56 protein-coding genes and 3 riboswitches (2 of these 59 only partly in view) are annotated in these 54,949 nt (G+C 67.5%); of the genes, 36 read left to right on the forward strand and 20 right to left on the reverse strand.

The features are described from left to right. Both HNP46_RS24145 and HNP46_RS24150 read left to right on the forward strand, forming a co-directional pair. Positions 1-128, forward strand: partial view of a cobalt-precorrin-6A reductase gene (locus HNP46_RS24145; RefSeq protein WP_184594014.1) — the end only. Its footprint begins 601 nt before the window's first position; 128 of the gene's 729 nt are visible here — the last part of the coding sequence; its start codon lies off the left edge, out of view; the stop codon is at positions 126-128. A 225-nt stretch (positions 129-353) separates the two neighbouring features. After that, positions 354-977 (forward strand): glutathione S-transferase family protein, encoded by a 624-nt coding sequence (locus tag HNP46_RS24150; RefSeq protein ID WP_184594016.1) that lies wholly within the window; start codon positions 354-356, stop codon positions 975-977. Between the two features lie 171 nt (positions 978-1,148). Here the strand turns inward: HNP46_RS24150 and HNP46_RS24155 are convergent, their stop codons facing one another. Together HNP46_RS24155 and HNP46_RS24160 are read right to left on the reverse strand one after the other, a co-directional pair. Then, complete coding sequence (locus HNP46_RS24155) at positions 1,149-1,838, reverse strand: vWA domain-containing protein (protein ID WP_221455095.1); 690 nt, start codon at positions 1,836-1,838, stop codon at positions 1,149-1,151. Next, positions 1,820-2,827 carry an ATP-binding protein gene (locus tag HNP46_RS24160; protein WP_184594020.1) on the reverse strand — a complete coding sequence of 336 codons (1,008 nt, stop codon included), beginning with the start codon at positions 2,825-2,827 and terminating at the stop codon, positions 1,820-1,822. The genes HNP46_RS24155 and HNP46_RS24160 overlap by 19 nt, the downstream gene beginning before the upstream one ends. Before the next feature lie 600 nt (positions 2,828-3,427). Between HNP46_RS24160 and HNP46_RS24165 the strand changes: the two genes are divergently transcribed. Then, positions 3,428-4,525, forward strand: coding sequence for a 3-deoxy-7-phosphoheptulonate synthase (locus HNP46_RS24165; protein ID WP_184594022.1), 1,098 nt, complete (start codon positions 3,428-3,430; stop codon positions 4,523-4,525). Positions 4,526-4,967: 442 nt separating this feature from the next. On the opposite strand, the gene cobN is transcribed toward HNP46_RS24165, so the two are convergent. Continuing rightward, complete coding sequence (cobN, locus tag HNP46_RS24170; RefSeq protein WP_184594024.1) at positions 4,968-8,699, reverse strand: cobaltochelatase subunit CobN; 3,732 nt, start codon at positions 8,697-8,699, stop codon at positions 4,968-4,970. 165 nt (positions 8,700-8,864) lie between these two features. After that, positions 8,865-9,917: a cobalamin biosynthesis protein CobW gene (gene cobW / locus HNP46_RS24175; protein WP_184594026.1), complete on the reverse strand. Its 1,053-nt coding sequence runs from the start codon at positions 9,915-9,917 to the stop codon at positions 8,865-8,867. Between the two features lie 235 nt (positions 9,918-10,152). Beyond that, positions 10,153-10,347: riboswitch (cobalamin riboswitch) on the reverse strand. A 60-nt stretch (positions 10,348-10,407) separates the two neighbouring features. Beyond that, a riboswitch (cobalamin riboswitch) is annotated at positions 10,408-10,625 on the forward strand. A gap of 104 nt (positions 10,626-10,729) precedes the next feature. Between cobW and HNP46_RS24180 the strand changes: the two genes are divergently transcribed. The 4 genes from HNP46_RS24180 to cobM all read left to right on the forward strand — a co-directional run bounded on the left by HNP46_RS24180 (position 10,730) and on the right by cobM (position 12,948). Next, the gene (locus HNP46_RS24180) at positions 10,730-10,915 is read left to right on the forward strand and encodes a CbtB domain-containing protein (protein WP_024764032.1); all 186 of its coding nucleotides are present in this window, start codon (positions 10,730-10,732) and stop codon (positions 10,913-10,915) included. Positions 10,916-11,000: 85 nt separating this feature from the next. Then, positions 11,001-11,711 carry a CbtA family protein gene (locus tag HNP46_RS24185; RefSeq protein WP_184594028.1) on the forward strand — a complete coding sequence of 237 codons (711 nt, stop codon included), beginning with the start codon at positions 11,001-11,003 and terminating at the stop codon, positions 11,709-11,711. Between the two features lie 77 nt (positions 11,712-11,788). Continuing rightward, positions 11,789-12,205, forward strand: coding sequence for a cobalamin biosynthesis protein (locus HNP46_RS24190; protein WP_184594029.1), 417 nt, complete (start codon positions 11,789-11,791; stop codon positions 12,203-12,205). Continuing rightward, complete coding sequence (gene cobM, locus HNP46_RS24195) at positions 12,202-12,948, forward strand: precorrin-4 C(11)-methyltransferase (protein ID WP_184594031.1); 747 nt, start codon at positions 12,202-12,204, stop codon at positions 12,946-12,948. The genes HNP46_RS24190 and cobM overlap by 4 nt, the downstream gene beginning before the upstream one ends. A gap of 763 nt (positions 12,949-13,711) precedes the next feature. Here the strand turns inward: cobM and mapR are convergent. Together mapR and ccoG are read right to left on the reverse strand one after the other, a co-directional pair. After that, on the reverse strand, positions 13,712-15,127 hold the full coding sequence (mapR, locus tag HNP46_RS24200; RefSeq protein WP_184594155.1) for a GntR family transcriptional regulator MpaR: 1,416 nt from the start codon (positions 15,125-15,127) through the stop codon (positions 13,712-13,714). An 86-nt stretch (positions 15,128-15,213) separates the two neighbouring features. Beyond that, positions 15,214-16,605, reverse strand: a complete 1,392-nt coding sequence (gene ccoG, locus HNP46_RS24205) for a cytochrome c oxidase accessory protein CcoG (RefSeq protein WP_184594033.1) — start codon at positions 16,603-16,605, stop codon at positions 15,214-15,216. 345 nt (positions 16,606-16,950) lie between these two features. Here ccoG and HNP46_RS24210 point away from each other — a divergent pair, with 345 nt between their 5' ends. From HNP46_RS24210 to HNP46_RS24225, 4 genes are all read left to right on the forward strand, one after another. Then, positions 16,951-18,615, forward strand: a complete 1,665-nt coding sequence (locus HNP46_RS24210; RefSeq protein WP_184594035.1) for a nitrite/sulfite reductase — start codon at positions 16,951-16,953, stop codon at positions 18,613-18,615. Then, positions 18,612-19,190 (forward strand): DUF934 domain-containing protein, encoded by a 579-nt coding sequence (locus HNP46_RS24215; RefSeq protein ID WP_184594037.1) that lies wholly within the window; start codon positions 18,612-18,614, stop codon positions 19,188-19,190. The genes HNP46_RS24210 and HNP46_RS24215 overlap by 4 nt, the downstream gene beginning before the upstream one ends. Positions 19,191-19,329: 139 nt before the next feature. After that, on the forward strand, positions 19,330-20,214 hold the full coding sequence (locus HNP46_RS24220) for a sugar nucleotide-binding protein (protein ID WP_184594039.1): 885 nt from the start codon (positions 19,330-19,332) through the stop codon (positions 20,212-20,214). After that, on the forward strand, positions 20,207-21,154 hold the full coding sequence (locus HNP46_RS24225; RefSeq protein WP_184594041.1) for an NAD-dependent epimerase/dehydratase family protein: 948 nt from the start codon (positions 20,207-20,209) through the stop codon (positions 21,152-21,154). The genes HNP46_RS24220 and HNP46_RS24225 overlap by 8 nt, the downstream gene beginning before the upstream one ends. Here HNP46_RS24225 and HNP46_RS24230 read toward each other — a convergent pair. From HNP46_RS24230 to HNP46_RS24255, 6 genes are all read right to left on the reverse strand, one after another. After that, on the reverse strand, positions 21,135-21,491 hold the full coding sequence (locus HNP46_RS24230; protein ID WP_184594042.1) for a SirB2 family protein: 357 nt from the start codon (positions 21,489-21,491) through the stop codon (positions 21,135-21,137). The genes HNP46_RS24225 and HNP46_RS24230 overlap by 20 nt on opposite strands. Before the next feature lie 57 nt (positions 21,492-21,548). Then, positions 21,549-22,268 (reverse strand): OmpW/AlkL family protein, encoded by a 720-nt coding sequence (locus tag HNP46_RS24235; protein ID WP_184594044.1) that lies wholly within the window; start codon positions 22,266-22,268, stop codon positions 21,549-21,551. A 137-nt stretch (positions 22,269-22,405) separates the two neighbouring features. After that, a complete protein-coding gene (locus HNP46_RS24240; RefSeq protein WP_184594046.1) occupies positions 22,406-22,924 on the reverse strand; it encodes a DUF3299 domain-containing protein in 519 nt (172 codons plus the stop codon). Between the two features lie 39 nt (positions 22,925-22,963). Further along, complete coding sequence (locus HNP46_RS24245) at positions 22,964-24,229, reverse strand: ABC transporter permease (RefSeq protein ID WP_184594049.1); 1,266 nt, start codon at positions 24,227-24,229, stop codon at positions 22,964-22,966. A 2-nt stretch (positions 24,230-24,231) separates the two neighbouring features. Then, the gene (locus HNP46_RS24250; protein WP_184594052.1) at positions 24,232-24,939 is read right to left on the reverse strand and encodes an ABC transporter ATP-binding protein; all 708 of its coding nucleotides are present in this window, start codon (positions 24,937-24,939) and stop codon (positions 24,232-24,234) included. A 16-nt stretch (positions 24,940-24,955) separates the two neighbouring features. Beyond that, entirely contained in the window at positions 24,956-25,537 is a 582-nt protein-coding gene (locus HNP46_RS24255; RefSeq protein WP_184594054.1) for a DUF2796 domain-containing protein, read from the reverse strand. Between the two features lie 130 nt (positions 25,538-25,667). Here HNP46_RS24255 and HNP46_RS24260 point away from each other — a divergent pair, with 130 nt between their 5' ends. Next, positions 25,668-26,024, forward strand: a complete 357-nt coding sequence (locus tag HNP46_RS24260) for a hypothetical protein (RefSeq protein WP_184594056.1) — start codon at positions 25,668-25,670, stop codon at positions 26,022-26,024. 430 nt (positions 26,025-26,454) lie between these two features. Here HNP46_RS24260 and trxA read toward each other — a convergent pair whose 3' ends face one another. From trxA to HNP46_RS24275, 3 genes are all read right to left on the reverse strand, one after another. Beyond that, on the reverse strand, positions 26,455-27,324 hold the full coding sequence (trxA, locus tag HNP46_RS24265; protein WP_184594059.1) for a thioredoxin: 870 nt from the start codon (positions 27,322-27,324) through the stop codon (positions 26,455-26,457). A gap of 212 nt (positions 27,325-27,536) precedes the next feature. After that, positions 27,537-28,193 carry a class I SAM-dependent methyltransferase gene (locus HNP46_RS24270; protein WP_184594061.1) on the reverse strand — a complete coding sequence of 219 codons (657 nt, stop codon included), beginning with the start codon at positions 28,191-28,193 and terminating at the stop codon, positions 27,537-27,539. Beyond that, the gene (locus HNP46_RS24275; RefSeq protein WP_409372455.1) at positions 28,190-28,645 is read right to left on the reverse strand and encodes a YbaY family lipoprotein; all 456 of its coding nucleotides are present in this window, start codon (positions 28,643-28,645) and stop codon (positions 28,190-28,192) included. Before HNP46_RS24275 ends, HNP46_RS24270 begins: the two co-directional genes overlap by 4 nt. A 149-nt stretch (positions 28,646-28,794) precedes the next feature. Here HNP46_RS24275 and nrdR point away from each other — a divergent pair, with 149 nt between their 5' ends. From nrdR to HNP46_RS24340, 13 genes are all read left to right on the forward strand, one after another. Then, the gene (nrdR, locus tag HNP46_RS24280; protein WP_184594065.1) at positions 28,795-29,259 is read left to right on the forward strand and encodes a transcriptional regulator NrdR; all 465 of its coding nucleotides are present in this window, start codon (positions 28,795-28,797) and stop codon (positions 29,257-29,259) included. Next, positions 29,256-30,356: a bifunctional diaminohydroxyphosphoribosylaminopyrimidine deaminase/5-amino-6-(5-phosphoribosylamino)uracil reductase RibD gene (gene ribD, locus HNP46_RS24285; protein WP_184594067.1), complete on the forward strand. Its 1,101-nt coding sequence runs from the start codon at positions 29,256-29,258 to the stop codon at positions 30,354-30,356. The genes nrdR and ribD overlap by 4 nt, the downstream gene beginning before the upstream one ends. Positions 30,357-30,478: 122 nt before the next feature. Further along, a riboswitch (FMN riboswitch) is annotated at positions 30,479-30,641 on the forward strand. A gap of 156 nt (positions 30,642-30,797) precedes the next feature. Then, positions 30,798-31,466 (forward strand): riboflavin synthase, encoded by a 669-nt coding sequence (locus tag HNP46_RS24290; RefSeq protein WP_184594069.1) that lies wholly within the window; start codon positions 30,798-30,800, stop codon positions 31,464-31,466. A gap of 16 nt (positions 31,467-31,482) precedes the next feature. Continuing rightward, the gene (gene ribBA / locus HNP46_RS24295; protein WP_184594071.1) at positions 31,483-32,580 is read left to right on the forward strand and encodes a bifunctional 3,4-dihydroxy-2-butanone-4-phosphate synthase/GTP cyclohydrolase II; all 1,098 of its coding nucleotides are present in this window, start codon (positions 31,483-31,485) and stop codon (positions 32,578-32,580) included. A gap of 97 nt (positions 32,581-32,677) precedes the next feature. Continuing rightward, positions 32,678-33,154 (forward strand): 6,7-dimethyl-8-ribityllumazine synthase, encoded by a 477-nt coding sequence (gene ribH / locus HNP46_RS24300; protein ID WP_015475395.1) that lies wholly within the window; start codon positions 32,678-32,680, stop codon positions 33,152-33,154. Continuing rightward, positions 33,151-33,633, forward strand: a complete 483-nt coding sequence (gene nusB, locus HNP46_RS24305; protein WP_184594073.1) for a transcription antitermination factor NusB — start codon at positions 33,151-33,153, stop codon at positions 33,631-33,633. The genes ribH and nusB overlap by 4 nt, the downstream gene beginning before the upstream one ends. A 3-nt stretch (positions 33,634-33,636) precedes the next feature. Further along, positions 33,637-34,596 (forward strand): thiamine-phosphate kinase, encoded by a 960-nt coding sequence (gene thiL, locus HNP46_RS24310; RefSeq protein WP_184594075.1) that lies wholly within the window; start codon positions 33,637-33,639, stop codon positions 34,594-34,596. A gap of 2 nt (positions 34,597-34,598) precedes the next feature. Next, positions 34,599-35,114 (forward strand): phosphatidylglycerophosphatase A family protein, encoded by a 516-nt coding sequence (locus HNP46_RS24315; protein WP_054906743.1) that lies wholly within the window; start codon positions 34,599-34,601, stop codon positions 35,112-35,114. A gap of 9 nt (positions 35,115-35,123) precedes the next feature. Continuing rightward, the gene (locus HNP46_RS24320) at positions 35,124-35,891 is read left to right on the forward strand and encodes a substrate-binding periplasmic protein (RefSeq protein ID WP_184594077.1); all 768 of its coding nucleotides are present in this window, start codon (positions 35,124-35,126) and stop codon (positions 35,889-35,891) included. 5 nt (positions 35,892-35,896) lie between these two features. Then, on the forward strand, positions 35,897-36,553 hold the full coding sequence (locus HNP46_RS24325) for a retropepsin-like aspartic protease family protein (RefSeq protein WP_184594079.1): 657 nt from the start codon (positions 35,897-35,899) through the stop codon (positions 36,551-36,553). A gap of 120 nt (positions 36,554-36,673) precedes the next feature. After that, positions 36,674-37,303, forward strand: coding sequence for a GTP cyclohydrolase II (ribA, locus tag HNP46_RS24330; RefSeq protein WP_184594081.1), 630 nt, complete (start codon positions 36,674-36,676; stop codon positions 37,301-37,303). Then, positions 37,300-37,716, forward strand: coding sequence for an MFS transporter (locus HNP46_RS24335; RefSeq protein ID WP_184594083.1), 417 nt, complete (start codon positions 37,300-37,302; stop codon positions 37,714-37,716). Before ribA ends, HNP46_RS24335 begins: the two co-directional genes overlap by 4 nt. After that, positions 37,716-38,522: a cobalamin-binding protein gene (locus HNP46_RS24340; protein WP_184594085.1), complete on the forward strand. Its 807-nt coding sequence runs from the start codon at positions 37,716-37,718 to the stop codon at positions 38,520-38,522. Before HNP46_RS24335 ends, HNP46_RS24340 begins: the two co-directional genes overlap by 1 nt. Positions 38,523-38,774: 252 nt before the next feature. Here the strand turns inward: HNP46_RS24340 and HNP46_RS24345 are convergent, their stop codons facing one another. Both HNP46_RS24345 and HNP46_RS24350 read right to left on the reverse strand, forming a co-directional pair. Next, complete coding sequence (locus HNP46_RS24345; protein ID WP_184594087.1) at positions 38,775-39,788, reverse strand: zinc-binding alcohol dehydrogenase family protein; 1,014 nt, start codon at positions 39,786-39,788, stop codon at positions 38,775-38,777. Positions 39,789-39,812: 24 nt separating this feature from the next. Continuing rightward, positions 39,813-40,100: a putative quinol monooxygenase gene (locus HNP46_RS24350; RefSeq protein ID WP_184594089.1), complete on the reverse strand. Its 288-nt coding sequence runs from the start codon at positions 40,098-40,100 to the stop codon at positions 39,813-39,815. 103 nt (positions 40,101-40,203) lie between these two features. Between HNP46_RS24350 and HNP46_RS24355 the strand changes: the two genes are divergently transcribed. Next, complete coding sequence (locus tag HNP46_RS24355) at positions 40,204-41,118, forward strand: LysR family transcriptional regulator (protein WP_184594090.1); 915 nt, start codon at positions 40,204-40,206, stop codon at positions 41,116-41,118. A gap of 7 nt (positions 41,119-41,125) precedes the next feature. Here HNP46_RS24355 and HNP46_RS24360 read toward each other — a convergent pair whose 3' ends face one another. Both HNP46_RS24360 and HNP46_RS24365 read right to left on the reverse strand, forming a co-directional pair. Next, the gene (locus HNP46_RS24360; protein WP_311771838.1) at positions 41,126-42,439 is read right to left on the reverse strand and encodes a bifunctional DedA family/phosphatase PAP2 family protein; all 1,314 of its coding nucleotides are present in this window, start codon (positions 42,437-42,439) and stop codon (positions 41,126-41,128) included. Beyond that, positions 42,439-43,158: a DNA-3-methyladenine glycosylase gene (locus HNP46_RS24365; RefSeq protein WP_184594094.1), complete on the reverse strand. Its 720-nt coding sequence runs from the start codon at positions 43,156-43,158 to the stop codon at positions 42,439-42,441. Before HNP46_RS24365 ends, HNP46_RS24360 begins: the two co-directional genes overlap by 1 nt. A 63-nt stretch (positions 43,159-43,221) precedes the next feature. Here HNP46_RS24365 and HNP46_RS24370 point away from each other — a divergent pair, with 63 nt between their 5' ends. Then, entirely contained in the window at positions 43,222-44,076 is an 855-nt protein-coding gene (locus HNP46_RS24370; protein ID WP_184594096.1) for a class I SAM-dependent methyltransferase, read from the forward strand. 296 nt (positions 44,077-44,372) lie between these two features. Here the strand turns inward: HNP46_RS24370 and HNP46_RS24375 are convergent, their stop codons facing one another. Continuing rightward, on the reverse strand, positions 44,373-45,599 hold the full coding sequence (locus tag HNP46_RS24375; RefSeq protein ID WP_184594097.1) for an alpha/beta fold hydrolase: 1,227 nt from the start codon (positions 45,597-45,599) through the stop codon (positions 44,373-44,375). Positions 45,600-45,908: 309 nt separating this feature from the next. Here HNP46_RS24375 and HNP46_RS24380 point away from each other — a divergent pair, with 309 nt between their 5' ends. The 9 genes from HNP46_RS24380 to HNP46_RS24420 all read left to right on the forward strand — a co-directional run. Further along, positions 45,909-47,174, forward strand: a complete 1,266-nt coding sequence (locus HNP46_RS24380; protein WP_184594099.1) for a glutamate-5-semialdehyde dehydrogenase — start codon at positions 45,909-45,911, stop codon at positions 47,172-47,174. After that, positions 47,174-47,830, forward strand: coding sequence for a nicotinate-nucleotide adenylyltransferase (nadD, locus tag HNP46_RS24385; RefSeq protein ID WP_184594101.1), 657 nt, complete (start codon positions 47,174-47,176; stop codon positions 47,828-47,830). The genes HNP46_RS24380 and nadD overlap by 1 nt, the downstream gene beginning before the upstream one ends. Before the next feature lie 22 nt (positions 47,831-47,852). Beyond that, positions 47,853-48,206, forward strand: a complete 354-nt coding sequence (rsfS, locus tag HNP46_RS24390) for a ribosome silencing factor (protein ID WP_184594109.1) — start codon at positions 47,853-47,855, stop codon at positions 48,204-48,206. 7 nt (positions 48,207-48,213) lie between these two features. After that, the gene (gene rlmH, locus HNP46_RS24395; RefSeq protein ID WP_015475414.1) at positions 48,214-48,681 is read left to right on the forward strand and encodes a 23S rRNA (pseudouridine(1915)-N(3))-methyltransferase RlmH; all 468 of its coding nucleotides are present in this window, start codon (positions 48,214-48,216) and stop codon (positions 48,679-48,681) included. A gap of 15 nt (positions 48,682-48,696) precedes the next feature. Beyond that, positions 48,697-50,586, forward strand: coding sequence for a penicillin-binding protein 2 (gene mrdA / locus HNP46_RS24400; protein WP_184594111.1), 1,890 nt, complete (start codon positions 48,697-48,699; stop codon positions 50,584-50,586). Between the two features lie 44 nt (positions 50,587-50,630). After that, a complete protein-coding gene (gene rodA / locus HNP46_RS24405; protein WP_184594157.1) occupies positions 50,631-51,734 on the forward strand; it encodes a rod shape-determining protein RodA in 1,104 nt (367 codons plus the stop codon). A gap of 8 nt (positions 51,735-51,742) precedes the next feature. Continuing rightward, positions 51,743-52,765 carry a lytic murein transglycosylase B gene (mltB, locus tag HNP46_RS24410; RefSeq protein WP_184594114.1) on the forward strand — a complete coding sequence of 341 codons (1,023 nt, stop codon included), beginning with the start codon at positions 51,743-51,745 and terminating at the stop codon, positions 52,763-52,765. Then, positions 52,762-53,802 (forward strand): septal ring lytic transglycosylase RlpA family protein, encoded by a 1,041-nt coding sequence (locus tag HNP46_RS24415; RefSeq protein WP_184594116.1) that lies wholly within the window; start codon positions 52,762-52,764, stop codon positions 53,800-53,802. Before mltB ends, HNP46_RS24415 begins: the two co-directional genes overlap by 4 nt. Positions 53,803-53,898: 96 nt before the next feature. Further along, positions 53,899-54,949: the 5' portion of a D-alanyl-D-alanine carboxypeptidase family protein gene (locus tag HNP46_RS24420; protein ID WP_184594118.1), read on the forward strand. It continues 107 nt past the right edge of the window; 1,051 of the gene's 1,158 nt are visible here — the first part of the coding sequence; it begins with the start codon at positions 53,899-53,901; its stop codon lies off the right edge, out of view.

Genomic DNA, 54,949 nt, shown 5'->3' on the forward strand with positions numbered 1-54,949 from the left:
TGCAGGTCGCCCGCGAGCGCGGCGTGCCGGTACTGATCCTGGCACGGCCGGTGCTGCCGACGGTGGATCGGGAGTTCGACAGTGTCGTGTCACTCTGGGGCGCGCTCGAACCGCTGCTGGCGAGCTGACGGCGGATAACGCCTCGGGCGTTATGCGCCCTACGACGGGGCAGGCGTAGGGCGAATAAAGCGGAACGCTTTATCCGCCGGCGCCTGACCCTTCGAGGGAACGACGTGCGGCGGGTGGGTTCACAACGTCGTAGCGGGTCGCGAGCAAGCTCGCTCCTACCTTCCGCTTCTCCGCCGGCCGGCGCGCCTCTATGCTGTCCGGCGGTCTTCACAGGGAGTGACACCATGCTGCGAATCCTCGGCCGCGCCTCATCGATCAACGTGCGCAAGGTGCTCTGGACCTGCGCCGAACTGAACCTGCCCTACGAACGGGAAGACTGGGGCACGGGTTTCCGCTCCACCGCGTCGGCGGAATTCATCGCGCTCAACCCCAATGCCATGGTGCCGGTCCTGGTCGACGGCGATTTCGTGCTCTGGGAGTCCAACGCCATCTGCAGCTACCTCGCCAGCCAGTATCCATTGGATGAACTGCTGCCCACCTCGCCCCGCGAGCGTGCTTTGGTCGAGCAGTGGATGGGCTGGCAAGCCACCGAACTGAACAACGCCTGGCGCTATGTGTTCATGGCCCGGGTACGCAACAGCCCCAGCCACACCGACGAATCCGCCATCGCCCTGAGCGAGGCGCAGTGGAACCATTGCATGGCCCTGCTGGATCGACAGCTGGCGCACACAGGCGCCTTCGTTACCGGCGCCTGCTTCAGCCTCGCCGATGTCGTGCTCGGCCTGTCGGTCAATCGCTGGTACCTGACACCCATGCAACGCCCGGAGTTGCCGGCGGTGTCGGCTTACTACGAGCGGTTGAGCGAGCGGCCGGGGTTCCTGTTGCATGGGCGTAATGGGGAGCCGTGACGGAGTGGGGTTTCGGCGTTGCGGATCGCCCTCACCCTAACCCTCTCCCGGGGGGAGAGGGGGCCGTTCGGTAGGTGCTTTGTATTACGCAGTCAGCCGGTGTGAGATGGATTTCCCGGCCACTCGGGACAGTCCCCTCTCCCTCTGGGAGAGGGTTAGGGTGAGGGGCTCTCAGTGAGTCTGTACTGACATGTCGCTGATCTGTCGATAGTCCGCCTCAAGCTCTTGCGCCAGCTTTCTCGCCCTGCCCAATCTCACCGCGCCACCCTCGATATCCACCAGCACCGTCGGGCAGTTCAGCGGCTGCACTGCGGGCCAGTCGCGCAGGCGGCCGTCGGTCAGCACCAGCAGGCGCTGGCGCTCTCCGGGCTTCTGTCGCTGGCGCTGCTCCAGCCATCCGCGGGCCTGCTGCAGCGCTTCGATCAGCGGAGTGCCGCCGCCGGCACCGAGTTGCGCCAGCCATTCCTGCAATTGCGCCGAGGCCTTCTGGCCCTGCCACAACCAGCGCGGTTGCGCGCCGGTGGCGTGCAGCACGGCGAGGCGTGCGCGTTGGCGGTAGGCCTGTTCGAACGTGTCGGCGAGCAGCCCCTTGGCCTGGACGAGGGCGCCGTGGCGGCGGGTGCTGGCGGAGGCATCGACGATGACCAGCCAGAGTTCGCCCGGCTTGCGGCTGCGGGCGCGCAGCACCAGGTCATCGCGGCGTTGCGGGCGGCCGTTGCGCAGGGTGGCGGGCCAGTCGATACGGCCGTGCGCACCCACTTGGCGGGCGCCGCTGCGGCCGCCGGCGAGCTGGCCGGGTCGGGGGTTGGCATCCGCGTCTGGGGCCGGGCGCGGGCGGATGCTCAGGGCTTTTTTGGCCAGCCCGTCAGTTGTCGGCGTTCGCCCATGGCGACGCTTTGCGCGGGCAGTTCGCCCCACTGACCTTCGCCGTTGGACGCGTTGGACGGTGCCTGGGGTTGGCTGGAAGACGACTGCGGCGGCGTGGTCGATTGCGGCGGCGCATGGCGACGGCGATGGGCCAGGGCGAAGTGCTCCACTGCATCGATGTCCTGCGCCTCGATGGCGCTCGCACCGCGCCAGGCGGCATGGGCGCGGGCGGCGCGCAGCCAGACGAGGTCGGCCCGCAGGCCGTCGACGCCGGCGGCATGGCAGCGTTCGGCGATGGTTTCCAGCGCGGCATCGTCCAGGGGAATCACAGCCAGTTGCTGACGTGCATCGGCGCAACGCTGCTGCAGGGCCTGCTGCGCGCTTTGCCAATGCGCAAGGAACGACGGCGGATCGGCATCGAAGGCCAGCCGACGGCGGACGATCTCGGCGCGCTCGGCTGGCGCCGGAGCACCTTGCAGCTGCACCTTGAGGCCGAAGCGATCCAGCAGCTGCGGGCGCAGTTCGCCTTCCTCGGGATTCATGGTGCCGATCAGCACGAAGCGCGCCGGGTGGTTGTGGGACAGGCCGTCGCGCTCGATCAGGTTGACCCCGCTGGCGGCCACGTCGAGCAGCAGGTCGACGAGGTGGTCGGGCAGCAGGTTCACTTCATCCACATAGAGCACGCCGCCGTGGGCGTGGGCCAGCACGCCGGGCGAGAACTGCGCGCGGCCTTCGCCCAGCGCCGCGTCCAGGTCGAGGGTGCCGACGATGCGTTCCTCGCTGGCGCCCAGCGGCAGGGTGACGAAGCGCCCGCCATCCAGCAGGTCGGCCACGCCGCGCGCCAGGGTGGTCTTGGCCATGCCGCGCGGCCCTTCGATCAGCACGCCGCCGATGGCCGGGTCGATGGCTGCCAGGCACAGGGCCAGCTTCAGCTCATCGGCGCCGACGACAGCAGCCAGTGGGAAATGGGGAAGGGCGCTCATGGGGATTTCCTGCGGATTTCGTCCGTGCATGGTAGCGAACCGGGCGTAGGAGGTGCGACCCATGTCCATCCGTCTCTTATCGAGGGCATAGACTCAAATCATTGATCGGCGCCTTGCGATGCAGTACCTTGGCTGCACTTCCACGGAGAACATCATGCCGTCCAGCCTGTCCATCCGGTCCCTCGCCCGCCTCGGTGCCATTGGCTCCGTAGCTGCTCGCGCGCAGGTTCTGGCCGCTGCTGCCGGCTATTTCTTCTATGGGTATTGGTTTAGCCAAAGGCGCGCCTGATACCCCACAGGCGCCCTAGCAAGCAGGGTCGCCAACCAGACAGTTTCCCAAAACCCCGGTCGGCAACCCGACCGGGGTTTTTGTTTTTCCGGCCCACAAGGCCAACACATTGCCAACGAATTGAATCGGGCCAAAACGCCCGGACAGAGGATCGAGACATGACCGCCTACACCACTGATTACCGCTATTACCGCACCTCCGACTGGCGATTTAGCAGCGCGCTGCGCGCCACCCAACGAGCCTTGCCACGAACACCTAGATAGAGCGCCGAGCGCGGAAAGACCACCGCGCCGGCCAAGGATGCCAGTCAGATGAACGCTTCCAACTCCGCCCTGATCCGCCCCGAACACGCAGCATGCGCCGAAGTCCTCGACCTGCCGCTGCCCTCCGCTCGCCGCCGCGAACAACCGCTGCCGAGCCCCGCCGAACTGCGCCAGCGCCTGCCCCTGTCGGCCGCCATGGCCCACCGCGTCCGTGAAGGCCGCGAGGCCGTCCGCGCCGTCCTCGATGGTCGCGACCCGCGCCTGCTGGTGGTCATCGGTCCCTGCTCGCTGCACGACCCCGTTTCCGCCCTCGAATACGCCGACCGCCTCGCCGAACTGGCGCCGCAGGTGAGCGACCAACTGCTGCTGGTGATGCGTGCCTACGTCGAGAAACCGCGCACCACCATCGGCTGGAAAGGCCTGGTCTACGACCCGCAGCTGGACGGCACGGGCGACATGGCCGAGGGCCTTGCGCTGTCACGCCGGCTGATGCTGGGCATGCTCGAACGCGGCCTGCCAATCGCCACCGAGTTGCTGCAACCGCTGGTGGCCGGCTACTTCGACGACCTGCTGGGCTGGGCCGCCATCGGTGCGCGCACCAGTGAATCCCAGGTACACCGCGAGATGGTCAGCGGCCTCGACCTGCCGGTGGGCTTCAAGAACGGCACCGACGGCAGCATCGGCATCGCCACCGACGCCATGCGCTCGGCGGCGCACCCGCACCAGCACTTCGGCATCGATGCGCTGGGCCGCCCGTCGCTGGTGCAGACCCAGGGCAACCCGGACACCCATCTGGTGCTGCGCGGCGGTCACGCCGGGCCGAACTTCGATGCGCAGAGCGTGCAGCAGATTCGCCAGGGGCTGGAGAAACTCGGTCTCGATCCCAGCATCATGGTCGATTGCAGCCACGCCAACAGCGGCAAGGACCCGCTGCGCCAGCCGGCCGTACTGGGCAGCGTGCTCGACCAGCGCCTGGCCGGCGACGCCTCGCTGCGCGGCGTGATGCTGGAGAGTCACCTGTTCGATGGCTGCCAGGCGTTGTCTGGTGAGCTGCGCTACGGCGTCTCGATCACCGACGGTTGCCTGGGCTGGAGCGGCACCGAGGCGTTGCTGCTGAACGCGGCGGAGCGCCTGCGTCGCGGTTGATGCTTTTGTAGGAGCGAGCTTGCTCGCGAACAAGCCCCGCTGCGGTGGTTGGTTCGCGAGCAAGCTCGCTCCTACAGGTAAACCCACCCGCGTGCTGGAAGATGGCTTCGCGCAGGAGCGGACTTCGTCCGCGGTAGGTCCGTATCGCGCAGGATGCCATCGCGGACGGAGTCCGCTCCTACGAGATCAAAGGCCATCAGCCTAACCCTGGCTACGCGCCCAGCTCCTCAAGCGGGAAAGGGGGCCGTTCGGTGCAACCCTTGTGTCAGCCGGTACGGACGGCTCCCTCTCCCTCCGGGAGAGGGCTGGGGTGAGGGGAATTCAGTGGCATGGACTCTCAGCCCGAAGAGGACAGTTGCTCCTACAAGATCGAAGGCGCTCAGCCTGGTCCTCTCCTGCAAAGGAGGCGGGATGATCTGCTTCGATGTGAGCACATATTCCCTCACTGCTCCTCGCTGTCCACCAGCAGATTCTCCAGCGTCTCCCGGTACTCTCCCGGCTCCTCCCACAACCCGCGCTGCTGCGCCTCCACCAGGCGTTCGGCGATGTCGCGCAGGGCTTCGGGGTTGTGCTGGCGGATGAACTCGCGGGTGTCGTCGTCCAGCAGGTAGGCGTCGGCCAGCAGGCGGTACTGGTGGTCGTCCACCAGTTGGCTGGTGGCGTCGAAGGCGAACAGGTAGTCCACCGTCGCGGCCAGTTCGAAGGCGCCCTTGTAGCCGTGGCGTTTCATGCCGGCGATCCATTTCGGGTTCACCGCACGGGCGCGCACCACGCGGCCGAGCTCTTCCTTCAGAGTGCGGATGCGCGGGTTGTCCGGCTGGCTGTGGTCGCCGTGGTAGCTGGCCAGCGACTGGCCCTGGATGACCTCGGCGGCGGCCAGCATGCCGCCCTGGAACTGGTAGTAGTCGTTGGAATCGAGGATGTCGTGCTCGCGATTGTCCTGGTTGTGCAGCACCGCCTGCAGGCCGGAGAGGCGCTGGGCGAAGCGCTCGCGCGCCGGCGTGCCGTCGTCGCTGGCGCCGTAGGCGTAGCCGCCCCAGTTGAGGTAGGCCTCGGCGAGGTCGGCGCGGCTGTCCCACTGGCGCGATTCGATTACGCCCTGCACGCCGGCGCCGTAGGCACCGGGCTGGGCGCCGAAGATGCGCCAGCCGGCCTGGCGGCGCGCTTCATCAAGCTCCAATCCCTCGGCCTGCAGACGTGCCTGATCGGTCCGCACGCGGGCGGCCAGCGGGTTCAGGTCGTCCGACTCGTCCAGCGCGGCGACTGCCTGCACGGCGGCGTCGAAGAGGCGGATGAGGTTGGCGAAGGCGTCGCGGAAGAAACCCGACACACGCAGCGTCACGTCGACCCGCGGGCGGTCGAGCAGGGTGATCGGCAGGATTTCGAAGTCTTCCACGCGCTGGCTGCCAGCCTGCCACACCGGACGCACGCCGAGCAGCGCCAGGGCCTGGGCGATGTCGTCGCCGCCGGTGCGCATGGTCGCGGTGCCCCACACCGACAGGCCGAGTTGGCGCAGGTGGTCGCCATGGTCCTGCAGGTGGCGTTCGAGCAGCCGGCTGGCGGACTGGAAGCCCAGACGGAAGGCGGTGGGCGTGGGCAGGTTGCGCACATCCACGGTGAAGAAGTTGCGCCCGGTGGGCAGCACGTCGACCCGCCCACGGCTGGGTGCGCCGCTGGGACCGGGTGGGACGAAGCGACCGTCGAGGCCGGCGAGCAGATGGCCGATTTCGCTGGCGCCACAGGCGTCCAGGGTCGGCGCGATCTGCTGGTGAAGCTGCGCCAGCACCGCCGCGCTGGCCTGGCCGGGCGCGCTGGCCAAGCCGTCGATCAGGCGCAGGGCGAACAGCTCCAGGCGCTCGCGGGTGTCGCCGTTGCTGCGCCAGGACTCGTCGCTCACGGCGAGCAGTACATCCGGGCGCGGGCCTTGCCAGGCGTCGGCGAAGGCTTCGTCCAGCGGATCGCGACCCAGTTGCAGGTCCTCGCTCAGCGCGCGCAGCAGGCTGGCGCTGGCGCCGCGTCCGTCGCCGCGTGGAATGCGCACCAGCGACAGCAGCGTGTCGCGGCGCAGATCGCCCACGGGTGACTCACCGAAGACATGTAGACCATCGCGAATCTGCGATTCCTTGAGGTCGCACAGGTAGGCGTCCAGCTGCGGCAGCCAGCTGTCTTCGTCGTCGCTCAGTTGCAGGCCCAGTTCGCGGTCCAGCGCGGTTTTGCGCACCAGCGCGAGGATGTCGCCGCGCAGTTCGCTGGCGCGGCGCGGGTCGAGCAGGGAGGCGTCGTAGTACTCGTCGGCCAGGCGTTCGAGGTCGCGCAGCGGGCCGTAGTTTTCCGCGCGGGTCAGCGGCGGCATCAGGTGGTCGATGATCACCGCCTGGGCGCGGCGCTTGGCCTGCGCACCTTCGCCCGGGTCGTTGACGATGAACGGGTAGAGGTTCGGCAGCGCGCCGAGGATCGCGTCCGGCCAGCATTCCTCGGAGAGCCCGACTCCCTTGCCCGGCAGCCACTCCAGGTTGCCGTGCTTGCCGACGTGGACCACCGCGTCGGAGCCGAGCACCTCGCGCAGCCAGAAGTAGAAGGCGAGGTAGCCGTGGGGCGGCACCAGCGAGGGATCGTGGTAGATCGCTGCGGCGTCGAGCTGGTAGCCGCGTGCAGGCTGGATACCGACGAAGGCCAGGCCGAAACGCAGGCCGGCGACCATCATCCGTCCGCTGCGGAACATCGGGTCCTGCTGCGGCTCGCCCCAGCGTTCGCGCACGGCTTGCTGGTTGGCCTCAGGCAAGCACGCAAAGCAGGCGAGGTAGTCGTCCAGCGCCAGGCTCTGCGCGCAGGGGCGCAGGTCGAGGCTGTCCAGGTCGTTGCTGACGCCGCCGAGCAGTTGCTGGATCAGCGCGGTGCCGGAATCCGGCAGGCCGGCGACCGGGTAGCCCTGCGCCTCCAGCGCGCGCAGGATGTTCAGCGCGGTGGCTGGGGTGTCGAGACCGACACCGTTGCCGATGCGCCCGTCGCGGGTCGGGTAATTGGCCAGGATCAGCGCCACGCGCTTGTCGGCGTTGTGCTTGCGCGCCAGCAGCATCCAGCGCCGCGCCAGCTCGGCGACGAAGTCCATGCCCGGCAGGTGCGCCAGGTAGCAGACCACGTCGCTCTGGCTGCGCTCGCTGCGCCAGGCCAGGCCCTTGAAGCTGATCGGCCGGGTGATGAGGCGGCCGTCCAGCTCCGGCAGCGCGATGTGCATGGCCAGGTCGCGCGGGCCGAGGCCCTGCGGGTTGGCGCGCCAGAGATCGAGGTTGTCCAGCGAGCAGATGGCTTGCAGCACCGGCACGTCGCGGCGGAAGGGGCGCTCCTGCGGCGCCTCCGGGTTCGACTGGGCGAAGCCGGTGGTGTTGATGATCAGCTCGGCGTCGGCGCTATGCAGCAGGCTTTCCACCGCCTCCAGGCAGGCCGCTTCCTTGAGGCTGGCCACGGCGATGGGCAGCGGGTTGATGCCCTGGGCCTGCAGACGTTCGCAGAAGGTGTCGATGAAGCCGGTGTTCGCCGCCTGCAGGTGGGTGCGATAGAACAGCAGCGCGGCAACCGGGGACTCGGGGTTCCAGTCGGCCTGCCAGCGGGCGAGATCGCAACTGCCGACTTGCGGGTGATAGACCGCCACGCGCGGCAAGGTCTGCGGCTCGCCCCAGGGGTAGTCGCGTTGCAGATGACGGTTGGCCAGGCAGGCGAAGAACTGTCGGGCGTTGTCCAGGCCGCCCTGGCGCAGGTACTGCCAGAGGCGCTCGGCATCCTGCGGCGCGACATTGCAGAGCGCGGCGAGTTCGGGGTCGGGCTTGTCGTCGCCGGGCACCGCTATCAGCGTGACGCCGCGCTCGGCCAGCGCCGCCAACTGCTCCACGCCGTAGCGCCAGTAGCCGACGCCGCCGTGCACCGAGATCAGGATGACCTTCGCGTGCTGCAGTACCTCGTCGACGTAGAGGTCCACCGAGGCGTGGTTCTGCAGCTGCATGGGATTGGCCAGGCGCAGGCTCGGGTAGTCCTCCGGCAGCTCGCGGGCGGCCTCGGCGAGCAGCGCCAGGTGCGAGTCGCCGCTGCAGAGGATCACCAGCTCGGCGGGCGTCTGGGCCAGGTGGGCGATGCCGTCGTCGGGGACGAAGCCGCCGGGTTGGGTGCGCAGCAGGTGCATGGGTCAGGCCTTGTCGCTCGATGGAAACACCCTCTCCCCAGCCCTCTCCCTGAAGGGAGAGGGAGCGGTTCGGCGTCTGCGAATAGCTCTGCGTAGGATGGGTGGAGTGCAGCGATACCCATCATCGGCGGTGGGTATCGCTGCGCTCCACGCCACCCTACGGAATTACGTCAATGCAGTACGCAGCTCGTTGGCGATGGTGGCCTGGTCCAGTTCCTGGCCGATCACCACCAGGCGCGTGCTGCGGGTTTCGTCGCTGCGCCAGGCGCGATCGAAGTGCTTGTCGAAGCGCTTGCCGACGCCCTGCACCAGCAGGCGCATGGGCTTGCCGGGGATGGCGACGAAGCCCTTGATGCGCAGCACGGCGTGGCGCTCGACCAGGGCATTCAACGCGTCGAGCAGGGCGCGTTCTTCCACTTCCGGCAGGTCGACGTGGAAGGAGTCGAACTCGTCGTGGTCGTGGTCTTCATGACCTTCGTGGTCGTGGTGGGTGGGGCGGCTGTCGATGTGCAGCTCGGCCTCGGCGTTCAGCCCCAGCAGTACCGAAAGCGGCAGCTGGCCGGCGCTGGCCTCGACGATCTTCACCGCTGGCGGCAGTTCCTCGGCGACGTGGGCGCGGACCTCGGCGAGGGTTTGGGCGTCGAGCAGGTCGGCCTTGTTCAGCACCACCAGGTCGGCGCTGGCCAGCTGATCTTCGAAGAGTTCGTGCAGCGGCGATTCGTGGTCCAGGTTCGGGTCCTGCTGGCGCTGCTCGTCCACCTGCTCGGGATGGGCGGCGAAGGTGCCGGCGGCCACGGCCGGGCTGTCGACCACGGTGATTACTGCATCGACGGTGCAGGCGTTGCGGATTTCCGGCCACTGGAAGGCCTGCACCAGCGGCTTGGGCAGGGCCAGGCCGGAGGTCTCGATGAGGATCTGGTCGAGGTCGCCACGGCGCGCCACCAGCTCGCGCATCACCGGGAAGAATTCTTCCTGCACGGTGCAGCACAGGCAGCCGTTGGCCAGCTCGAAGACGCGGCCGACCGCCTCTTCTTCGCTGCAACCGATGGAGCACTGCTTGAGGATTTCGCCGTCGATGCCCAGCTCGCCGAACTCGTTGACGATCACCGCGATGCGGCGGCCTTCGGCGTTGTCGAGCATGTGGCGCAGGAGCGTGGTTTTGCCGGCGCCGAGGAAGCCGGTGACGATGGTGACGGGGAGTTTGGCCAGGGTTTTCATGCGCGCCTCGCAAGCGGAAGTTGGAAGGCGGATGAAGGGCGCGCGCGCGGGTTCGCCGCGCAACGAAGGTCGCCACCGGATCACCCCGCCCGGTTGTGTGTTGATAACGAACCGGTTCTGGATCTCGCGAGCCAGAGCCAGGCAAGGCGGAGGATCGGCGGGGACGCGGAGTTGACTGTAGTCAATGAGCAGTCCACGGCGATCCTCCAACGCAGCATGGCCGACGCGCAGCAGATCGAAAACCCGTCACGAGGCAGGTCTCCTGGCTCACAGCCCTCGGGTGTCCCTTCGCCTTCCCGCCCGAATCGGCAGTGGCGCATGAAGAGACAGGCTGTTCACAGTTGCGGGGGCAGCCGTGGCGCATCCGAAGATTTCCACGTTCCCTCTTAGCTCCGGCCAGCGCCGGAGAACCTCGAAGGGAGGAAGGCTACGCAGGGCGGCCGGGGCGGTCAATCGCCGGGGATCGGTTGACGCTTGCAGGCCATCGTGATCAGCTAGCGCGGTTTCAGGTGTCTCGCGCCGCGCGCGCGAGGTGAAACGGGAAGCCGGTGCGTCCGCAAGGACCAGTCCGGCGCTGCCCCCGCAACGGTAAGCGCATCGAGGGTCGTCAGTAGCCACTGTGCCAAGGCATGGGAAGGCTGACCCATCCAGCGAGAGTCTTTCGCTGGCGTCGCAAGCCCGGAGACCGGCCTGGAATCCTGACATTTTGGCAACCCGCGGTGGGCGGGCGCAGGCCGTGGCGCGACCGTTCCGGCGCGTTCGAATGCGTTCAACCTCTGCGTTCTCTACTTTGATCTTCAGAGGGAACGTTCATGTCCAGCAGCACCCTGACGCACGCGTCGAGCACTTCCATCCCCCTTTCCAAGCGCATCAGCCTGGCCGTCGGTGCCAGCCTGCTCGGTGCGCTGCTGGTGTATTTCGCCGGCTTCTCGCACATCGACGCGGTGCACAACGCCGCCCACGATACGCGGCATAGCGCAGGCTTTCCCTGCCACTAAAGAACATCTGAGCGTCTGACGAAGGTAACGGCGTCTCGCCGGGTACTGCCCTGCGCGCTCGAAACGAGATTGTGGAGAAGGAAAAATGATCAAACGAATCGCCCAGACCGCCGGTTTCGCCGGTCTGATCGCCGCGCTGGTGCTCACCGTGGTCCAGCTGCTGTGGGTCTCCCCGCTGATCCTGAAAGCGGAAACCTACGAGAAGGCCGAGCCGGCCGCCGCGCTGGTCGAGGAACACGCCCATGAGCACGCCGATGGCGCTGCTGCCGGTCACCACCACGACGCGGAAGCCTGGGAGCCGGAAGACGGCTGGCAGCGCATCCTCTCCACCACCGGCGGCAACCTGGTGGTCGCGGTGGGCTTCGCGCTGATGCTGGCCGGCCTGTTCACCCTGCGTGAGCCGGGCAAGACCTCCGAAGGGCTGTTCTGGGGCCTGGCCGGTTTCGCCGTGTTCACCCTGGCGCCGTCCCTCGGCCTGCCGCCGGAAGTCCCCGGTACCGCCGCCGCCGACCTGAGCCTGCGCCAGACCTGGTGGATCGGCACCGCTGCCGCCACCGCCGCTGGCCTCGCGCTGCTGGTGTTCGGCCGCCACTGGGCGCTGCGTATCGTCGGCCTCGCGCTGCTGGTGGTGCCCCACGTGATCGGCGCGCCGCAACCGGAGGTGCATTCGAGCCTGGCGCCGGAAAGCATCGCCCACGAGTTCATCGTTGCCTCGCTGGTCACCAATGCGGTGTTCTGGGCCGCGCTGGGCCTGGTCGCTGCGTGGCTGTTCCGCCGCTTCGCGCCGTCGACCTGATACAGGCGTTATCCTCGACCCCGCAGCCGGCCCGGCCGGCTGCGGGGTTTTTATTTTGTTGTTGAAGGAGAGCGACCATGACGCTGGTTGCCGGCCTCGGTTGCCGCCGCGGCTGCCCGCTCGATGAACTGCGTTCCCTGCTGGGCGATACGCTGGCCGAGGCCGGGCTGGACGAGTCGAACCTCACCGCGCTGGCCAGTGCCACTCTCAAGGCCGACGAAGAAGGGCTGACGGCCCTGGCCGCCGCCCTCGACCTGCCGCTGGCGCTGTTCACCCCGCAACAGCTGGCCGCCTGCGAAAAACGCCTGGGCGAGCCCTCGGAAATGGTGCGCACGGCCACCGGCAGCGCCAGCGTGGCAGAGGCCGCCGCGCTGCTGCAGGCCGATGCCCAGGGCGGCGCGCCGGCACGTCTGCTGGTGGGCAAACGGCGCAGCGAACAGGCGACCTGCGCGCTGGCTTTCATTCCCGGCGAATCCGTACAGGAGCTGTCATGACCGTCTACTTCATCGGCGCCGGCCCCGGCGATCCCGAACTCATCACGGTCAAGGGCCAGCGGCTGATCCGCAGCTGCCCGGTGATCCTCTACGCAGGCTCCCTGGTGCCATCGGCCGTGTTGGAAGGGCACAACGCCGAGCGCGTGGTGAATACCGCCGAGCTGAACCTGGAGGAAATCGTCGCACTGCTGGCCCAGGCGAATGCCGAGGGCAAGGACGTGGCGCGGGTGCACTCCGGCGACCCGTCGCTGTACGGCGCCATCGGCGAACAGATTCGCCACCTGCGCGAGCTGGGCATCGCCTACGAGATCGTCCCCGGCGTCACCGCTACCTCGGCCTGCGCGGCGATCCTTGGCTGCGAACTGACCCTGCCGGATATCTCGCAGACGCTGATCCTCACCCGCTACGCCAGCAAGACGCGCATGCCCGAAGGCGAGTCCCTCGCCGAGCTGGCGCAGCACCGCGCGACCCTGGCGATTCACCTGGGCGTTGGCCAGTTGGCGAACATCGTCGCCGAACTGCTGCCGCACTACGGCGCCGACTGCCCCATCGCGGTGATCCACCGCGCCAGCTGGCCGGACCAGGACCAGGCCACCGGCACCCTCGGCGACATCCTGCCCAAGGCCGAGGCCAAGGGCTTCCGCCGCACGGCGCTGATCCTGGTGGGCAAGGTGCTGGGGGCGGAAGGGTTCGCCGATTCGTCGCTGTACAGCGCGGGGCATGCGCATCTGTATCGCCCCTAGGGTTGCTGCCTGGGGCGTTCGTCTTTGGTAGGAGCGGACTTCGTCCGCGATCGACTGGACGCCGCTCCGACATGCCATGGAGCTGGACCCACCCAATCGCGGACGGAGTCCGCTCCTACGCGGGTGCTTGGAGTTGGCGCAGGGCGAATAACCGTTTGCGGTTAGCCGCCATCCTGTTCGGGCAGGGATTCGACGGATAACGCCTGGGGGCGTTATCCGCCCTACGGGGTGCGCGGTGTCCGGTTGCGTCCGTCCGCGATCGACTTGACGCCACTCGGGCATGTCATGGAGTTCGGTCCGCTCCTACGCGGGGGGCTTGAAGTCGGCGTAGGGCGAATAACCGCTTGCGGTTATCCGCCATCTCGTTGGTGCGGGGCTTCGGCGGATAACGCCTGGGGCGTTATGCGCCCTACGGGTCGTGGTGCGGCGGCATCCCGTAGGAGCGAGCTTGCTCGCGAACAGGGATTCCCGGAGGCACCAGGGCTGGGCGGTTCGCGAGCAAGCTCGCTCCTACAGAAGAGCAGAGAGTCGCGAGGTTCAGGCCAGCCATTGCTCGGCGCGCGGCGCCAGGCCGCGGCGCAGGTACCAGCGCACCCACAGGTGCACGCCGAGCGCGGCGCACACCGTGAGCAGGATCATCAGGTTTTCCGTGTCCATGGCAGTCCCCTCGTCCGGGTTTCCTGCCTGACAGACTAAGCCTGCGACAAAGCGCCGCACAGATACAGATCGTTTCCGAATGTGCGGATCAGTCCTGCAGGGCTTTTCAGCCCTGCAGCGAATGGATGATCCGCCCGAGGGTTTCCATGGCCTGTTCGCTGGCCGTCGTCCACGGGTGGCCATAGTTCAGCCGCAGGCAGTGACCGAAGCGCCGCGTGGCGGAGAAGATCGGCCCGGGCGCCAGGCTGATGCCCTGGGCGTGGGCGAGCTGGAACAGCTTGAGCGCGTCGATCTGCTCGGGCAGCTCCAGCCACAGGAAGTAGCCGCCGCTGGGGCGGGTGACGCGGGTGGCGGCGGGGAAGTGCCGGGCCACGGCGGCGAGCATCGCGTGCTGCTGGCTTTCCAGGGCGTGGCGCAGTTTGCGCAGGTGGCGGTCGTAGCCGCCGTGCTGCAGGTAGTCGGCGATGGCTGCCTGGGCCGGCACCGAGGCCGACAGGCTGGTCATCAGCTTGAGCCTTTCGATCTGCTCGGCGTAGCGCCCGCCGGCCACCCAGCCCACGCGGTAGCCCGGCGCCAGGCTCTTGGAGAAGGAGCTGCAGTGCATCACCAGCCCTTCGCTGTCGAAGGCCTTCACCGGCTTGGGCGCCTGGGCGGCGAAGTACAGCTCGGCGTAGACGTCGTCTTCGATCAGCGGCACCTGGTGCTGCGCCAGCAGGCCGGCGAGGGCGCGCTTCTTGTCCTCGGCCATGCTCGCGCCCAGCGGGTTCTGGAAGTTGCTCATGAACCAGCAGGCCTTGATCGGCAGGCGCGCGAGACTGTCGGCCAGCACGTCCAGGTCGATGCCCTCGCGCGGGTGCACGGGGATTTCCACCGCTTTCAGCTTCAGGCGTTCGAGCACCTGCAGGCTGGCGTAGAAGGCGGGCGCCTCGATGGCCACCAGATCGCCCGGCTGGGTGACCACCTGCAGGCACAGGTTCAGCGCTTCCAGCGCGCCATTGGTGACCACCAGTTCTTCTACCGGCAGCGGCATGCCGCCGACCATGTAGCGCAGGGCGATCTGCCGGCGCAGTGCATGGCTGCCGGGGGCGAGGTCGGCGACCACCGAGCGCGGGTCCATGTCGCGCACCGCGTGGGCCATGGAGCGCGCCAGGCGCGGCAGGGGGAACAGCTCCGGTGCCGGGAAGGCCGAGCCGAAGGGTACGGTGTCGGGGTCCTTGATCGAGCTGAGCACCGAGAACACCAGTTCACTGACGTCCACCTCGGTGGTCTGCGCGTCGTGGCGGGCGATTTCCGGCTCGGCCAGGGCGCGCTGCACGTGCTCGCGGACGAAGTAGCCGGAGCGCGCGCGGGCGACGATCAGCCCACGATCTTCCAGCAGGTAGTAGGCCTGGAACACCGTGGAAGCGCTGACCCCGTAGGTGCGGCTGGCGTGCCGCACCGAGGGGACTTTCTGGCCGGGGGCGAGCACGCCGCTGCGGATCAGGCCGGCAATCTCGTCGGCGAATTTCTCGTAGCGCTTCATCTTGTCCTGCACGGCGGCCTGTGGGGCGGAAGAATCCGCCCACTCTAGGCGCTGCGCCGAGGTCACGCCAAGCTCCCGCGCCATGCTCAGCGCCTCGGCGAGACGAAGGTGCTGGCGGCGTCGATGGCCTCGTTGCCGTCCGCGACCCTGAAGTGCAGCGGTACCGAGCCACCGGCGCTGCTCGGCGCCAGGCTTGCCACCGAGACGGCGAAGTCGCGGATTTCGCCCGGCTGCAGCGTCAGCTCCGGCACGCCTTGCAGGCGGTAGCCGGCACCATCGGCGAGGCTCAGCTGGTAATGCTGCGGCTGCTGGGTCTTGTTGATCAGCTTGAGGTTGTAGATGTTCTCGATCTCGCCGGCGGCGTTCTCGCGGAACAGGCCGCGGTCGCGGGCCACGTCGAGGTTGATCAGCGGCCGCGCTTCCAGCGCCCAGACGAAGGCGCCGAGCATCACCAGCAGCACCGCCGCATAGCCGATCAGGCGCGGGCGCAGCAGATGGGTCTTGCCGCCTTCCAGCGCACTTTCCGAGGTGTAGCGCACCAGCCCGCGGTCGTAGCCCATCTTGTCCATCACCGAGTCGCAGGCGTCGATGCAGGCGGCGCAGCCGATGCAGGCGATCTGCAGGCCGTCGCGGATGTCGATGCCGGTGGGGCAGACCTGCACGCACTGCTGGCAGTCGATGCAATCGCCCAGGCCGAGGGCTTTGGGATCGGCGTCCTTCTTGCGCGCGCCACGGGACTCACCGCGCGCCGCGTCGTAGGAAATGATCAGGGTGTCCTTGTCGAACATCACGCTCTGGAAGCGCGAGTACGGGCACATGTGGATGCACACCTGCTCGCGCAGCCAGCCGGCGTTGGCGTAGGTGGCGGCGGCGAAGAAGGCGACCCAGAAGGCGCTTTCCAGGTCGAGGCTGAAGGTGAACAGGTCCGCCACCAGCGGCCGCACCGGGGTGAAGTAGCCGATGAAGGTGATCGCCGTGACCAGGCTGATCAGCAGCCAGAGGCCGTGCTTGGCGCCCTTGCGCAGGACTTTCTCCGCACTCACCGGACTCTGGTCGCGCTTGATGCGCTGGTTGCGGTCGCCTTCGGTGACCTGCTCGGCCCACATGAAGATCCAGGTCCACACGCTCTGCGGGCAGGTGTAGCCGCACCAGACGCGGCCGGCGAACACCGTGATGAAGAACAGGCCGAAGGCGGCGATGATCAGGATCGCCGAGAGCAGGATAAAGTCCTGCGGCCAGAAGGTCGCGCCGAAGATGTAGAACTTGCGCTCGGGCAGGTCCCAGAGCACCGCCTGGCGGCCGTTCCACTGCAGCCACAGGGTGCCGAAGAACAGCAGGAACAGCAGGCCGCCGCCCAGGCGCCGGAGGTCGCGGAAGCGCCCGGCGAAGCGCTTGGTATAGACCAGCGGTTTGGACGGCGGGGTGAAACGTTGCGGTGCGTCGATCTCGATGATCTTCGCTTGGATTCTTTCGCTCATTGTCAAAGCCCATCAGGCAGAAGAGGCGCCGCGACTGTACGAACCGCTCTGCACCCGAAACAGATTCAGGTTCGCCGGAAAAAACCATATCAGATGCGCCGATGCGCTCCGCGCCGCGTCGCTGCAGGGCTGGCGCCATACGTGAGGAAGCGGCTGATCGGGCCTGTTGCGGCAACCGGTCGCAGGCCCGCCGGGGCAGGGTCGGGACGCATCTGATCCGGTTTTTCCCGTGCGATCTGCCGCTGTTTTGCACAACAGCCGCCGGCCATAGTTCGGTCATCCCTGAAGTAGCGCGCTCGACGACAGAAGCAGGCCGCTACGCAACGATCCGAAGGTGGCCTGGCGATGTACCGATACGATGATTACGACCGCGCCCTGGTGCGCGAACGGGTGGCGCAGTTCCGTGACCAGGTGCAGCGGCGCCTGAGCGATGAGCTGAGCGAAGAGGAGTTCCTGCCGCTGCGCCTGCAGAACGGCCTGTACCTGCAGAAACATGCGTACATGCTGCGCGTGGCGATTCCCTACGGCACGCTGTCCAGCGAGCAGATGCGCACCCTGGCCTGGATCGCCCGCGAGCACGACCGCGGCTACGGCCACTTCACCACGCGGCAGAACATCCAGTTCAACTGGGTGGAGCTGGAGCGCGTACCGGACATCCTCGAGCGCCTGGCCGATGTCGAGATGCACGCCATCCAGACCTCCGGCAACTGCGTGCGCAACATCACCACCGAGGCCTTCGCCGGTGTTGCTGCCGACGAGTTCCTCGACCCGCGCCCGCTGGCGGAAATCCTTCGCCAGTGGTCCACGGTGAACCCCGAATTCCTCTTCCTGCCGCGCAAGTTCAAGATCGCGATCTGCGCCGCCGAGGAAGACCGCGCGGCGGTGATGATGCATGACATCGGCCTCTACCTGCGCCGCGCCGAAGACGGCGAGCTGCGCCTGAAGGTGCTGGTGGGCGGCGGCCTGGGGCGCACACCGCTGCTCGGCCAGGTGATCCGCGACGACCTGCCCTGGCAGCACCTGCTGTCCTACGTCGAAGCCATCCTGCGCGTGTACAACCGCTACGGCCGGCGCGACAACAAGTACAAGGCGCGGATCAAGATTCTGGTGAAGGCGCTGGGCATCGAGGCGTTCTCCCGCGAAGTGGAGGAGGAGTGGCAGCACCTGCGCGATGGCGAGGCGCAGCTGACCCTCGACGAGTACCAGCGCGTGGCCGCCGCCTTCGATCCGCCGGTCTACTCGGCCGCCGACGATCTCGCCTACGGCACGGCGCTGGCTGCCGACCCTGCATTCGCCCGCTGGGTCTCGCGCAACGTGCGCCCGCACCGCGTGCCGGGCTATGCCAGCGTGGTGCTGTCCACCAAGCCGGGTGCCGAGGCTCCGCCGGGGGATGCCACCGCCGAGCAGATGGAGCAGGTGGCCGACTGGGCCGAGCGCTTCGGCTTCGGCGAAATCCGCGTCGCCCACGAACAGAACCTGGTGCTGCCGGACGTGCGCAAGTCCGACCTCCACGCGCTCTGGCAGGAAGCCTGCGCGGCCGGCCTGGGCACGCCGAACCAGGGCCTGCTGACCGATATCATCGCCTGCCCCGGCGGCGATTTCTGCGCGCTGGCCAACGCCAAGTCGATCCCCATCGCCCAGGGCATCCAGCAGCGCTTCGAGGACCTCGACTACCTGCACGACCTGGGCGATCTCAGCCTGAACATCTCTGGCTGCATGAACGCCTGCGGCCACCACCACATCGGCAATATCGGCATCCTCGGCGTCGATAAGAACGGCAGCGAGTGGTACCAGATCACCCTGGGTGGCGCGCAGGGCGTGAAGAGCGCGCTGGGCAAGGTGATCGGCCCGTCGTTCAGCGCGGCCGAGGTACCGGATGTGATCGAGGCGTTGGTGCGCACCTACGTGGAGCAACGTGGCGCTGGCGAGCGCTTCGTCGAAACGGTCGAACGCATCGGCCTGGAGCCGTTCAAGGCACGGGTCTACCGCCAGGCGGAGGTGCCGGCATGAATAATCTGATCCGCCTGGTCGACGGCTTGGCCGAGCTGGCGCCGAACGATCCCTGGACGCTGGTGCGCGAAGTGCCGGAAGCGTTGCCGGAGGGCCATCTGATCCTGCCGCTGGAGTCGTGGTTGAGTGCCGCTCCCTGTAGGAACGAGGGGGACGCCATCGTCATTGCTCGCGAACAGGATGTCCAGGCAGCGCCGGAGCTGGACGGTTCGCGAGCAAGCTCGCTCCTACGAAGAGCCGGGGTGTGGTTGGGGCCGGACGATGATCCGCAAAAGCTGGTCGGCCGGTTCGACGAGCTGGCGCTGATCGCCATCGACTTCCCCAGCTTCCGCGACGGTCGCGGCTACAGCCTGGCCTACCTGCTGCGCAGCCGGCTGGGCTGGCGCGGCGAATTGCGCGCGGTGGGCGATGTGCTGCGCGACCAGTTGGCGCACCTGCGCCAGTGCGGTTTCGACGCCTTCGCGGTGCGCGAGGACAAGTCCGTGGAGGACGCCCTGAAGGGGCTGGCCGGTCTGAGCGTGCTCTACGGGCGCTCGGTGATCGAGCCGCGCCCGCTGTTCCGGCGCCGCTCCTAGGGCGCCGCTGCCGCGAGCGGCAAAGGCTGCAGCGGGTCGGCCAAGCTTGACGCTGTGCCGGGGCACAGGAAAAATGCGGGCATCATCCCCGGTGCCGCGTGCGCCGGGGTAACCCACGGATTCGAGTGACCCCCAGAATATGCGCATGCGCCTGATGCTGTTGGGTGGCGGTAATGCCCTTGGACAGGCGCTGATCCGCCTTGGCGCCGAGGAGGACATTGGCTTCCTCGCCCCCCGGCCGCCCGAAGAGGGCTGGGACGCTTCCAGCCTCACCGTCCTGCTGGACGAAACCCGCCCCGACGCGGTGATCAACCTCGCCTACTACTACGACTGGTTCCAGGCCGAGGCCGTCGATGCCGCCCGCCTGGCCAGCCAGGAGCGCGCGGTGGAGCGCCTGGCCGAACTCTGCCAGCACCACGAAATCCTGCTGATCCAGCCCTCCAGCTACCGCATCTTCGATGGCGCCCGCGCCACCGCCTACAGCGAGAAGGACGAGCCGCTGCCGCTGGGCCCCCGTGGCCAGGCGCTGTGGCGCATGGAGCAGTGGGTGCGGGCGACCTGTCCGCGTCACGTGCTGCTGCGTTTCGGCTGGCTGCTGGATGACAGCAGCAACGGTGTGCTCGGGCGCTTCCTCGAACGTGCCGAGAAGGAGCAGGTGCTGTTCCTCGCCGACGACCGGCGCGGCAACCCGACGCCGGTGGACGACGCCGCGCGGGTGATCCTCTCCGTGCTCAAGCAGCTGGACTGCCAGGCGCCGCTGTGGGGCACGTACCATTACGGCGGCCTGGAGGCGACTACCACCCTGTCCCTGGGCCAGGTAGTGCTCGGCGAGGCCCGCGCCTTCCGTGCCCTGGCCGTCCAGGAACCGAGCCCGCAGGCCCACGCCGCGCGCCCGGATGCCGGCGACGAACCGCAGCACGCGGTGCTCGCCTGCAAGAAGATCCTCCACACCTTCGGTATCAAGCCGCGCGCCTGGCGTGCCGGCCTGCCCGCCCTGCTGGACCGTTACTACCGCCATGTCTGATCGTCTCTCCCCTTCCGCGCAGCCCGTCCTCATCACTGGCGGCGCGGGGTTCATCGGTTCCCACCTGGCGGATGCGCTGCTGGCGCAGGGTTTTGCCGTGCGCGTGCTGGACGACCTGTCCACCGGCAAGCGCGAGAACCTCGATCCCCGCGTCGAGCTGATCGTCGGCGACGTCGCCGATGCAGCCGCGCTACGCGGCGCGGTGAGCGGCTGCCAGGGTGTCGTGCACCTGGCGGCCATCGCTTCGGTGCAGGCTTCGGTGGAGGACCCGGTCGGCACCCACCGCGCCAACTTCATCGGCACCCTGAACCTCTGCGAAGCCATGCGCCAGGAGGGCATCCACCGGGTGCTGTTCGCCTCCAGTGCGGCGGTCTACGGGCAGAACGGCGAAGGCAGCGCCATCGACGAGGACGTGGTGAAGGCGCCGCTGACGCCCTACGCCGCGGACAAGCTGGCCAGCGAGTACTACCTGGACTTCTATCGCCGCGAGCACGCGCTGGAACCGGCGATCTTCCGCTTCTTCAACGTCTACGGCCCGCGCCAGGACCCGTCCTCGCCGTATTCCGGGGTGATCAGCATCTTCGCCCGGCGCGCCGAGCAGGGCCTGCCGATCATCGTGTTCGGCGATGGCGAGCAGACCCGTGACTTCATCTTTGTCGGCGACCTGGTGAAGCTGCTGGTGACCGCGCTGCTGGCCGATGAAGTGGCCGAGTCGGCGATCAACGTCGGCCTCGACCAGTCCACCAGCCTCAACCAGTTGCTGGCCGAGATCGGCAAGCTCACCGGCGGCCTGCCGCCGATCACCTACCAGCCGGCGCGCCATGGCGACATCCGCCACTCCCGCGCCGACAACCGCCGCCTGCAGCAGCGCTACAGCCTGGATGCGCCCACGCCGCTGGCCGAAGGCCTGGCCCAGCTGATCACCACCAGGGTTTGTTGACTGCGAGGTAGAAGACGCTGGCCAGCGCTCCCAGGGCCAGCGCGCTGAGCAGCGCCTTGAGCGGCTTCGAGGCGCTGCGCAGGGCGAACGCCGCCAGCACGATGTAGAGCACCAGCAGGCCGATCTTCACCTGCAGCCACACCGGCAACGGCCAGGGCATCGCCAGGTGCACCAGGCCCAGGGCGCTGAGCAGCAGCAGGGTATCGATCAGATGGGGCAGGCCGCGCTGCCAGCCCGAGGGGCGCTTGCCCCACCAGCTCAGGCCCAGTCTCAGCAGGAAGAGCACGGTGCTGATGATGGCGAGGCTGACGTGCAGTGCTTTGAGTTCGAGGTACATAGCGGTTCCCTGACAATGAAAAAAGGCGCCCTTGGGCGCCTTTTCACGTTTGCTCCGTCAGAAACGGTAGCCGAAACCCACCATGTAAACCCAGGGGTCGACGTCAACGTTGACTTTGGTCTTCTGCACGCCCAGGGCGGACGGACCGTTGACGCTGGCCTTGGTGTCGATGTCCATGTACCAGACCGCGGCGTTGACGAAGGCATGCTCGTTGAGCATGTAGTCCATGCCCAGTTCGGCGGCCAGGCCCCAGGAATCCTGCAGCTTCAGGTTGCTGAAGCCCTGGTCCTTGCGGTTGCTGGCCAGGTCTTCGTCGAAGAAGGTGGTGTAGTTGATACCCAGGCCGCCGTAGGGCTGGAAGGCGGAGCTGGTACCACCCATGGGGTAGTACTGCAGCAGCACGGTGGGCGGCAGCTGCTTGATGTCGGCCAGCTTGCCGTCCAGGCCGCTCAGGCCGGTGGCCTTGTTCAGGCCCTTGACGTCGACCTGGTGCTTGAACGGGGTAGCGGCGACCAGCTCGATACCGATCTTGTCGGTGAGCAGGTAGCTGAAGGTCAGGCCCAGCTGGGTGTCGCTGTCGACGGTGGCCTTGGTGCCGCTGACCTTGGTGCCGTCGAGCTTGACGTTACCGCTGCTGTCATCCGGCGCTACGGTGGCGATACCGCCACGCACGATGAAGTCGCCAGCCTGGTGGCCGCGGATGTCGGCGGCCTGGGCTGCGATCGGCGCTGCGACGGCGAGGGAGAGAAGCGAGGCGGTGAGCCAGGACTTACGCATGATGAGCTCCAATATCTCTTTGGTATAAGTGTTGGTGCTCAGAATAGTAGAGAGCGCTAAAAGCGCTCTTTTGACCTGGCTCAATAAAGCCCTCAGGCTTTGTGGGAATCCGGGGTGCGGCAAAGCGCCGCGGCCGATCACTGCCCGGTGTATTCGTAGGGTTCGATGCTACTGGCCTGTATCTGGTAGCCGGCGTCGGCGAGGTCGCTTTCCACCGCCTTCACGCTCAGCCTGCCGATGATCCAGAACGGCTGGTAGAGCTCGTCCACTTTTACGCCCTTGCCGCCTCGAACATAGACGATCTGGTTCGACGGCGGTGCTGGGACGTGGATGCAGGCACCGTAATAGGGCACCAGCAGGAAGTCGCGCACCGTCTGGCCGTCTTCCTCGACTTCCAGGGGCACGATGTAGCCCGGCATCTTCACTTCCTGGCCGTCCAGCTGCTGGACCACTGGGGCGTTGGGTATCTGCTGCTTCACTGCCGGGCCACTCTCCGAATTGAGTACATCGGAGAGCTTGGACATGTCGTGCAGCGGCACCGGCGGCGGGGGCGGCGGCGCGCCCTCGGGGATCAGCTCGGGCCAGGTCAGCTCGCGCGGCGCTGCCCAGACGGCGGCGCTGGTGAGCATCAGCAGGAGAAACAGCAGGCGGCGCATGAGGTTTTCTTTCATTGGGCTGGCTCGCAGGGGGCTGGCTCAGAGACGGATCGACAGGCCATCGGCCAGGGACTGCCGATAGGCGCGCCAGGCCGGCACACAGCCGATCAGCAACGCGGCCAGGAGTATGCCGCCCAGCAGTGACCATTCATAGGCGCTGGGCAGCGCCAGGGGCAGGAAGATGCCGTAGTTCGCCTGCACGTAGGCCTGGCTGCCGGCGATGCCGGCGTAGAGCAGCCCGACGCCCAATGCCACGCCCGCCAGGGCCAGGGCGAAGGCCTCGGCCACCAGCAGGCCGAAGATGTGCCAGGGCCTTGCGCCCACCGAGCGCAGGATGGCCATTTCGCGGCGGCGTTCGTTGAGGCTGGTGAGGATCGCCGTGAGCATGCCGATCAGGCCGGTCAGCACGACGAACAGCGAGACCACGAACAGCGCTTTCTCCGCCGTGCCCATCAGCCCCCACAGCTCCTGCAGCGCCACGCCCGGCAGGATCGCCATCAGCGGCTCGCCGTCGTATTCGTTGATCTGCCGCTGCAGGGTGAAGGTCGCCACCTTGCTCTTGAGGCCCAGCAGGAAGGCGGTGATCGCCTTGGGCTGCAGGTCCATGCTGCGCGCCTGGTCCTCGCTGATGCGGTCGGCACCACGGGCGGGGACGCCGTTCTTCCAGTCGACATGCAGCGCTTCCATACCCTGCAGCGAGATGTGCAGGGTGCGGTCCACCGGCGTGCCGGTGCGCTTGAGGATGCCAACCACGGTGAAAGGCTTGTCGTCGTGCTTGACCAGGCTGATGGTGCTGACGCCGTGGGCCAGGACGATGCTGTCACCCAGCTTGTAGTGCAGGGCCTGCGCGACTTCGGCGCCGAGCACCACGTCGAACAGGTCCTGGCCGAACGGCCGGCCCTCGGCCAGTTCCAGGGTCTGCCCGCGACCGAAGCGGTAGTGCTCGAAATAGCCGGTGTCGGTACCCATGACGCGGTAGCCGCGGTGCGAGTCGCCCAGGGAAATCGGGATCGCCCACTTCACCAGCGGGCTGTGGGTGACCGTCTCGTAGCTTTCCCAGCGGATGTTGTTGGTGGCGTTGCCGATGCGGAACACCGAGTAGAGCAGCAGGTTCACCGAGCCCGAACGCGCGCCGACGATCAGGTCGGTGCCGGAAATGGTGCTGGCGAAACTGGCCTTGGCCTCGGTGCGCACGCGCTCCACCGCCAGCAGCAGGCAGGCGGAGAGGGCGATGGCGAAGATCGTCAGCAGGGCGGTGAAACGGCGGTTGGACAGGCTGGCCAGTGCCAGGCGCAACAGGTACATGCTCAGATTCCCGGAGCGCGGGCGGCGCGGTTGAGGTCGGCGAGCGAGACGCTGCGGTCGAACAGCGGCGCCAGGCTCTGGTCATGGCTGACGAACAGCAGGCTGGCTCCGGCCTCGCGGCATTCGGCGAACAGCAGCTCCAGGAAGGCCTGGCGGGCGTCGGCGTCCAGCGCCGAGGTGGGTTCGTCGGCGATCACCAGTTCCGGCTGGCCGATCAGCGCACGGGCGGCGGCTACGCGCTGCTGCTGGCCGATGGACAGGCTGTCGGCGCGGCGTTCGATCAACGTCGCATCGCCCAGGCCCAGGTGCTTCAGCAGCGCCTCGGCGGCCTTGGCCACGCTGCCGTGGCGCAGGGTCGCGCGCTCGGCGCGGCTGCGGGAGAAATGACAGGGCAGCTCGACGTTCTCGCGCACCGAGAGAAACGGCAGCAGATTGAACTGCTGGAAGATGTAGCCGGTGTGGTCGACGCGAAAATGATCGCGGCGCGCCGACTTCATCTGTGCGATGTCCTCGCCCAGCAGCTTCACGCTGCCGCGCTGCGGGCGCTGCACGCCGCCGAGCAGGCCGAGCAGGGTGGTCTTGCCGCTGCCGGACGGGCCCTTGAGGAACAGGGTTTCGCCACGGGCCAGGGTGAAGGCGGGGATGTCCAGCAGTTCCGCCTGGCGGGGCCAGGCGAAACCGAGGTTGTCGAGTTCGAGCAGTGCGGTCATTTCAACGGGTCGGGAGTCAGAATTTCAGGGTCGGGTTGGCAGCGGTCAATTCTGCACCTTGCTGGCCGCTTGGGCCGATCAGTTGTACCTGAATCTTCTGAGTGGCCGGGAAGCGTTTGAACAGCGGCGCGAAATCGAGGCTGGCGAGATCCTGCGGCTGGGCGCAGGTCAGCTGGTAGTGGGCGTCGATGTCGGCGTGGTGGTGGCCTTCGTGCTCGTCGTGGTCGCCGTCGGTGTGCTCGTGATCATGGTCGTCGTCGTCGGCCTTGGCCGCGTCGCCGAACAACGGGCTGGACAGCTCCACCGACTGCACGCTGCACTGGGCCGAGGCGGGCAGGTTGAGCAGTTGCAGCGGCTGCTTGAGCTGGGCCTGGACGGTGGCGACCGTGGCCTTGTCGGCCTCGCTGGTGGCGGCGTGCTCGAAGCCGACGAAGTTCATCGCCGGGCTGTCCATCTCCAGCTCCAGGGTCTTGCCATCAAGGGCGACGTTGAGCTGGGCGACGCCATGCTCGTGCTTGCCGAGGCTGCCGTGTTCATGTTCGTCGTGGGCTTGGGCGGCCAGCGGCAGCAGGGCGACAGCGAGGAGCAGGGGGCGCATGGGGAAACTCCGGACCAATGAATGATTTTGTTACGTTATAACAGGTTGAAAATTAACGCCAGCTTAAGCCGCATTTGGCGTCGTGGCGAGGGCGTGGGAGCATGCGCGAAAGGCCGCGAGGAGAAGGGCGATGCTGAGAATCAAGGGCACCATCGGCGACTGGCCGGTGGACCTCTGCGTAGAAATGGACGACGCCGACTGGGCGAAGCTGGCGCAGAACCTGCCGGCCACTGCAGTGGCGCCGGTGGCCGCTGCCACGCCTGCGCCGGTGTCCAGCGGACCGTTGGATCAGCTGTGGCTGGCCGCGCAGGACCTGTTGCGTCGCAGCGGCAGCAGCGACGGGCCGCAGCTGCTGGACGAACTGGCCGCACTGGCGGGCAGCTCGGGCGCGGCGAAGGGCTTGCTGGTGCGCCTGCGGCACAGTCCGAAGGTGAAGATCGAGGTGCGCGACGGCGTGCAGGTGTTCAACTGGGTGGCGGAGCAATAGCCCAGGGGATGCTCTGGTAGGGCGCATAACGCGCCAGCGCTATCCGCCGCAGGGTTTGTGGCGGATAACCTGTTCCAGGTTATGCGCCCTACGCGATTACGGAGTCTTTGTAGGAGCGAGCTTGCTCGCGAATCGCCTCGCAGCGGGGCCGGGTTCGCGAGCAAGCTCGCTCCTACAGTCTGCTCCGGCGCATACGCGCCAGCGCCATCTGCTCTGCGGAGTCGGGTGGTTCTTCGCTCGGTTCGGCCCTCACCCTAACCCTCTCCCAGGGGGAGAGGGGACTGGTCGGAGCAGGGTGAGACCACGGTGCCAGTCGGACGGTCTGCCCCCTCTCCCTCAGGACCGGGTTGAGGGAGACACCGGCACGGATCTATCCAGGCGAAGGCACTCGCCACAAAGAAAAAAGGGCGCCTCGCGGCGCCCTTGTCGATCAATACAGCAGGTTCGCCAGCTTGCGCCGGTAGGCGATCACCAGCGGGTGGTCGTTGCCCAGCAGGTCGAACACCTGGACCAGCGTCTTGCGCGGCAGGTCTTCGCCGTAGCTGCGGTTGCGCACGAACAGCTTGAGCAGGGCGTCCAGCGCTGCCTCGTACTGCTGGCGGGCCAGTTGCTGGACGGCCAGCTGGTAGGTGGCTTCGTCGTCGTTGGCGCCGGCGGCCAGGCGGGTCTTCAGCGTGGCGGCGTCGGGCAGGTCGGCAGCCTGGCGCAGGAAGGTCAGCTGGGCCTTGGCGGCGGCCAGCGCCTGCTTGTGGTCGTCGCTCTTCACCGCATCGAGCACGGTCTCGGCTTCACCCAGCTCGCCGCGCTCGGCGAGGCAGCGGGCGTAGAGGATCAGTGCCGCGGCGTTGCTGTTGTCCTCGCCCAGCAGTGCCTTGAGTTGCGCCTCGGCTTCGGCGAAGCGGCCTTCGTTGAACGCAGCCTGCGCCAGTTCCAGCGGGTTGCCAGCGGCCGGGGCGGGCGGCTGGACGTGCTGTTCGAGCGTCTGGCGGATCGCCGATTCGGGCTGCGCACCGGCGAAACCATCCACCGGCTGGCCGTCCTTGAACAACACCACGGTGGGCAGGCTGCGGATGCCGAAGCGCATCACGATGTCCTGCTCGACGTCGCAGTTGACCTTGGCCAGCAGCAGCTCGCCCTGGTAGGACTCGGTGATCTGCGCCAGCAGCGGCATCAGCGCCTTGCAGGGCGCGCACCAGTCGGCCCAGAAGTCCACCAGGACCGGCTTGTGGAAGGAGTTCTCGATGACGACCTGATCGAAGTTGGCGATGCTGGCGTCGAAGATGTAGGGCGTATCGCTCATGGGAAATCTCGAATCGAGTGGGGCGATGAAGGTGGTTGCCACTATAAGTGGGGGCGCGCCTGGACGGAAACAACCTCACGGCTGGCACCGGGTATGAGCAGAGCGCGGACGTAGGATGGGTGGAGCCTAGGCGATACCATGCTGTCGGCGCGGCGGTCGATGGGTATCGCTGCGCTCCACGCCATCCTGCGAAAAAGCGCCCTGCGAGAACGTCACGCGCGAATGGCGTGATACAGGCTCACATGGCGGAATTCGGCCGGCTCGGCCAGGTCCGGCCAGGTACAGCCGTCGAGAATCCCCAGGCGCTGGTACAGCGGATGGCTGAAGTCGCGGACCCGTGAATCGGCCACCAGCGCTTCGCGGCCACGGCTGAGGAATTCGTCCAGCAGCGGCAGGTTGGCGCGGTCGTAGAGCACGTCGGCGACGATGATCAGGTCGAAGCGGTCCTCTTCCTGGAAGAAGTCCGCCGAATAACTCAGCTCCACGCCGTTCAGCTCGGCGTTGGCACGGCAGGCGTCCAGCGCCAGCGGGTCGAGGTCGCAGGCCACCACTTCGGCGGCGCCGGCCTTGGCCGCGGCGATGGCGGCTATCCCTGATCCCGCGCCGAAATCCAGTACGCGCTTGCCGCGTACCCAGTCGGGCTGCTCCGCCAGCCAGTGGGCGAGTACCAGGCCGCTGGCCCAGCAGAAGCACCAGTAGGGTGGGTCTTCGAGGATGCGCCGGGTCTCGTCGGGGCTGAATTCGCGATCCATGTTCTGCGCATCGATCAGCCACAGGCGGATGTCGGTGCCGGGCAGGGCCTCGGCGCTCAGGCGCGCGTCGCCGAGCAGCTCACCCAGGGCTTTCTGCAGGGACAGCGGTGGCGTCACGGCGCGCGCTCCAGGCGCAGTTCGCCCAGGGCGCGGTTGTCCGGCTGGGTGATGCGGATGGGCGACAGGCGCCAGGCCAACTGGCCGGACTGCGAGACGCGGCCGTGCAACTCGACGCGGGCACCGGAGGGAAAGGATTGCGGGTTGAACACCACGCGGAACGGCAGGGCCTGGCCGGTGGCGGTGAACTTCTCGCTGGAAAGCAGCTGCTGCGGACGGTCGCGCTGGTCGATCACCAGCAGCGCCAGCTCCACTTCGCTGCCCGCCGGCAGGAAGCCCTGGGCGCTGCTGAGCTGGCCGGTAAGGGCGCGCAGGTGCGCCGGCACCGGTTCGTCCAGCGCGGACGTGGCTTTCTTCGTGACGGCGACCGGCTGGGTAACCGGCGCGGGTTTCTCGCTGGCGCAGGCGGCCAGCAGCAGGGGGAGGGACAGGCAGAGCAGGCGGGCGAACATGGCGGACTCCATCGCGGCAGGTTCCAGGCGGGCGCCTGTATAGCCTAATGCCTGCGGCCTGTCTCGTGGGAGCGGGGTTTATTCGGCCAGACGATGCGCTACCATGAGCCTCTTACTCCTTCCTTCGACAAGACAGCCCAAGACTCGCCATGCACTGTCCTTTCTGCGGCGCCCACGACACCAAAGTCATCGATTCGCGCCTGGTCGCCGAGGGCGACCAGGTTCGCCGGCGCCGCGAGTGCCTGGCCTGCGGCGAGCGTTTCACCACCTTCGAGACCGCCGAGCTGGTGATGCCGCGGCTGATCAAGCAGGACGGCAGCCGCCAGCCCTTCGACGAGGACAAGCTGCGTGCCGGCATGCAGCGCGCGCTGGAGAAGCGCCCGGTGAGCATCGAGCGGCTGGAAGAGGCGCTGGCGCACATCAAGCACAAGCTGCGCGCAACCGGCGAGCGCGAGATCAAGTCGCGGGTGCTGGGCGAACTGGTGATGGCCGAGCTGCAGAAGCTCGATGAAGTCGCCTACATCCGTTTCGCCTCGGTATATCGCCGCTTCCAGGACCTCAACGAGTTCCGCGAGGAAATCGAACGCCTGGCCCGCGAGCCGTCGAAAGGATGAATGAGGTGGACGAGCTGTGGATGGCCCGCGCCATCGAACTGGCGCGCAAGGGCTGGTACACCACCCATCCCAATCCCCGCGTCGGCTGCGTCATCGTCCGTGACGGCGAGGTAGTCGGCGAAGGCTGGCACGTACGCGCCGGCGAGCCCCACGCGGAAGTCCACGCCCTGCGCCAGGCCGGCGACAAGGCCCGTGGCGCCACCGCCTACGTCACCCTGGAACCCTGCAGCCACTTCGGCCGCACGCCGCCCTGCGCCGATGCGCTGGTCGGTGCCGGCCTCGCCCGCGTGGTCGCGGCCATGCAGGACCCGAATCCGCAGGTCGCCGGCAGCGGCATGCGGCGCATCGACGAAGCCGGTATCGAGACCCGCAGCGGCGTGCTGGAGAATGAAGCCCGCGGGCTCAACGTTGGCTTCCTCAAACGCATGGAAACCGGTCTGCCCTTCGTCCGCGTCAAGCTGGCGATGAGCCTGGACGGCCGCACCGCGATGGCCAGCGGCGAGAGCCAGTGGATCACCGGCCCGGCCGCGCGCCGTGCCGTGCAGCGCCTGCGTGCGCAGTCCAGCGTAGTGCTCTCCGGCGCCGATACCGTGCTGACCGACGACGCCCGCCTCACCGTGCGCGCGGATGAGCTGGGCCTGGATGCCGAACAAACCGAGCTGGCCTCCCAGCGCCAGCCGTTGCGCGTGCTGATCGACGGCCGCCTGCGCGTGCCGCTGACCGCCACCTTCTTCCAGGCCGGCCCGGCGCTGGTGGTGAGCACCCAGGACGATGCCAACTACGCCGTGGTCGGCCACGAGCTGCTGAATCTTGCCGGCCTCGACGGCCAGGTCGACCTCATGGCGCTGCTGGCCGAACTCGGCCGCCGTGGCGTCAATGAAGTGCTGGTGGAAGCCGGCCCGCGCCTGGCCGGCGCCTTCGCCCGCCTGGGGCTGGTGGACGAATACAGCATCTTCATGGCGCCCAAGCTGCTCGGCTCCTCCGCGCGCCCGCTGCTCGAGCTGCCGCTGGAGCGCATGAGCGAATCCCGCGAGCTGAAAATCGTCGACATCCGCGCCGTGGGTGACGACTGGCTGGTCACCGCCCGACCGCTGTGATGGCGCGCTGGCGCTGCGATTGCGGGCTCGCCGGCGGGTGCGCAGCGATCAATAGGAAGCTTCCGACTTGCGCCGGCCTGTGGTAAAACGCCACACGCGGTCGACGCTGTAACGACCGCGATTGACGTTCTCAGGGCGGGGTGCAAGTCCCCACCGGCGGTAATGACGCGCAATGCGTCTAGCCCGCGAGCGCCTGTCCAGACCGGTTCGCCGGATGGCCAGGGTCAGCAGACCCGGTGTGATTCCGGGGCCGACGGTCATAGTCCGGATGAAGAGAGAACGGGATGAGCCATCGGGGCGTGCCTGCGCGCGCCCGTGAAATCCCTTCGATCGAGACGCCCTGTTTCTAACCCAAACAGGAGTTCGCCACATGCACCATCATCTTTCCCAGTTGGCTACGCGGCCCTGCCGGCCAGCGGCCTTCGCCGTGCGGGAGGCCCCATGTTCACCGGCATAATCGAATCCATCGGCAGCATCGCTGCCATCACCCCGAAAGGCGGTGACGTACGCCTGTACGTGAAGACCGGCAAGCTCGACCTCGCCGACGTCAAGCTGGGCGACAGCATCGCGGTCAACGGCATCTGCCTGACCGCGGTGGAATTGCCCGGCGACGGCTTCTGGGCCGACGTCAGCCGCGAGACCCTGGCGCGCACCGCCTTCGCCCAGTTGAAGATCGGCAGTCGGGTGAACCTGGAAAAGGCCCTGACCCCGACCACCCGCCTGGGCGGCCACCTGGTCAGCGGCCACGTCGACGGCGTCGGCGAGATCGTCAAGCGCGAGGAAAACGCCCGCGCCATCCAGTTCACCGTGCGTGCGCCGCGCGAGCTGGCCAGGTACATCGCGCTCAAGGGCTCGATCACCGTGGACGGCACCAGCCTGACGGTGAACGCGGTCAACGGTGCCGAGTTCGAGCTGACCATCGTCCCGCACACCGTGCAGGAGACGATCATGGCCGACTACCGCGGTGGTCGCCTGGTCAACCTCGAAGTCGACCTGCTTGCGCGCTACCTGGAGCGCCTGCTGCTGGGCGACAAGGCAGCGGACCCGGTTGCCGGCTCCGGCGGCATCACCGAAGCATTCCTGGCCGACAACGGCTTCATGAAACACTGAAAAGGCTCGTCCCCGTATGGCACTCAACAGCATTGAAGAACTGCTCGACGACATGCGTCAGGGCAAGATGGTCATCCTCATGGATGACGAGGACCGCGAGAACGAAGGCGACCTGATCATCGCCTCCGAGTGTGTCCGCACCGAAGACATCAACTTCATGGCCCGCTTCGCCCGCGGCCTGATCTGCATGCCGATGACCCGCGAGCGCTGCGAGCGCCTCGGCATCCCGCTGATGGTGCAGCGCAACGGTTCCGGCTTCGGCACCAAGTTCACCGTTTCCATCGAGGCCGCCGAAGGCGTCACCACCGGCATCTCCGCCGCTGACCGCGCCCGCACCGTGCAGGCCGCCGCGGCGAAGAACGCTGTGGCCGCCGACATCGTCAGCCCTGGCCACATCTTCCCGCTGATGTCCCAGCCCGGTGGCGTGCTGGCCCGCGCCGGCCACACCGAAGCGGCCTGCGACCTGGCGCGCATGGCCGGCTTCGAGCCGTCCGGGGTGATCTGCGAGATCATGAACGACGACGGCACCATGGCCCGTCGTCCGGAGCTGGAAGAGTTCGCCCAGCAGCACGGCATCAAGATCGGCACCATCGCCGACCTGATCCACTACCGCCTGATCCACGAACGCACCGTCGAGCGTCTCGCCGAGCAGCCGCTGGATACCGAGCTGGGCCAGTTCAACCTGATCACCTACCGCGACTCCGTGGAAGGCGACGTGCACCTGGCGCTGACCCTGGGCAACGTCTGCCCGGAAGAGCCGACCCTGGTGCGCGTGCACAACCCCGACCCGCTGCGCGACCTGCTGATGGTCAACCAGGCGGGTCGCTGGAGCCTGCGCGCGGCCATGGCCAAGGTGGCCGAGGCCGGCACCGGCGTGGTCCTGCTGCTGGGCCACCAGGTCGGCGGCGACGACCTGCTGGCGCATGTGCGCGAGATCACCAACACCCCGGCGCCGGCGCAGAAGCCGACCACCACCTACAGCACCGTGGGTGCCGGTTCGCAGATCCTGCGCGACCTGGGCGTGCGCAAGATGCGCCTGATGTCGGCACCGATGCGCTTCAATGCGATATCCGGTTTCGACCTGGAAGTTGTAGAATACCTGCCCGCTGAATGAACCTCGCCGCCGTGCCCTGGCACGGCGGTGCCGTTCTTCTACCCTATTTGCGGAGCGCCACTGTGACGCTCCGGCTCTTTAACAGTGAGACTTGTCCATGACCCTGAAGACCATCGAAGGTACCTTCATCGCCCCCAAAGGCCGCTTTGCCCTGGTGGTTGGCCGCTTCAACAGTTTCGTGGTGGAAAGCCTGGTGGAAGGCGCCATCGACGCGCTGGTACGTCACGGCGTTGCCCAGAGCGACATCACCGTGATCCGCGCGCCGGGCGCCTTCGAAATCCCGCTGGTGGCGCAGAAAGTCGCCCAGCGCGGTGAGTTCGACGCCATCATCGCCCTCGGCGCGGTGATCCGTGGCGGCACCCCGCACTTCGAATACGTAGCTGGCGAGTGCACCAAGGGTCTGGCGCAGGTTTCCCTGCAGTTCGGCGTGCCGGTTGCCTTCGGCGTGCTGACTGTCGACTCCATTGAACAAGCCATCGAGCGCTCCGGCACCAAGGCCGGCAACAAAGGCGCCGAAGCTGCCCTGTCCGCCCTGGAAATGGTGAGCCTGCTGTCGCAGCTGGAGGCCAAGTGAGCACCCAGGACGGCAACAACACCCCGGCCAAGCCCGCCAAGCCGAACAAGATCGCCATGCGTCGCAAGGCCCGCAGCCTCGCGGTGCAGGCCCTGTATTCCTGGCAGATGGCCGGCCAGCCGCTCAACGAGATCGAGGCGACCTTCCGTACCGACAACGATTTCAGCGATGTCGACGGCGCCTACTTCCACGAGATCCTGCACGGCGTACCGCGCCTGAAGACCGATCTGGACGAGGAGTTCACTCCCTGCCTGGACCGTGCCCTGGAAGAGATCGACCCGGTGGAGCTGGCCATCCTGCGCCTGGCCACCTACGAGCTGCGCAACCGCCTGGACGTGCCGTACAAGGTCGTCATCAACGAAGGCATCGAGCTGGCCAAGACCTTCGGCGCCACCGACGGACACAAGTTCGTCAACGGCGTGCTGGACAAGCTCGCTCCGCGCCTGCGCGCCGCCGAACTGCGTGGCGCCAAGCGCTGAGGCATGGGTGAGTTCGAGCTGATCCGTCGCTACTTCGCCTCGGCCGCCTGTGCGGCCGGCGGCGAGGCAGTGGCCCTGGGGATCGGCGACGACTGCGCGCTCCTCGCGCCCAAGGCCGGCGAACAGCTGGCCATTTCCACCGATACCCTGGTCGTCGGCGTGCATTTTCCCGCCGCCTGCGATCCCTTCCTGCTCGGCCAGCGCGCCCTGGCGGTGTCCGCCAGCGACCTGGCAGCCATGGGCGCATCACCCATCGGCTTCACCCTGGCCCTGACCCTGCCCGAAGCCGATCCGGCCTGGCTGGAAGGCTTCGCCCGTGGTCTGAACCAGAAAGCGCAGGAATGTGCGCTGGCGCTGATCGGCGGCGACACCACCCGTGGCCCGCTGGCGATGACTGTCACCGTGTTCGGCGGCGTGCCCGCCGGGCAGGCGCTGACCCGCGCCGGTGCGCAGCCGGGCGACCTGCTCTGCGTCGGTGGCCCGCTGGGCGAGGCGGGCGGGGCGTTGCCGCTGGTGCTGGGCGAGATGACGGCCGAGCCGGCCGTCGCCGAGCCGCTGCTGGCGCGCTACTGGTCGCCGCAGCCGCAGCTGGACTTCGGCCAGGCGTTGCGCGGCAAGGCCAGTGCAGCGCTGGATATTTCCGATGGGCTGCTCGCCGACTGCGGGCACATTGCCCGCGCCTCGGGCGTTGCGCTCATCGTCGAGGCCGAAAAACTGCCCGCCAGTCCTGCGCTGCAAGCCCTGCTCGGCGCCGAGCGCGCCCTGCAGCAGAAGCTGGGCGCGGGCGACGACTACGTGCTGGCCTTCACCCTGCCGCCCGAGCACCTGCCGGCACTTTCCGCGAACTGGCCGCAACTGTGCGTGGTCGGTAGGGTGGAAACCGGTTCCGGCGTGCGCGTGCTAGATGCTGCGGGCGTCGATATCACGCCGCGTCAGGGCGGCTACCTGCATTTCATGGAGTGACCGTGACAGAACACCCCAACCAGGCCCCGGCCCAACCCGTCCCCCATTCGGTATGGCGCAATCCCTGGCACTTCCTGGCCTTCGGCTTCGGCTCGGGCACCCTGCCCAAGGCGCCGGGCACCTGGGGTTCGCTGGTTGCGCTACCCTTCATACCACTCTGGCAGATGCTGCCGGACTGGGGTTACTGGCTGATGCTGGGCGTCACCATGCTGTTCGGCTTCTGGCTGTGCGGCAAAGTCGCCGACGATCTGCGGGTCCACGACCACGAAGGGATCGTCTGGGACGAGATGGTCGGCATGTGGATCACCCTCTGGCTGGTGCCGGAAGGCTGGTGGTGGCTGCTGGTGGGTTTCGTGGTGTTCCGCATCATCGACATCGCCAAGCCCTGGCCGATCAGCTGGGTGGACCGCAATGTCCACGGCGGCGTCGGCATCATGCTCGACGACGTGCTGGCCGGGGTGTTCGCCTGGCTGGTCATGCAAGGCCTGACATGGGGTTGGGCCCACTGGCTGATCTGAGGAAGATCGATGCGCCGATTGCTGTGCCTGCTCTGCTGCCTGCTCTGCTGCGTGTGCGGTCTGCCGGCCTTCGCTTCCGACACGTCCGTGGAAAAACCGAGCGAGATCCAGGTCGCCAGCGAGGTCTGGGTCAACTACACCCAGGCCGATGGCCAGGGCCTGGCGTGGGACCTGCTGCGGGCGGTCTACGAGCCCGAAGGTGTGCGCCTGAGGCTGCGCAGCGAACCCTACGTGCGTTCGGTCGGGCTGGTGCAGCGCGGCGAGGCGGATGCCTGGGTCGGCTCCTACCGCAATGAAATCGACGACATCATCTACCCGCACTGGCCCTACGACGTCGATCCCATCGGCGCGCTGGGCCTGAAGACTTCCCCCGCACCGACCCTGGCCGCGCTCGACGGCTACCGCCTGGCCTGGATGCGCGGCTACGCCTTTGATCGCTACCTGGATCACCTCAAGCAGCGCAACGAGCTGCAGCGGCGCAGTTCGGCGCTGCCGATGCTCGACGGTCATCGCATCGACTACTTCATCGACGCCCGTCCGGAGCTGGAGGAGATGATCGAGGCCAAGGGCGTGGACGCCAGCGTCTACCGCATCACCGATGTCGGCTCGATTCCGCTGTATCTTGGCTTCGCCAACAACGATCGTGGTCGGGAGCTGGCGAAACTGTTCGACGCGCGCATGCAGCTGCTCTACCGCAGCGGCGAGCTGGAGCGCCTGTTCAACCGCTGGCACTGGCCCTACGCACCGCTCAAACCGCTGCTGCCGCCCAAGGAGTGATGTCCATGCTGCGCCTGTCCGCTCTCGTGAGCCTGTCCGTCTGCGCCCTGGCCGCCCTGGCCGTCCTGGCGGCGCCGCAGGTGCAGGTGGTCGGGCTGTTCCCCGGTGCCGCGGTGCTCAGCATCGATGGCCAGCGCAAGCTGGTGAAGGTCGGCCAGACCGGCCCGGAAGGCGTACAGGTGGTCAGCGCCGACAGCCACAAGGCGGTCCTGCGCGTCGGGGGGGTGGAGCAGACCTACGAGCTGAGCCGCGAGTACAACACCGCTGGTTATGCCGCACCCTCGGCACGCACCGAGATGAGCATCGCCCGCGGTACCGGCGGGCACTATTGGGTCGCCGGCACGATCAACAACCAGAATGCACAGTTCCTGGTGGACACCGGTGCCACCACGGTGGCGATGAACGAAGGACAGGCCCGCCGCCTGGGCATCGACTACCGGGTCGGCGGCACGCCGATGATGGCGTCCACCGCCAGCGGCACGGCCAAGGGTTGGCGGGTGACGCTCAACAGCGTCAAGCTCGGTGGTGTCGAGGTACTGGGCGTGGAGGCCATCGTCCTGGAGGGCGATTTCCCCACCGAGATCTTGCTGGGCATGAGCTACCTCAATCGCGTCGGCTGGCGCGAGGACCAGGGCATGATGTACATCCAGGCCAAGCACTGATCCGCGGCTTCTATCAACAACATCGATGCTTATCCTGCGGAATTCGCAATGACGGTGCGGCCGGCGCTGCTGTTACAATGCCGGTCCTCCTTCCTTAGATAAATCTTTCAGGAGTTTCCGGTGTCTGTCGTTTTCGTCGCCGCCTCCAAGCTGCCCACCCCCTTCGGCGAATTCACCATGCATGGCTTCCTCGACGAGGAAACCGGCAAGGAACACGTCGCCCTGACCATGGGCAAGCTCGACGACGGCCAGCCGGTGCTGGGGCGTCTGCATTCCGAATGCCTCACCGGTGATGCGCTGTTCAGCCTGCGTTGCGACTGCGGTTTCCAGCTCGAGGGCGCGTTGTCGGCCATCGCCAAGGAAGGTCGCGGTGTGTTGCTGTACCTGCGCCAGGAAGGCCGTGGCATCGGCCTGCTCAACAAGATCCGCGCCTACGCCCTGCAGGATGAAGGCGCCGATACCGTGGAAGCCAACCTGGCCCTGGGCTTTGGCGCCGACCAGCGCGACTACGCCATGTGCCTGCCGATGCTCCAGCATCTGGGCGTCTGCTCGCTGAAGCTGATGACCAACAACCCGCGCAAGGTGAAGGCGCTGCAAGGTTACGGTCTGACCGTCGCCGAGCGCGTACCGCTGCAGAAGGGTCTGAACCCGCACAACAAGCGTTACCTGCAGACCAAGGCCGGCAAGCTGGGCCACATGCTGGGCAACATGCATCAGGGCGAAGCCGAGGCCGAGGCATCCGCTTCGTGAACCGCGCCGCTGTCCGGCGCCGGCTGAATCTGCTGTGGTGGTTGCTGCTGGCCCTGGCACTGGCGCCGCAGCACCTCATGTTGGCGCTGCTGGGCGATGCTCCGGGGCCTGAGTCACTGGCAACACCGGTATTCGTCGCCGGCCTGCTGTCGATGTTCATCACCCTGCCATTCTTCCGCCGCTACAAGCATGCGCTGATCGCTGCCGGCAGAGCCCGCGACACGGCTGAAGAGCCCGCTGCGTGGCAGGTGCTGGGTACGGCGCAGCGCCGTGGTGCACTGGTCGGCAGCCTGCCGGCCTGGATCGGTGCCCTGGCGGTGCTGGTCGACCTGCATGGCGTGCCCGTCCTGCTGCTGGGCTTCGCCAGCCTGGTCATCCTCTGGCTGTACCGCCTGCCGCGCCAACTGGCCTGATGCGCCGCCTTCTCTGCCTGCTCCTGCTGCTCGCCGGCCTGCCCGTGACGGCGGCGGAGCGGGTGGTCAGCCTCGCGCCCTCGCTCACCGATACCGTTCTGGAACTGGGTGCTGCCGGCCGCTTGGTCGGCGTGCTCGATGGCGGGCCGCGTCCGGACTCCCTGAAAGCGCTGCCGTCCGTGGGCCGCTACGGCCAGGTCAATCTCGAACAGATTCTCGCCCTGCAACCCGACCTGCTGCTGGTCTGGCCCGGCGCCGTGCCTGACGCCCAGCTGCAGCGCCTGAAGGCGCTGGGCATCCCGCTCTATGTAGCCGATCCGCACCGTCTGGAAGACATTTCCCGGCAACTGCGCGAACTGGGCGAGCGCCTGGGGCAGGCGCAGAAGGGCCGCGAGCTGGCACAAGCCTTCGACTCGCGCATCGCACAATTGCAGGCGCAGTACCGCCGCGAGCGGCCGCTCAAGGTGTTCTACCAGGTGTGGGATCGCCCGCTCTATACCGTGGGCGGGCGCCAGATCATCAGTCAGGCGCTGGAGGTCTGCGGCGGACGCAACCTGTTCGCCGACCTCGACCTGCCGGCGCCGCAGGTGGGCCAGGAGGCCGTGCTGGCGCGCGATCCGCAGGTGATCCTGGCGGCCAGCGAAGACCAGCTGCGCAGCTGGAGCGGCATGCGGCAGCTCAGCGCCACGCGGCTCGGGCAATTGTGGGTGGTGCCGGATCGCAATCTGGAGAAGCCCAGCTTTGCGATGCTCGAAGCTACCGGGAAGCTCTGTCGGTTGCTGGCCGGGGCCAGGGCTGGCGACTGAGCCGGCCTGGGTTCGCGAGCAAGCTCGCTCCTACAGGTCGAGGCTGGGGGGCCGCATTGCGTAGGAGCGGACTTTGTCCGCGATAGGCTCTCGCCGCGCAGGAGCATCGCGGATAAATCCGCTCCTACGGGTTCCGCTTCAGTATCGGTGCGCGGGGCTCTCTGGTCGTAGGGCGGATATCCCGGAACGGGATATCCGCCAAGGTGGCGGATAACGCCGTAGGCGTTATGCGCCCTACGGGAGAGGCCGGGCTCAGAAGCCTTCCAGCACGATCTTGCCCTTGGCCGTGTTGCTTTCCAGCAGCGCGTGGGCGCGGCGCAGGTTGGCGGCGTCGATTTTGCCGAAATGCTCGCCCAGAGTGGTCTTCAGCACACCGCTGTCGATCAGCCCGGCCACACGCTGCAGCAGTTTGTGCTGCTGGATCATGTCGTCGGTCTGGAACATCGAGCGGGTGTACATGAACTCCCAGTGCAGCGACAGGCTCTTCTGCTTGAGCAGGCGCACGTCGAGGTTCTCCGGGTCGTCGATCAGTGCCAGGCGGCCCTGCGGGCGCAGGCTGGCGACGATCTCGGGCAGGTGCTGCTCGGTCTGGTTCAGGCTGGCCACGTGGGTGACTTCACCGATGCCGATGCGCTTGAGCTCCTCGCTCAGCGGTTTGCGGTGATCGATCACGTGGTGCGCGCCGAGCTGGCGGACCCACTCCTGGGTTTCCGGGCGCGAGGCGGTGCCGATCACGGTCATGCCGGTGAGCTGGCGGGCCAGTTGGGTGAGGATCGAACCGACGCCGCCGGCAGCGCCGACGATCAGCAGGCTCTGGCCCTTGCTGGCGTTGCCCTCGGCCACCTGCAGGCGGTCGAACAGCAGTTCCCAGGCGGTGATGGTGGTCAGCGGCAGCGCGGCGGCGTGGGCGAAGTCCAGGCTCTGCGGCATCGGGCCGACGATGCGCTCGTCCACCAGCTGCAGCTCGGCATTGCTGCCGGGGCGGGTCAGGTCTCCGGCGTACCAGACCTTGTCGCCCGGCTTGAACAGGCTGGCTTCACTTCCCACCGCACGGACCACGCCGGCGGCGTCCCAGCCCAGCACCTTGTGCTGGCCTGCGGCGGGCTGGGCGCGCATGCGCACCTTGGTGTCCACCGGGTTGACGGAGATGGCGCGTACTTCCACCAGCAGGTCGCGCGGGCCGGGCGTGGGCTCGGGCAGCTGGATGTCGAGCAGGGCGTTGGCGTCGCTGCTGGGCAGGCTCTGGGTGTAGCCGATGGCTTTCATGGGAATTCCTATGTGTTCGAGCGATCAGTCGATGCGGTTCATCAGGCGGATATCGAGCTCCGCCAGGTCGGCTTGGGCAGCCTTCACGAAGGCCTGGAAGTGAGGGCTGGCTTCGTGTTCGGCCAGGGCTTCCTCGTCGCGCCACTGCTCGATCATGTAGATCAGCTCGGCGTCCTTGATGTCGCGGTGCAGGTCGTACTGCAGGCAGCCGGCCTCGGCGCGGGAAGGCGCGAGCATGCCGTGCAGGCGTTCCTGCAGGCTGTCGGCGCGGCCGGGCTTGGCGCGAATGATGGCGATCAGGGTCAGGCTCATCCGGGTATCTCCAGTAGGGCGGGGAAGGTGAGGGCATGCTGCTCTCTTTCATCGGCAAGAAAAACCGCGTAAGTAGAGAGTCTCTTTCAAAGGATTTTTGAAAATGCTGCGTTTCGACGACCTGCAGATCTTCGTCCGCACCGCCGAGCGCGGCAGCCTTTCCGCCGCCGCCCGCGAGCTGGAACTGTCGCCAGCGGTGGCCAGCGCCGCACTCAAACGCCTGGAAAGCGAGCTGGACGTACGCCTGTTCGCCCGTTCCACCCGCAGCCTGCGACTGACCGCCGAGGGCGAGCTGTACCTGGCCCACGCCCGCGCCGCCCTGCAGAGCCTGGACGACGGCCGCCAGCTGCTGGCCGGCGGCAGGAGCGAGATCGCCGGCAACTTCCAGGTCTCGGCGCCTTCGGACTTCGGGCGCAATGTGCTGCTGCCCTGGCTCGACGAATTCCAGGCGCTGCACCCGAGGATGAACCTGCGCCTGCTGATCAGCGACCGCCAGGCCGACCTCTACCGGCAGCCGGTGGACGTGGCCTTCCGCCTCGGCCTGCCGGGGGATTCGAACCTGGTGGCGCTGCCGCTGGCCCCGGACAACCGCCGGGTGCTGTGCGCCGCGCCGGACTACTTCGCCCGCCACGGCAAGCCGACGCATCCGGACGAATTGCAGCAGCACAACTGTCTGCTCTACATGCTCGGCGGGCGCGCCCACGAGCGCTGGCGCTTCAGCGACAGCCGCAAGCAGCACGAGGTGACGGTGCGCGGCGATCGCCTGTGCGACGACGCCGACGTGGTGCGGCGCTGGGCCGTGGCGGGGCAGGGGCTGGTGTACAAGTCCTGGCTGGACGTGGCGGCCGACGTGCGCGCCGGCCGGCTGGAGGTGGCGCTGGCGGACTACCTGGGCGAAGCCACGCCGATGAACCTGTTCTGCACCCATCGCGCCCAGCTGAGCCGGGCGGTGACCCAGTTGCGCGAGTTCGTCCAGTTGCGCTGCGCCGAACTGATGGGCGAGCGCCCCTGGGCCTGAAGCCGGGTCAGAGCGGCGTGTAGCGGTGGATCGCCGCCGACAGGCCCCAGGCACTGGCCACCGCCAGCAGCACCATGGCGGTCGGCAGCAGGCTCCACCAGATGCGCGGCGCCAGGGCCGGCAGTTCGCTGCGGCGCTGACTGATCCACAGGCTGGCGGCGCACACCGAGGCGCCGAGCAGCGCCCCGGCGATAATGTCGCTGGGCCAGTGGGCGCCCAGGTATACGCGGGACAGGGCGATGCTGGCCGCCGGAATCACCGCCAGCAGCATCCAGGTCAGGCGCACGCGCGGGGATTTCTCCCGGCTGGCCAGCACGCCGAGCACCAGGAAGAAGGCGAAGGACGCCGAGCTGTGGCCGCTGGGCATGCTGAAGGCGGACAGCGGGTCGGCGATCACCTCCGGCCGTGCCCGGCCGAAGAAGTGTTTGAGGGTGGTGTTGAGCAGCGCGGTGCCGACCATGGTGCCGGCGGCGAAGATCGCGTGGCGCCACAGCCGCAGCGCGGCCAGCAGCGCCGCCAGCAGGGCGCCGGCAATGAACTGGGTACGGAAGTCGCCGATGCGGGTGACCGCCACCATCACGTCGTTCAGCCAGCCATGGCGGTGCTCCTGCACCAGCGCCATCAACCCGTGGTCCAGGGCGTCCAGGTGCGGCCAGCCGATGAGCAGGGCGATGAGCAGGGCGAAGCAGCCGATGGCGCCGATCAGCGGGGCGTTGCGCTTGCGGCTGAGCTCGGCGTGGATGATCAGGGCGAACACCGCGGCGATGCACGCGGCCACCACGCCGGCCTGCGGCCAGAAGCCTTCGGGCAGCGGCAGGCGCATGGCGGCGCCGGTGGCCCAGCCGGGTACCAGGTAGGCGATGGACCAGCCGGCAGCGGCGACGACGGAGACTGCCAGGAAGCGCCCGAAGGGCATGTCGAGCATGCCGGCGATCATCGGCAGGAAGGGCCGCAGCGCACCGATGAAGCGTCCCACCAGCAGGCTGGCGACGCCGTAGCGGTGGAAGAAGCCCTCGGCGCTGGCCAGCCATTCCGGGTGGTGGCGCAGGTAGGGCAGGCGGCGGATGTCCTGGTGGAAGTGGCGGCCGATCCAGTAGGACGACACATCGCCCAGCAGGCCGCCGAAGAACGCCAGCGCCAGGGTTTCCCCCAGCCCGAGGGCGCCGCTGCCGGCCAGCACGGCGATGGCGAAGAGCATCACCACGCCGGGCAGGATGATCCCGACCACGGCGGCGCATTCGAGGAAGGCGACCAGGAACAGGACCAGGGCGAGCCATTGCGGATGGGTGGCCATCCAGGTGTTGAAGGCGGCGAGATCGATCATCGGAAGGTAGCGTCCTGGGTTCCGAGCAGGTGGTAGTCATGGCCTTCGACCTGCCCGCGGCGCAGTGGGTTGCGCGTGCAGAAGCTGGCGAAGGTGGCATCGACGAAGCGGTACATCAGGTGCTCGTCGCGGCCGTGGGGAATCCCCAGGCGCGCGGCCTGGATGACTTGCGAGGGCTGTTCGCCGAGGTCGTCGACGAACAGTTCCTGAGGATCGAAGCGCTGGGCGTCCCAGTCCGGGACTTTCAGGCCCAGGGCGCGGCAGAGCAGCGTCTGGCCCGCGCACAGTTTGCCGAGGGGGCGTTCGCTGCCGTCGGCGGCGGGGTTGAGCTGGCGCATGCAGGCCAGGGCGGCGTCGCCGGAGATGCGGTCCAGCCAGGGGTGGCCGGACTTGATCAGCACCGCGTTGCCCGGCCCGCCGGCGCTGAAGTTCAGCGAGTCGCCGCCACGCGCGTAATACATGTAGATGTGCCCGCCATCGAGGAACAGCGCCTTGCGCTTCTCGGTGTAGCCCAGGGAAGCGTGGCTGCCTTTCTCCGCCAGGTAATAGGCCTCGGTCTCGATGATCCGCGCCGACAGCCACAACTCGCCGACCCGATGGCGGATCACCTTGCCCAGCAGTTCGCGGGCGACGGTCAGGGCATCGCGATCGAAGAAGGCGTCGGGCAGCGGATTGGCCTCGGGCCAGGGCAAACTTAGGTTGGGTTCGGCAGGCATCGGATTGTCGCGGTTCTTTGGCCGGTCTTAGGCTGGGGGATCATAACAACAAGATTCTTAAGCATGGCTGAACGGATCCGGGCCGACAGCGCCCACATCACCCCCAGCGCGCACTACACCGGTTACGTCTGGTATCGCCACCAGCTCGCCGACCCGGCCTTCGCCACGGCCTTCGGGCGCTGGGTGCACGGCTGCGTGGCGCCGATCAACTGGGGCGCGCGGATCGGCTTCGGCCTGAATATCGAAGACTTCCTCCTGCAACGTCATCTGCTGATCGATGCCCGGCTGACCCAGGCCATCGAATTGCGCGGTGTAAGCCAGGTGGTGGAGATCGCCTGCGGGCTGTCGCCCCGCGGCCGACGCTTCCGCGAGCGTTATCCGCACCTCACCTATCTGGAAGCCGACCTGCCGCCCATGGCCGCGCGCAAATCCGCGCTGCTGCAGGAACAGGGCTGGCTGGACGGCCAGCACCGCGTGCGGGCGGTGGATATCCTCGCCGAACAGGGCGAGCAGAGCCTGGCAGCGCTGCTCTCCGAGCTGGACCCGGACCGCCCCGTGGCAGTGATCACCGAGGGCCTGGTGAACTACTTCCAGCGCCCGGTGATCGAGGGCTTCTGGCGCCGGCTGGCCGCGGCCCTGCGGGTTTTCCCGGAGGCGACCTACCTGACCGAACTCTATCCCGACCTGCGCGAGCATCCGCGCTACCGGCAGATTCGCTGGGGCGTGGGGCTGATCGGGCGGCTGACGCGGGGAGGCTATCCGCTGCACTACCGCAGCGCTGCCGAGATCGAGCAGGCGTTCAGCGGTTGCGGGTTCGGCCGGGTGGGGGTGCTCGATCCGCAGGTGGACGGCGCCGGGTTGGGGTTGCCCAAGGGGCGGATGCCGAGCCTGGTGCGGGTGATCGAGGCGCGGGTTTAGGCACTGCGCTGGGCGGTTCGCGAGCAAGCTCGCTCCTACGAGGAGCAGCTTTGGCGTGTCCGGTGACCTGTAGGAGCGAGCTTGCTCGCGAACAGTCGTGCTGCTGGTGATACAGGGTGCCAACCAATCCCCTCTCCCCAACCCTCTCCCTGAAGGGAGAGGGAGCAATCCGTGCCGGCTGACGCTGTGGTTTCACTTGTTGCCGAACAGTCCCCTCCCCCTCAGGAGCGGGGCGCGCAGCCAGGGTTAGGGTGAGGGAAAGTCCGAGCGATAAGGCAACTGATGATTGCCGCTGATCACGCGGCACACGCCCCCCGCTGCATCGGCACCACCATCGCCGCCAGCGCCGCGCTGGCCTGCGGATCGCCATGGGCGAAGATGAATGCCAGGCCGCCACCGTCATAACGTAGCGGCAGGATATCCAGCTCCGGCAGCCCGGCAGCGGTCAGTTTCCAGCCTCGCTCGGGGCGATCCAGCGGCAACTCCACGCGGACCAGCCCGCCGAAGTACCCCACCTCCGCCAACTCGCAGGGCCATTCGCCGCCTTCATCGTTGCGCAGCACGGCACGGGTGTCGGCCGGCGTCAGGCGCGGCTCGAAGCGCCGCTCCAGGTGCAGCAGCTGCTGGCGCTGGAAGCGCGTGCTGCCGGCGGCGCTGCGTGGCAGCGATTCGCCGCGCAGGAAGGGGTTGTACAGCCGGGCGCAGGCGTCGCGGCGTTCGAACTGGGCCAGGTGGTCGGCGTTGTGGATCAGGGCGAACTCGGCATCCGCGCAGGCGTGGGCGAACTCGGCGTGCTCCCACGGCTGGGTGAAGTGGTCGTACTCGCCGGCCAGCACCAGGGTCGGGCACTGCGGGTGGCGGTCGAAGCCGCCGAAGGCCAGCAGGCGCTGGCTGTTCTGCCGGTAGCGCTCGATTTCCGCCGGGGTCAGGCGCTGCAGCTGGCGCAGCAAAGCCTTGCGGAACACCGGCGAGACGCCGGTATCGGCCAGCCGCAGCGGGTTGATCAGCCCGGTGAGCACGCCATGGGCGAAAGGCGTCTGCTCGCCCAGCTCCAGGCGCGCCAGGGCTTCCACCAGCAGCGCGCGGGCCCCTGGGCGGCCGAAGGCGGTGATGCCGGCCAATAGCAGGCGCCCGCAGCGCGCCGGGTGGCGGGCGGCGAACAGCGCGGCCAGGGCCGAGCCGTAGGACAGCCCGATGGGCATCAGCGGCGGCAGTTGCAGGGTCTCGGCGAAGGCGGCGATCAGGTCGGCCAGGTCCTCCAGGCTCAGCTGCGGCGCCAGTTGCAGGTTGCCGCCCTGGCTGGGCAGGTCGAGCAGGATCACCGGGTGCCCGGCGAGCAGTTCGGAGACTTCGCTGGCGAAGGAGCGGAAGCTCTGGAACGCGCCGCCCAGCAGCAGGACCGGTGCGCGCGGGTCGTCTTCCCGGGAGGAGAAGGCCTGGTAGTGCAGTTGCCAACCGTCCAGTTCCAGCACCGCCGGGGCGGCGGTCAGGGACTGGGCGCTGTAATCGGTGCGATAGCGCATGGCAGTTCTCCGGCGGTGGGCCGCCTCTTGTTGTTCTTCCCTGGCCTGATTCCCTGGCATGCGAGCACTGCGGGGGCAACTAGCCATGCTTGCAAGGTAAACAGCGGATACGAATTTGGTTACCCAACCTTCGGGCGGCGGAAGGGGGCAGGGGACCTGCGGATGTCACCGTTTCACCGATGGGACGGGGCGTGGGGGCGGATAACCGTTACGTGCGGCGCGTCGCCGACCGGCCGGCTGCTGCGGCTGGCCGCTGGGGGCGTGGTCCCGTTATACTCGCGCATTTCCCTCACGCAGACGCGTTAGATCATGACCGAGTCCGTTCTCGACTATATGAGCCGCCTGGGCCGCGCCGCCCGTGAAGCGTCGCGCGTCATCGCGCGCGCCACGACCGCGCAGAAGAACAGGGCCCTGCTGGCTGCAGCCGATGCCCTGGACGCCGCCCGCGCCCAGCTGACCGAAGCCAACGAACAGGACCTGGCCAACGGCCGTGCCAACGGTCTGGAGCCAGCCATGCTCGACCGCCTGGCCCTGACTCCGGCGCGCATCGACGACATGATCGAGGGCCTGCGCCAGGTCGCCACGCTGCCGGACCCCATCGGCGAGATCCGCGACATGCGCTACGTGCCGTCCGGCATCCAGCTGGGCAAGATGCGCGTGCCCCTGGGCGTGGTGGGAATCATCTACGAATCGCGCCCCAACGTGACCATCGACGCCGCCAGCCTGTGCCTGAAGTCCGGCAATGCGACCATCCTGCGCGGCGGTTCCGAGGCGATCCACTCCAACCAGGCGATCGCCGCGTGCATCCAGACTGGCCTGGCCGCCGCCGGCCTGCCGGCCAGTGTGGTGCAGGTGGTGGAAACCACCGACCGCGCCGCCGTCGGCGCGCTGATCACCATGCCCGAGTACGTCGACGTGATCGTGCCGCGCGGCGGCAAGGGCCTGATCGAGCGCATCAGCCGTGACGCCAAGGTTACGGTGATCAAGCACCTGGACGGCATCTGCCACGTCTACATCGACGTCGCTGCCGACCTCGACAAGGCCATCCGCGTCGCCGACAACGCCAAGACCCACCGTTACGCGCCGTGCAACGCCATGGAGACGCTGCTGGTCCACGCCGGCATCGCCGATCGCGTGCTGCCGCCGCTGGCCGCCATCTACCGCGACAAGGGCGTGGAGCTGCGCGGCGACGCCGCCACCCGCGCGCTGCTGGGCGCCGACGTGCTGGAAGCCACCGAGGAAGACTGGCGCACCGAATACAACGCGCCGATCCTGTCGATCCGCATCGTTGACGGCCTCGACGCCGCCATCGAGCACATCAACACCTACGGCTCGCAGCACACCGACGCGATCATTACCGAGAACTTCACCGACGCCCGCCGCTTCCTCACCGAAGTGGATTCGGCCTCGGTCATGGTCAACGCCTCGACCCGTTTCGCCGATGGCTTCGAATACGGCCTGGGCGCGGAGATCGGCATTTCCACCGACAAGCTGCACGCCCGCGGCCCGGTCGGCCTGGAAGGCCTGACCAGCGAGAAATACGTGGTGTTCGGCGACGGACACGTGCGGACCTGATGAACAAGGCGCGTTCCCGGCGGGTCGGTCTGTTCGGCGGCACCTTCGACCCGGTGCACATCGGTCACCTGCGCAGTGCGCTGGAGATGGCCGAGCAGTTCGAATTCGACGAGTTGCGCCTGATCCCCAACTTCCGCCCGCCGCACCGCGACACCCCCCGGGTGAAGCCGGAGCAGCGGCTGGCGATGGTCGAGCTGGCGGTAGCCGGCGTGACCCCGCTGGTGGTCGATGACCGCGAGCTGAAGCGTGACAAACCCTCCTACACCATCGACACCCTGGAGTCGCTGCGTGGGGAGCTGGATGAGCAGGACCAGTTGTTCCTGCTGGTCGGCTGGGACGCATTCTGCGGCCTGCCGACCTGGCATCGCTGGGAAGAGTTGCTGGAGCACTGTCATATCGTCGTGCTGCAGCGCCCGGATGCCGACAGCGAGCCGCCGGAAGACCTGCGCGACCTGCTGGCGGCGCGCAGTGTTGCCGACCCGAAGGCGATGACCGGCCCCGCCGGGCAGATCACCTTCGTCTGGCAGACGCCGCTGGCGGTTTCCGCCACCCAGATCCGCCAACTCCTGTCGCAGGGGCGCTCGGTGCGCTACCTGGTGCCGGACGCGGTATTGAACTATATCGAGGCGCACGGCCTGTACCAGGCGTCTCACTGAACGAGTTACAGAGAGTCATTTCATGCAAACCGAACAACTCATCGAACTGGCCGTCGCCGCCCTGGAAGATCTCAAGGCGCAGGACATCACCGTCATCGACGTCCGCGACAAGACCAGCATCACCGACGCCATGATCATCGCCACCGGCGCCTCCAGCCGTCAGGTCAAGTCGCTGGCCGACAACGTCCTGGAAAAGGTCAAGGAACAGGGCGTGCGCCCGATCGGCAGCGAAGGCCAGGAAGGCGGCGAATGGGTCCTGATCGACCTCGCCAACGTCGTGGTCCACGTCATGCAGCCGGCCACCCGCCAGTTCTACGACCTCGAACGCCTGTGGCAGGGCGCCGAGCAGAGCCGCGCCCAGCACAGCGCCGAGTAAGCCCGTCGTGCGTCTGCGTCTGATCGCGGTCGGCTCGCGCATGCCGCGCTGGGTGGAAGAGGGCTGGGCGGAATACGTCAAGCGCCTGCCCTCGGAGCTGTCCCTGGAACTGGTGGAAATCCCGCTCAACACGCGTGGCAAGAATGCCGACGTGGCGCGGCTGATCCGCCAGGAAGGCGAGGCCATGCTGAGCAAGGTCCAGCCTGGGGAACGCATCGTCACCCTGGAAGTCGAAGGCAAGCCCTGGAGCACCCCCCAGCTGGCGCAGGAGCTCGACCGCTGGCGCCTCGACGCGCGCACCGTCAACCTCATGGTCGGCGGGCCGGAAGGCCTGGCGCCGGAGGTCTGCGCGCGCAGCGAGCAGCGCTGGTCGCTGTCGCCGCTGACCCTGCCGCACCCGCTGGTGCGCATCCTGGTCGGCGAGCAGATCTACCGCGCCTGGACGGTCCTGTCCGGGCACCCCTACCACAAGTAGTCGTAGCCGCTTTCGATGCCGCAGCCGATACAGCTCAAGGACCACGAGAAGGACGCCCGTCAGGTCCGCACCCGCGTCATCGTCGGCGGAGTGGCGATCTTCCTGCTCGCCCTGGTGCTGGTGGCGCGCATGTATCACCTGCAGGTGACGCAGTACGACTACCACTCGACGCTGTCGGAGAACAACCGCGTCCACGTGCAGCCGATTCCGCCCAATCGCGGGCTGATCTTCGACCGCAACGGGGTGATCATCGCCGACAACCGTCCCAGCTTCAGCCTGACCATCACCCGCGAGCGCACCGAGAACCTGCAGGAAACGCTCAAGACCCTGGTGGACATCCTCGGCCTCACCGAGGAAGACAAGGCCATCTTCGAGAAGCGCATGAAGCAGGGGCGCCGGCCGTTCGAGCCGGTGCCGATCATGTTCGAGCTGTCCGAGGAGCAGATCGCCCGCATCGCGGTGAACCAGTACCGCCTGCCCGGCGTCGACGTCGCCGCACAGTTCGTCCGCCACTACCCGCTGGGCGAGCACTTCGCCCACTCGGTGGGCTACGTCGGGCGGATCAACGAGGCGGAACTGAAGAAGCTCGACCCGGTGGCCTATTCGGGCACCCACCACATCGGCAAGACCGGTGTGGAGAAGTTCTACGAGGATTCGCTGCACGGCACCGTGGGCTACGAGGAAGTCGAGACCAACGCCCGTGGCCGCGTGCTGCGGGTGCTCAAGCGCACCGAGCCGATCTCCGGCCGCGACATCGTGCTGAGCATCGACAGCAAGCTGCAGGCCGCCGCCGAAACCGCCCTGGCCGGCCGCCGCGGCGCCATCGTGGCGATCCAGCCGTCCACCGGCGACGTACTGGCGATGGTCAGCCAGCCGAGCTACGACCCCAACCTGTTCGTCACCGGCATCAGCTTCAAGGACTACGCCGCCCTGCGCGATTCCGAGGACCGCCCGCTGTACAACCGCGTGCTGCGCGGCCTGTACCCGCCGGGCTCGACGGTGAAGCCGGCGGTGGCCATCGCCGGTCTCGATGCTGGCGTGGTGACACCGGCGAGCCGGGTGTTCGACCCCGGCTACTACCAACTGCCGAACTACGACCACAAGTACCGCAACTGGAACCGCATGGGCGACGGCTGGGTGAACCTGGAAACCGCGATCATGCGGTCCAACGACACCTACTTCTACGACTTGGCGCACAAGCTGGGGATCGACCGCCTGCACGACTACATGAGCGAATTCGGCTTCGGCCAGCGCGTGGCCCTGGACATGTACGGCGAGGCTGATGGCCTGATGCCGTCGCGCCAGTGGAAGCGCGCCGTGCGCCGGCAGGTCTGGTACCCCGGCGAAACGCTGATCCTGGGGATCGGCCAGGGCTACATGCAATCCACGCCGCTGCAGCTGGCGCAGATGGTTGCGCTGATCGCCAACAAGGGTAAGTGGATTCGCCCGCACCTGGCCAAGACCATCGACGGCAAGCCGCCAACCGATCCCGAGCCGATGCCGGACATCCTGCTCAAGGACCCGAACAACTGGAACCTGGTCGACAACGGCATGCAGCAGGTGGTCCACGGCGCCCGCGGCACCGCGCACAAGGTCGGCGCCACGGCGGTCTACCGGATCGCCGGCAAGTCCGGTACCGCCCAGGTGGTAGCGATCAAGCAGGGCGAGAAGTACGACCGCTCCAAGCTCAACGAGCGCCACCGCGACCACGCCCTGTTCGTCGGCTTCGCCCCGGCGGACAATCCGCAGATCGCCGTGGCGGTGATGGTGGAGAACGGCGAGTCCGGCTCCGGCGTCGCCGCCCCCGTACTCAAGCAGGTGCTGGATGCCTGGCTGCTCGACGAGAGCGGCAAGCTCAAGCCCGAATACGCACCGCAGACCACGGCGGAGGCGCCCAGACCATGACCATGAACGGCAATTTCGACCGCACCCTGTCCAACGAAGACGTGATGAAGCGGCGCTCCAGCCTGCTGCAGCGTCTGCACATCGACGGCCTGCTGCTCCTGCTGCTGCTGACCCTGGGCTCGGTCGGCCTGTTCGTCCTGTATTCCGCCAGCGGCAAGAGCTGGGACCTGCTGATCAAGCAGGCCTCGTCGTTCGGCATGGGCCTGGGCGCGATGTTCGTCCTGGCGCAGATCGAGCCGCGTTTCCTGGCGCGCTGGGTGCCGCTGGGCTACCTGATCGGCGTCGCGCTGCTGGTGGTGGTGGACGTGATGGGCCACAACGCCATGGGCGCCACCCGCTGGATCAACATCCCCGGGGTGATCCGCTTCCAGCCGGCAGAGTTCATGAAGCTGCTGATGCCCATGACCATTGCCTGGTACCTGTCCAAGCGCTCGCTGCCGCCCGGCTTCAAGCACAGCGTGGTGGGCCTGGCGCTGATCGTGGTGCCCTTCGTGCTGATCCTCAAGCAGCCGGACCTGGGCACTGCCATGCTGGTGCTGGCTTCCGGCGCCTTCGTGCTGTTCGTCGGCGGCCTGCGCTGGCGCTGGATCATCATGGCGGTATCGGCCGCGGTGCCGGTGGCGGTGGGCATGTGGTACTTCGTCATGCACGATTACCAGAAGCAGCGTGTACTGACCTTCCTCGACCCGGAAAGCGACCCATTGGGCAGCGGCTGGAACATCATCCAGTCAAAAGCGGCCATCGGTTCGGGCGGCGTCTTCGGCAAGGGCTGGCTGCTGGGCACGCAGTCCCATCTGGATTTTTTGCCCGAAAGCCATACGGACTTTATCATTGCCGTGCTCGGCGAAGAGTTCGGCCTGGTCGGCGTATGCCTCCTGCTGGTGCTGTACCTGCTGGTGATCTACCGGGGGCTGGTGATCACCGCTCAGGCCCAGACGCTGTTCGGCAAGCTGCTGGCCGGCAGCATCACCATGACCTTCTTCGTGTATGTATTCGTCAACATTGGTATGGTCAGCGGATTGTTGCCAGTGGTGGGGGTACCGCTGCCCTTCATTAGTTACGGCGGAACTTCGCTGGTGACCCTGATGTCAGGGTTCGGCGTCTTGATGTCGATCCACACCCATCGGAAGTGGATCGCCCAGGTTTGATGACAAGAGTGAAGAAAGGAATGCAAGTATTGCGCGCCTGGGCTTCCAGGGGGGTGCATTGGGTCGGAATCGCGGGGGCGATCGGCATGTCCGGTGCCGCCCATGCGGGCGACTACGATGGTTCGCCCCAGGTCGCCGAGTTCGTCAGCGAGATGACCCGTGACTACGGCTTCGCCGGCGAACAGCTCATGGGCCTCTTCCACGATGTGGAGCGCAAGCAGTCCATCCTCGACGCCATTTCCCGCCCCGCCGAACGGGTGAAGACCTGGAAGGAATACCGGCCGATCTTCGTTACCGACGCGCGCATCAATCGCGGCGTGGACTTCTGGAACCAGAACGCCGAGGCCCTGGCCCGCGCCGAGCAGGAATACGGCGTGCCGGCCCAGTACATCGTCGCCATCATCGGCGTCGAGACCTTCTTCGGCCGCAATACCGGCAACTTCAAGGTGATGGACGCGCTGTCCACCCTGGGCTTCGACTACCCGCCGCGCGCCGAATTCTTCCGCAAGGAACTCAAGCAGTTCCTCCTGCTGGCCCGCGAACAGCAGGTCGATCCGCTCAGCCTGACCGGCTCCTACGCCGGCGCCATGGGCCTGCCGCAATTCATGCCGAGCAGCTTCCGCGCCTACGCCGTGGACTTCGACGGCGACGGCCACATCAATATCTGGAGCGACCCCACCGATGCCATCGGCAGCGTCGCCAACTACTTCAAGCAGCACGGCTGGCACACCGGCGAACCGGTGGTGTCGCAGGCCGATATCGGCACCTCGACCGCCGAGGATGCCCTGACCCAGGGCCTGGAGCCGCAGATGAACCTCGGCCAGCTGCGCGCCCAGGGCTGGCGCACCCATGACGTGATCCGCGACGACCTGATGGTCACCGCCATGCGCCTGGAAGGCGCCCAGGGCACCGAATACTGGGTCGGCCTGCCGAACTTCTACGTGATCACCCGTTACAACCGCAGCGCCATGTACGCCATGGCAGTCCATCAGCTGGCCGGCGAGATCGCCAAGGCACGAGGTGTCCATTGAACAAGCGAATCGCAAGTCCCGGCCTCTGGTCGCTGGCCGCCTGCGTTGGCCTGAGCACCGTGTTCCTCGCCAGCTGTACCGGCAACCGCGCGCCGCAACAGCAGCCGGTCGCCAGCAGCGGGATTTCCGGGCCCTATGACTACAACCGCCCGCACCGCGACGGCGCGCCCTGGTGGGACGTCGACGTCTCGCGCATCCCCGATGCCGTGCCGATGCCGCACAACGGGCCGTTCAAGAACAACCCCTATACCGTGCTGGGCAAGACCTACTACCCGCTCAACAACGCCAGCGCGTACAACGTGGTCGGCACCGCCTCCTGGTACGGCACCAAGTTCCACGGCCAGGCCACCGCCAACGGCGAGCAGTACGACCTGTACGGCATGACCGCCGCGCACAAGACCCTGCCGCTGCCCAGCTACGTGCGCGTCACCAACCTGGACAACGGCAAGAGCGTCATCGTCCGCGTCAACGACCGCGGCCCGTTCTACTCCGACCGGGTGATCGACCTGTCTTTCGCCGCCGCCAAGAAGCTCGGCTATGCCGAGACCGGTACCGCCCACGTCAAGGTCGAGGGTATCGATCCCGACCGCTGGTGGGCCGCCCAGGGCAAACAGCCGCCGATGATCATGGCCCTGCCGAAGATGGCTGCGCAGCCCGCCGCCGCACCGGCCGCCAGCGCGCAGCCGCAGGCCGTGGCCATGGCCCAGCCGATCGAGACCTACACCCCGCCGCCTGCGCAGCACGCAGCGCCCGTGGCGCCGGTGATGATCGACTCAAAAAAAAACGCTTCATTACCAGCCGATGGCCTGTATCTCCAGGTGGGTGCCTTCGCCAACCCGGACGCTGCGGAACTTCTCAAGGAGAAGGTCGGCGGCCTGACGGGGGCGAAATCCTTTATCAGCTCGGTCGTGGTCAACCAGCAGACCTTGTACCGGGTGCGCCTGGGGCCGATCGGAACGCAGGATGAAGCAAGCCGGATGCAGGACAGCATCCGCGTGGCCAATCTTGGCCAGCCCAAGCTCGTGCGCCTGGACTGAGATTCCACCGCACGCGCCGCAGCGGCACGCAGAGGCCGCGGCATCGAGTTCCCCGTCAGGGGAGTGTTTGACCATTAGTGAACCCCAGAGAGACGGATGAACATCTTCAACTTCGCCAAACGCCTGTCCTTGCTCGTGTTGTTCAGCGCCCCCGTGGCCAGCTGGGCAGCGGAAGTCGTTCCTGCCGCCCCGCAGCTTGCCGCCAAGGCCTGGGTGCTGATGGACGGCGCCAGCGGCAACATCCTGGTCGAGAACGCCGGTGACGAGCGCCTGCCGCCCGCCAGCCTGACCAAGCTGATGACCGCCTACATCGCCACCAAGGAAATCGAAGGCGGCCGTATCGCCGAATCCGACCTGGTCACCGTCAGCGAACATGCCTGGCGCACCGGCGGCTCGCGCATGTTCATCAAGGTCGGCTCCCAGGTCTCGGTGAGCGACCTGCTGCACGGCATCATCATCCAGTCCGGCAACGACGCCTCGGTCGCCCTGGCCGAGCACATCGCCGGCAGCGAAGACGCTTTCGCCGACATGATGAACACCACCGCGCAGAAGCTGGGCATGAGCAACTCCCACTTCATGGACGCCACCGGCCTGCCCAACCCGGACCACTACTCGTCCGCCAAGGACATGGCGATCCTGGCCCGCGCCATCATCTACGGCGAGCCGACGCACTACGCCATCTACGCGCAGAAAGAGTTCTTCTGGAACAACATCAAGCAGCCCAACCGCAACCTGCTGCTGTGGCGCGACAAGACCGTCGACGGCCTGAAGACCGGCCACACCGACGAGGCCGGCTACTGCCTGGTGGCTTCCGCCGTGCGTGACGGCCAGCGCATGATCGCCGTGGTGTTCGGCACCAACAGCGAACAGGCCCGAGCCGCCGAGACCCAGAAGCTGCTGACCTACGGCTTCCGCTTCTTCGAATCGCAGACCTTCTACAAGAAGGGCGCCGAGCTGACCAAGGCCATGGTCTGGAAAGGCTCCGAGCACGAAGTCAAAGCCGGCCTGTCCGAAGACCTGACCATGACCGTGCCGCGCGGCCAGCTCAAGCAGCTGCAGGCCAACATGGTCGTCGAACCGAACCTGATGGCGCCGATCCAGCAGGGCCAAGTGATCGGCAAGGTCGAGGTCAAGCTGGGTGACAAGG

It is taken from the genome of Pseudomonas nitroreducens (assembly GCF_014204515.1).
GTDB classification, from domain to species: Bacteria; Pseudomonadota; Gammaproteobacteria; order Pseudomonadales; family Pseudomonadaceae; genus Pseudomonas; species Pseudomonas nitritireducens_A.

Excerpts from the sequence above, each read along its gene's own strand:
- HNP46_RS24345 (WP_184594087.1), bottom strand. The coding sequence starts at position 39,788 with ATGAAAGCCATCGGCTACACCCAGAGCCTGCCCAGCAGCGACGCCAAC.
- HNP46_RS24370 (WP_184594096.1), top strand. The coding sequence starts at position 43,222 with ATGGCTGAACGGATCCGGGCCGACAGCGCCCACATCACCCCCAGCGCG.
- nadD (WP_184594101.1), top strand. The coding sequence starts at position 47,174 with ATGAACAAGGCGCGTTCCCGGCGGGTCGGTCTGTTCGGCGGCACCTTC.
- nrdR (WP_184594065.1), top strand. The coding sequence starts at position 28,795 with ATGCACTGTCCTTTCTGCGGCGCCCACGACACCAAAGTCATCGATTCG.
- HNP46_RS24235 (WP_184594044.1), bottom strand. The coding sequence starts at position 22,268 with ATGCGTAAGTCCTGGCTCACCGCCTCGCTTCTCTCCCTCGCCGTCGCA.
- ccoG (WP_184594033.1), bottom strand. The coding sequence starts at position 16,605 with ATGAGCGAAAGAATCCAAGCGAAGATCATCGAGATCGACGCACCGCAA.
- HNP46_RS24260 (WP_184594056.1), top strand. The coding sequence starts at position 25,668 with ATGCTGAGAATCAAGGGCACCATCGGCGACTGGCCGGTGGACCTCTGC.
- HNP46_RS24255 (WP_184594054.1), bottom strand. The coding sequence starts at position 25,537 with ATGCGCCCCCTGCTCCTCGCTGTCGCCCTGCTGCCGCTGGCCGCCCAA.
- mapR (WP_184594155.1), bottom strand. The coding sequence starts at position 15,127 with ATGAAGCGCTACGAGAAATTCGCCGACGAGATTGCCGGCCTGATCCGC.
- HNP46_RS24210 (WP_184594035.1), top strand. The coding sequence starts at position 16,951 with ATGTACCGATACGATGATTACGACCGCGCCCTGGTGCGCGAACGGGTG.
- cobN (WP_184594024.1), bottom strand. The coding sequence starts at position 8,699 with ATGCACCTGCTGCGCACCCAACCCGGCGGCTTCGTCCCCGACGACGGC.
- HNP46_RS24230 (WP_184594042.1), bottom strand. The coding sequence starts at position 21,491 with ATGTACCTCGAACTCAAAGCACTGCACGTCAGCCTCGCCATCATCAGC.
- rodA (WP_184594157.1), top strand. The coding sequence starts at position 50,631 with ATGAAGCGGCGCTCCAGCCTGCTGCAGCGTCTGCACATCGACGGCCTG.
- HNP46_RS24215 (WP_184594037.1), top strand. The coding sequence starts at position 18,612 with ATGAATAATCTGATCCGCCTGGTCGACGGCTTGGCCGAGCTGGCGCCG.
- cobM (WP_184594031.1), top strand. The coding sequence starts at position 12,202 with ATGACCGTCTACTTCATCGGCGCCGGCCCCGGCGATCCCGAACTCATC.
- mrdA (WP_184594111.1), top strand. The coding sequence starts at position 48,697 with ATGCCGCAGCCGATACAGCTCAAGGACCACGAGAAGGACGCCCGTCAG.
- HNP46_RS24180 (WP_024764032.1), top strand. The coding sequence starts at position 10,730 with ATGTCCAGCAGCACCCTGACGCACGCGTCGAGCACTTCCATCCCCCTT.
- HNP46_RS24225 (WP_184594041.1), top strand. The coding sequence starts at position 20,207 with ATGTCTGATCGTCTCTCCCCTTCCGCGCAGCCCGTCCTCATCACTGGC.
- HNP46_RS24375 (WP_184594097.1), bottom strand. The coding sequence starts at position 45,599 with ATGCGCTATCGCACCGATTACAGCGCCCAGTCCCTGACCGCCGCCCCG.
- HNP46_RS24190 (WP_184594029.1), top strand. The coding sequence starts at position 11,789 with ATGACGCTGGTTGCCGGCCTCGGTTGCCGCCGCGGCTGCCCGCTCGAT.
- HNP46_RS24250 (WP_184594052.1), bottom strand. The coding sequence starts at position 24,939 with ATGACCGCACTGCTCGAACTCGACAACCTCGGTTTCGCCTGGCCCCGC.
- HNP46_RS24150 (WP_184594016.1), top strand. The coding sequence starts at position 354 with ATGCTGCGAATCCTCGGCCGCGCCTCATCGATCAACGTGCGCAAGGTG.
- HNP46_RS24185 (WP_184594028.1), top strand. The coding sequence starts at position 11,001 with ATGATCAAACGAATCGCCCAGACCGCCGGTTTCGCCGGTCTGATCGCC.
- HNP46_RS24275 (WP_409372455.1), bottom strand. The coding sequence starts at position 28,645 with ATGTTCGCCCGCCTGCTCTGCCTGTCCCTCCCCCTGCTGCTGGCCGCC.
- HNP46_RS24325 (WP_184594079.1), top strand. The coding sequence starts at position 35,897 with ATGCTGCGCCTGTCCGCTCTCGTGAGCCTGTCCGTCTGCGCCCTGGCC.
- ribBA (WP_184594071.1), top strand. The coding sequence starts at position 31,483 with ATGGCACTCAACAGCATTGAAGAACTGCTCGACGACATGCGTCAGGGC.
- HNP46_RS24220 (WP_184594039.1), top strand. The coding sequence starts at position 19,330 with ATGCGCATGCGCCTGATGCTGTTGGGTGGCGGTAATGCCCTTGGACAG.
- HNP46_RS24160 (WP_184594020.1), bottom strand. The coding sequence starts at position 2,827 with ATGAGCGCCCTTCCCCATTTCCCACTGGCTGCTGTCGTCGGCGCCGAT.
- ribD (WP_184594067.1), top strand. The coding sequence starts at position 29,256 with ATGAATGAGGTGGACGAGCTGTGGATGGCCCGCGCCATCGAACTGGCG.
- HNP46_RS24355 (WP_184594090.1), top strand. The coding sequence starts at position 40,204 with ATGCTGCGTTTCGACGACCTGCAGATCTTCGTCCGCACCGCCGAGCGC.
- cobW (WP_184594026.1), bottom strand. The coding sequence starts at position 9,917 with ATGAAAACCCTGGCCAAACTCCCCGTCACCATCGTCACCGGCTTCCTC.
- HNP46_RS24165 (WP_184594022.1), top strand. The coding sequence starts at position 3,428 with ATGAACGCTTCCAACTCCGCCCTGATCCGCCCCGAACACGCAGCATGC.
- HNP46_RS24290 (WP_184594069.1), top strand. The coding sequence starts at position 30,798 with ATGTTCACCGGCATAATCGAATCCATCGGCAGCATCGCTGCCATCACC.
- HNP46_RS24365 (WP_184594094.1), bottom strand. The coding sequence starts at position 43,158 with ATGCCTGCCGAACCCAACCTAAGTTTGCCCTGGCCCGAGGCCAATCCG.
- ribH (WP_015475395.1), top strand. The coding sequence starts at position 32,678 with ATGACCCTGAAGACCATCGAAGGTACCTTCATCGCCCCCAAAGGCCGC.
- HNP46_RS24380 (WP_184594099.1), top strand. The coding sequence starts at position 45,909 with ATGACCGAGTCCGTTCTCGACTATATGAGCCGCCTGGGCCGCGCCGCC.
- HNP46_RS24240 (WP_184594046.1), bottom strand. The coding sequence starts at position 22,924 with ATGCGCCGCCTGCTGTTTCTCCTGCTGATGCTCACCAGCGCCGCCGTC.
- trxA (WP_184594059.1), bottom strand. The coding sequence starts at position 27,324 with ATGAGCGATACGCCCTACATCTTCGACGCCAGCATCGCCAACTTCGAT.
- HNP46_RS24350 (WP_184594089.1), bottom strand. The coding sequence starts at position 40,100 with ATGAGCCTGACCCTGATCGCCATCATTCGCGCCAAGCCCGGCCGCGCC.
- HNP46_RS24340 (WP_184594085.1), top strand. The coding sequence starts at position 37,716 with ATGCGCCGCCTTCTCTGCCTGCTCCTGCTGCTCGCCGGCCTGCCCGTG.
- HNP46_RS24245 (WP_184594049.1), bottom strand. The coding sequence starts at position 24,229 with ATGTACCTGTTGCGCCTGGCACTGGCCAGCCTGTCCAACCGCCGTTTC.
- HNP46_RS24320 (WP_184594077.1), top strand. The coding sequence starts at position 35,124 with ATGCGCCGATTGCTGTGCCTGCTCTGCTGCCTGCTCTGCTGCGTGTGC.
- thiL (WP_184594075.1), top strand. The coding sequence starts at position 33,637 with ATGGGTGAGTTCGAGCTGATCCGTCGCTACTTCGCCTCGGCCGCCTGT.
- rsfS (WP_184594109.1), top strand. The coding sequence starts at position 47,853 with ATGCAAACCGAACAACTCATCGAACTGGCCGTCGCCGCCCTGGAAGAT.